Source organism: Mycolicibacter sinensis (genome assembly GCF_001667945.1).
In the GTDB taxonomy this organism is placed as follows: domain Bacteria; phylum Actinomycetota; class Actinomycetes; order Mycobacteriales; family Mycobacteriaceae; genus Mycobacterium; species Mycobacterium sinense_B.
This window is the reverse complement of sequence record NZ_LZJK01000137.1, coordinates 1-46,654: the sequence shown is the minus strand read 5'-3', so window position 1 is coordinate 46,654 and position 46,654 is coordinate 1. Positions and strand designations below refer to the sequence as shown.

Below are 46,654 nucleotides of genomic sequence, written 5' to 3'. Positions count from 1 at the left end.
GGAGACACACCCGATACCAAGTCCAGCACCGTCTGCCCCGACCCCCGAAACCCCACCACCCCAGGGGACTCACCCGCGCTGAGCCGGTTTGTCGGTGGGGACCAGCGTCTCACCCCGATTATGAACGCAGCCGGTCTGTCGGTGGCCGGTTGGTACGAAGCGGTGTTATCCGGTTCGGAGGGTCCGTGACGAATTTCGATACCCACCTAGTACGGAACAAGCGAACCGGCAAGATTTCGCCTGTCTCGTCGGTGGCTAAGGACGAACTTCTAGCGACCGGTGAATATCAGTCCGTGCTAGTCCGTGTTAAGCACGGACCGGGAACCCCTGCGCTAGGCGAGGTTGTTCCCCAGCCTGGTCAGTACGTCATGGACGTGACCGACCCGATTCCCAAGCCCGGTGATTACTACTGGCGGGATCAACACCTGCCGACGAGCGGCTACGCGAATTGGTACAACGAGAGAACCGGTCGTCACTGGACCGACCCGTCTCTGATAACGAGCGCCTACGGACAATGGTTAAAGGATTACGTATCCGGTAAGGCTAGTTGGTCCGATATGCCGATACCGCAGGGTAGTTTCCTACCTCCGCGTCCGGGTGGGTAGCCCTGCGGCGGGTAAATCGTTCAAATTTGAACGATTTGCGATGGCCTTTTGCTTCGATCAGATCCCTACCAGCAGCTACGATCCCCTCCGTCGTAGTTGACGATGGTATCCCTTACGTGTTGACCTGTGGAAACCTCAGTCCAAGACCATTTTGCCGACGCCGCCGTTATGGTCCCTATCGGTCCTCAGATGCCGGTTGTTGCCGTGTCGGTGGCGTCACGGAAAATGGAGCGAACAGCGGTTTTACTCCGGGTTGAACCTCCGGGCCAGATCCTCCGGCGCTTCGATGTCGATGGCTGTGCCATCCTCCGGGACGTGTAGACCGAAGATCAGTGGTCTACCCTGTGTCAACACGAACCTAACCCCTCGTTCGATCAGCAGTTGCCGCTGGTCTGATTGCTCCCAAACGTCGCGGTAGGTCTGGTCGGTGGTCTCGGTTACCCAACCAGCCGAGACCGCCGGGAGAGCTTCTAGCTCGGTTCTACGCGCTATCAAAGCGCGCATCCGCGAGTGATACTCGCGTTCGTCGTCGTCGGAGACGATCAACCCCGCGTCTTGCTCCCGTCGCAACCGGCTGATCGTGTCGTTTACCCGGTCAAGCTCGTGCGAGTGATCCTCGCCGGGTACGAATATCCTCCGGGTAACCCCGGAGTCTCCCCACTGTTCTAGGAACCGCTCTGCTAGCAGCTCGTCTCCCATATCGGCCCGGATGGTGACACCGTTACAGTTCAGCGGGGTACGCCCGCACCGGTAGTACCGGTGAACGTTGACTTCGCCTGATTTCGTCTTGTTCCTGCTGATCTGTTGTGCCAGCGAAGCTCCGCATATCCCGTCGGTCTGCTTCCCGTCGCACGCAGCGCAACCGGTGCATCCGCAGATGCCGATACCGAGCATGGGGTTTGTCGAGTTTGTCGGTTCTCTCCGGTTGATCTGGCGAACCGCTACCGCGTCTTGTATCAGTTTCCATGTGTCCGCGTCGAACGTCGGTGGTGCCATCCTGATCGGGTTACCGTCGCTGTCTAGCACGGTCTCCCGTTTGTGCATCTTCAAACCCTGTGTCCGTAGCGAGGTCAGAGCTTCGATTACCGTCCCGACGTTCCATGGGTTGACGTGCGGGTCCTTACCCTTGGCGATACGCGCCTTATCCATGTTGGTCCGAGCGCCAGACTCGTTTAGCCACGCTGCTATGCGGATGAACGACCAACCATCTAACAGACGGCCGGCCATCCGGTGCAGCAGATCCCGCCCCTCGGGGTCTGTGTCTAACCCCTTCCCCTTCCCGCTCGGGTGGGGTATCACCCGGAACCCTAGTGGCGGTACCCCAGATGCCCACCTGTTGGTCTGCCGCAGCGTCCGGTGTCCGTCAAGCGCACGTGTCTTAAACCTGTTCAGCTCTAGCTGCGCGAAGAACGAACCGAGGTAGACGAATAACTCCGACATCATCGCGTCGATGCCCTTGGCCGCTCCGGGCCGGTAGTCGAGTATCAGCCCGTCCTCGGCGAACGCGACCACCTTGTGCCGTTGCTCTGCCCACCGGGCGAAGTCAACGCAATGCGCGGTAGACCTAAACGCACGGTCCATCTTTGACCATACGATGACATCCCACTCGTGAGATCGCTCGTCGGTGAGCCACTGCCCTAGCTCTGGTCTGTCCTCCGGTCGTTTCTCGGCAGAGACTCCAAGGTCCTCAAAACGTCCAACTATCTTGTATCCCTTGGATTCTGCCCATCTGGTCGCGGTCTCAAGCTGCGCGACGTGGGAGACCTTTTGCGGACCCTGTAGATGGGAGACACGGGCACCGACCAGTGCCCGCAACGGAGTAGTAGACATTTTGTAATCGTAGCTGCTACGGTTGATCGAGCAGCATGCCGACCAATAACGCGAACGGGTCGGCGCTCAGCAGGGCGTCGGCGGCCGGGTCTCCCACCAGCTGCAGCTTCGGCACGGAGGTCAGTCTAGAACCACCCGAGTTCGCCGGTACCAGCGTCCGTGTCGGTGGAATGTGCAACCGTAGAGCCGACAACCGGCGTACGCAGTTCCAGGAGACAGCCATGAAACGTGTAGCGGCAGCACTTCTCGCAGCGACGGTGACCGCTGTCGCCTTCGCGGCCACGGCCGGTGCCATACCGGACCAGGGCACGCCGGAATTCGACACCTACATGCAGGGCCTGGAACGCAACGGGTTCCACCTGAATCCGGACACCGCATGGCGGGTTGCCCACCAGGCCTGTGAAGGCGGCCTGCCCGGGTTGATCGGGTGGGAACTGGTCGCACAGGGGGTGGTGGGCCCGGGAGCCGACCAGCGGTTGATGGACGTGGCCCGAAAGTACGCCTGCCCGGTGCAGTAACTAGCCGCTTTTGCGGCGGAACTCGCGGCGGCTCTCCAGCGGCCCGTGCGATCGGGTCTGTTTGGCGCCGGCGTCCTTGTGGTCGGAGCCGCCCGCCGACTTCGCGTTCTTGCGCTCGAGGGCCTCGCGGAACTTGCGCTTGGTCTCGTCTGCGGCGGAATCTGGTTCGGGCATGACCCGGAGCCTAACTCAGCGCATCCCCGGCGGCATGCCGTACAGGTGCGTGATCGGCAACGTCAGCAGCACGCGGCGATCGGTCACCATCGCCTCGCGGTACTCGTCCCAATCCGGGTGCTCCCCGGCGATGTTGCGGTACAACGCCACCAGCGCCTCGACGGTGTCGTCGCCGGGAGCGGCGGCCGGCGGCGTCAGCTGAGCATCCCCTTCGGCGACGGCATAAGACCATCCGTCATCGGAACTGACCAACAGCGACGCCCGCGGATCGCGCCGCAGGTTGCGGGTCTTGGCCCGCGGCTCGGTGACCGACACCTGCACCGCGACCGCGCGCGGGTCGAAGTGGTACTGCACATTGGACAGCTGAGGGCGCCCGTCGCGTTTGATAGTGGCCAGCACGCCCAGTGAATTCCCACTGATCACGGCCAGCAACTTGTCGTCGAAGACCTGGCGTCCCATCCCCGAAGCGTACCGATTGAAGCCGGTGTGCGCGGTCGTTACCATCGCGCAGATGACCCGGTACGCGGCGTTCTTGCGGGGCGTCAACGTCGGCGGCGTCAACCTCAAGATGGCCGATGTCGCTGCCGCCCTGGCCGACGCCGGATTGTCCGAGGTGCGCACCATACTCGCCAGCGGCAACGTCTTGATCGACTCGCCCAACGATGCCGCGGCGGTGCGCGCCACCACCGAAGCCGCGCTGCGGGAGCGCTTCGGCTACCCGGCCCGGGTGCTGGTGTATGACCTCGACACGGTGCGCAGCATCATCGCGGCCTATCCCTTCGAGCCGGAGGTGCCCGAGCACCACTCCTATGTCACCTTCGTCGCTGACCCGGCGGTGCTCGCCGAGCTGTCCGGACTCAGTACCAGCGCCGGCAACGGCGAGAAGATCGCGCCCGGCCACGGAGTGATCTACTGGCAGATCCCCAAGGGCAACACCCTCGACAGCACCGTCGGCAAGACCATGGGCAACAAGCGGTACGCGGCGTCAACCACCACGCGCAACCTGCGCACGCTGAGCAAGATGCTGCGCTGAGCCGCCCACCGGTAAGGTCGCACAGGTGAGCCAGGCACAGAAGGTCACCCTGACCGGCGTCTCCGAGACGGCGCTGCTGACGTTGAACGCGCGGGCGACCGAAGCCCGCCGTTCCGACCGAATCCTCAACGATCCGATGGCGGTCCGGCTGGCGGACTCGATCGACTTCGACTTCGCCAAGTTCGGCTCGACCCGCCAGGACATCGCGGTGCGCGCGCTGGGCATCGACACCGAGGCGCTGCGCTTCCTTCGGCAGCACCCGACGGGCACCGTGGTGGCACTGGCCGAAGGCTTGCAGACCAGCTTCTGGCGGCTCAGCCAGGCAGTTGCCGATCCGCAATTCCGTTGGCTCACCGTGGATCTGCCTCCGATCATCGAGATCCGTCAGCGGTTGCTGCCGGCGGAATCACGGGTCTCGGTGTGCGCCCAGTCCGCGCTGGACTACAGCTGGATGGACCGGGTCGATCCGTCCGACGGGGTGTTCATCAGCGCCGAGGGCCTGCTGATGTATCTGCAGCCCGAGCAGTCCCTGGGCCTGATCGCCGAGTGCGCCCGCCGCTTTCCGGGCGGCCGGATGATCTTCGACCTTCCGCCGGCCTGGATCGGCTGGCTGATCCGCCACGGCGTGCCGACGTCGCTGCGCTACCGGGCACCGGCCATGCCGTTCACGCTGTCCGCCGCCGCGACCGCCCAGCTGGTGGACACCGTGCCGGGCGTCCGGGCCGTGCACGACCTGCAGTTGCCGCGGGGCCGCGGGTGGCTGTTCAACACCGTGCTGCCGACCATCTACGGACTGCGCGCTCTCGCCGACGCTCGCCCGTCGCTGACCCTTCTCGAATTCGGCTAAAGCGTGCCGAAGGCCGCATCCAGGTAACGCAGCGCATCGGCCTTGCCCAGGCCCACAGCGCGGGCGGCCGCGACGAAGGCGCCCGCCGCCTCGGTCATCGCCGCATCGACCGGATCGCTGCTCGCCACGAAAGTACCGAGCCGACCCCGGGTCTCGACGATCCCGGCGGCCTCCAACTCCCGGTACGCCCGGGCCACGGTGTTGACCGCCAGGCCCAGCTGGCCCGCCAAGTCACGCACCGTCGGCAGCCGGGTTCCCGGCGGGAGGACGCCGTCCCGGACCGCTGCGATCATCCGAGTCCTGACCTGCTCGAATAACGGCGCATCCGGCCGCATGTCGGCCCCCAGCAGCTCGGTGAAGTCCATCGGCCCAGTATCCCGCTATGTTGGTGGCGTGCAGGTGGCGGTGTTCAGCGGCGCGGGCATCTCAGCGGAGAGCGGGGTGCCGACCTTCCGTGACGACGAGAACGGTTTGTGGGCGCGCTACGACCCCTACGAGGTGTCCAGCATCGACGGCTGGAACCGGCACCCCGAACTGATCTGGGGCTGGTACCTGTGGCGCCACCACCTGGCCCGCCGGGTCGGACCGAACGCCGGCCATCGGGCGGTCGCGGACTGGGAGCAGCACGCCGACGTCAAGGTCATCACCCAGAACGTCGACAATCTGCACGAGCGCGGCGGCAGCTCCACGGTCCACCATCTGCACGGCAGCATGTTCGAATTCCGTTGCGCCGATTGCAGTCACCCCTACACCGAGAAGCTGCCCGAGATGGCAGAGCCACAGCTGGAAGTGCCGCCGCCGGTGTGCGGCTGCGGCGGGCTGATCCGCCCGGATATCGTTTGGTTCGGCGAAAACCTGCCGCAAGGGCCGTGGAACGCCGCGGTCGAAGCCATCGACGCCGCCGATGTGCTGGTGGTGGTGGGCACCTCGGCGGTGGTCTATCCGGCGGCCAGCCTGCCCGAGCTGGCACTGGAGCAGGGCAAGACCGTCATCGAGGTCAACCCCGAGCCGACGCCGCTGTCGGCTAGAGCCACGCTGTGCATGCGCGACACCGCTTCGGCGGCCCTACCCGGACTGCTTCAGCGGCTGCCCTCGCTGTTGGGCTGACGTGGCTCAGGCCGGGCGGCTGGCGCGTCCGAGCGCAAACTCCGACACCGGTACCGGCGCCCACGCCGGGAACTGATGCCCGCGCCGCGACGTCCCGACGGTGAAGCCGGCGTCGATGATCATCTGCTCGGTGTCGCGGTGGGTGTGACAGTTGCCGAACAACTTCGGCCAGATGGTGGCATCGGCCAGGCGCTGCAGCCCGCCGCGCGCCCCACCGCTGGCGACGTGTTCGAAGTAGCGCAGTTCTCCGCCGGGCTTGAGCAGGGCGAACAGTTGGCGCAGCACGTCCCGAGGCTGCTCCACCGAGCACAACACCAGTGAGCAGACGATCGCGTCGAACGGTTCGCGGGCATCCAAGGCTTCGACGGTGCTCGCCACGACCGTCACCGGCACCGGCGCCACCGCGGCCGCTTGCCCGGCGGCCTCCCGCAGCAGCGATTCCGGCTCGGGGGCGACCACCTCGGTGACGGTGTCGGGGTAGAAACCGAAGTTGCTTCCGGTACCCGCGCCCACCTCGAGCACCCGTCCCGACAGGCCTTCCAGATTCTCCCGGCGCCGATCCCGCAGCCAGTCGGTCTCGCGGCTCGACATGAACCTCCAGATCCGGGCGAACAGCGGGTTGTCCAGAGTCGCAGGCGAGGTCATGGGGCCACCATAGCGTCCCCCCGGGTTCACCCCCGATCGCGCCATCGGTCGGCTAAAGCGGCTGGTCTCCGCCGGAACGTCCGGCAAACGCTACCCGTCGGTAAGATTGCCACCATTTCCCGAAACGTGACTCAAAGATCCCTTAATAGTGACCCATACGCTCAGTGTCATGTGGATCGACGACTCAAGTGCCGACGTCATCAAGGTCGACTTCGAGGCCCTGTACCACGGCGATGTCCTGGTCGAGGGCGACACCTCGGAGCAGCTTGACGACTGGCATCCGCTGGCCAGCTGATTGATTGGCGCCGCGGCAGCGGCGCCTTTCCCAATCGCGTCCTGTCGCGACGGCGGCCGCCCACATCCGGGCAGTCCGCAACCGGTGAGTCACCCCATTTCTCTTGCATTCAGGTTGAGCTACCTGGCGTCCTCCGCGCCGCGGCGGCCGCGTAGCCACTCAGCAACGCCGCCGGGGTCCTCGAGCGCAGAGGTCGCGAAGTTCTCGCACTGCGTACACCCTCGGCGCGGCAGGGGAACCAGACCTTAGGCGACGTTCTCCTCGTCGTCGGCCTCGAGCATGTCGGCCAGCCGCCCCGAGATCAGCTCCTCGGCCTCGGCCACGATCCGCGACACCAGCTCCCCCACGGTCGGGATGTCGTTGATCAGCCCCATCGCGGTGCCCACCGACCAGATCCCGGCCTCGACATCGCCGTCCTCGAAGACCTTGCGGCCCCGGACTCCGGCCACCAACTCCTGTACGTCGGGGAACTGGCCGCCCTGGTTCAGAATCTCGACGACTTCGCGTGAGACGGTGTTGGACGCCACCCGGGCGGTGTTGCGCAGCGGCCGGAAGATCAGCTCGGTGCCGCGCTCGTCACCGGCGACGATGGCTTCCTTGACGTTCTGGTGGATGCAGGACTCGACGGTGCACATGAACCGCGAGCCCATGTTGATGCCGTCGGCGCCCAGGGCCAGCGCGGCGACCAGGCCGCGGGCGTCGGCGAAGCCGCCGGAGGCGATCATCGGGATCTCGATCTGCGCCGCCGCGGCCGGGATCAGCACCAGGCCCGGGATGTCGTCCTCGCCGGGATGCCCGGCGCATTCGAAGCCGTCGATGCTGATGCCGTCGACGCCGAGGCTCTGCGCCTTGACCGCGTGCCGTACCGAGGTGCACTTGTGCAGCACCTTGATCCCGTTGTCGTGAAACATCGGCAGGTGCGGCGCCGGGTTGGAGCCGGCGGTCTCGACGATTTTGATGCCGGCGTCGACGATGACCTGCCGGTACTCGTCATAAGGCGGCGGGTTGATCGTCGGCAGGATGGTCAGATTGACGCCGAACGGCTTGTCGGTCAGGTCCCGGGTCTTGGCGATCTCGTTGGCCAGATCCGCCGGAGTGGGCTGGGTCAGCGCGGTCAAGAACCCCAGCGCCCCCGAGTTAGCCACCGCCGCAACGAGTTCCGCGCGGCCCACCCACTGCATACCGCCTTGGGCGATGGGGTGCTCGACACCGAACACCTCGGTGAACTTCGTGGTGATACTCATCGTCTCTCCTACCTCGGGGCCATTCGGATCGCGCCGTCGAGGCGGATCACCTCACCGTTGAGCATCGGGTTGCTGATGATGTGTTCGGCCAGCGCGCCGTACTCGTCGGGGTCACCGAGCCGGGCCGGGTGCGGCACCTGCCCGCCGAGCGAGCGCTGCGCCTCCTCGGGCAGCGAACCGAGCAGCGGGGTCTTGAACAGACCTGGCGCGATGGTGCAGACCCGGATCAGCTCGCGGGACAGGTCCCGCGCGATCGGCAGGGTCATGCCGACCACGCCGCCCTTGGATGCCGAGTAGGCGGCCTGCCCGATCTGGCCGTCGAACGCCGCCACCGATGCGGTGTTGATGATGACGCCGCGCTCCTCGCCGATCGGCTCGGTCTTGGCGATGCGCTCGGCGGCCAGCCGCAGCACGTTGAACGTGCCGATCAGGTTGACCTGCACGACCTTGGTGAACTCCTCCAGCGGGAAGGCGCCGTTTTTGCTCAGTGTCTTGATCGCGTTGCCGATGCCCGCGCAGTTGACGTTGATCCGCACCGGGCCCAGGGACTCGGCGACATCCAGCGCGGCGCCGACGGCCTCGGGGTCGGTGACGTTGGCTTCGGCGAACCGGGCCCGGTCGCCCAGCTCCGCCACCGCGTCGGCGCCCCGCAGGTCGATCACCACCACCTGCGCGCCGGCGTCCAGCAGGCGTTTCGTCGTCGCCAGGCCCAGTCCCGAGGCGCCACCGGTGACGACCGCCACCGCATCCTTGATCTGCACTGCGTCATCCCTTCGTCAACCAACCAGCCGGTTGGTCGGGACTATACCCAGTCGCTCAGGATGGTCTCGTTGTCGGCCCCCAGTACCGCCGGCGGCGTCGGGACGTCGGGCACGCTGCGGGAGAACCGCGGCGCCGGCATGGGCTGCAGGGAACCGTCGGCGTCGTAGAAGGTGTTGCGCTGCGCGACGTGCGGATCCGAGAGCACCTCGCCGAACGCCAGCACCGGCGCCACGCAGGCGTCGGAGTCGGCGAACACCTTCGCCCAGTGGTCCCGGTCGTGCGCCGCGAACGCCTTGGTGAACACCTCGCGCAGCTCCGGCCAGCGGCTCTTGTCGTTCTGCGCGGGCAGCTCGGCCGGGTCCAGGCCCAGTTTGGCCAGCAGTTCGGCGAAGAACTGCGGTTCGATCGATCCCACCGAGACGTAGCGCCCGTCGGCGCATTCGTAGGTGTCGTAATAGGGCGCACCGGTGTCGAGCATGTTGACGCCCCGCTCGTCGCTCCACAGCCCTTGCGCGCGGAAGCTCCACATCATCGCCCCGAGCATGCTCGAACCGTCGACCATGGCCGCATCGATCACCTGTCCCTTACCGGAGGACTGCCGCTCCCACAGCGCGGACAAGATGCCGACCAGCAAGAACATCGACCCGCCCCCGAAATCGCCGGCAAGGTTCAGCGGCGGCACCGGGCGCTCGCCCTGGCGGCCGATCGAATGCAGGGTGCCATTGAGCGAGATGTAGTTGATGTCGTGGCCGGCCTGCTGAGCGCGCGGCCCGGTCTGCCCCCAACCGGTCATCCGGCCATAGATGAGCTTGTCGTTGATCTTGGCGCAGTCCTCCGGCCCCAGGCCGAGCCGCTCGGTGACGCCGGGGCGGAAACCCTCGATCAGCACGTCGGCCTTGGCCACCAGGGCCAGCACCAGGTCGCGACCCTCCGGCGACTTCAGGTCGGCGGTCACCGACCGCCGGTTGCGCAGCATGGTGTCCTTCGGCGCGCCGCCACCGAATTTCGGCGGACGGTCCACCCGGACCACGTCGGCACCCAGGTCGCCGAGGATCATCGCCGCGTGCGGCCCCGGTCCGATGCCGGCCAGTTCGATGACCCGCAACCCCGCCAACGGTCCCGCCATGTCTGCCTCCTCGTCGTCTGCGTGTGATGTGCATCCTATGGTGGACACTCATGACCGCAATCGACTCCGGCATCGACGCCCTGGCCCCGGTGGACGGCCTGTCCGTGACCCTGGCCGACGGGGTGCTCTCGGTGACCATCGACCGCCCCGACAGCCTCAACTCGGTGACCACCGGCGTGCTCGCCGGTATCGCCGACGCCATGGAAGGCGCCGCCCACGACCCGCGGGTGCGCGCGGTGCGACTCGGCGGGGCCGGTCGCGGGTTCAGCTCGGGTGCGGGGATCAGCGCCGAGGACGCCTCCGACGGGGTGCCGACGGAGATCATCGTCGAGGCCAACCGGGCGATCCGGGCGATCGTGGCGCTGCCGCGTCCGGTGGTGGCCGTGGTGCAGGGCCCAGCCGCCGGCGTCGGAGTGTCGCTGGCGCTGGCCTGCGACCTGGTGCTGGCCTCGGATAAGGCGTTTTTTCTGTTGGCGTTCACCAAGATTGGGCTGATGCCCGACGGCGGCGCCTCGGCGCTGGTGGCCGCGGCGATCGGCCGGATCCGGGCCATGCGGCTGGCGCTGCTGGCCGAACGCCTACCGGCCGCCGACGCGTTGGCGTGGGGCTTGATCAGTGCGGTGTACCCGGCCGAGGACTTCGACGCCGAGGTGGACAAGGTGCTGGCCGCGTTGCTGGCCGGTCCGGCGGCGGCCTTCGCCAAGACCAAACACGCCATCAACGCCGCGACGTTGACCGAGCTGGACGCGACGCTGGACCGCGAATACGTCGGCCAGTCAATTCTGTTGAACGCCCACGACTTCCGCGAAGGCACCCGGGCGTTTCAGGATCGGCGCCCGCCGAAGTTCACCGACTCCTGAGCGGCTACCTGCCGAAGATCGGGGGCAGCGCGAGCACCATCATCAGCCCCCACACCAGATGCGTCAGCACCGGCGCCAGCACCCCGCCGGTTGCCCGGCGTTCGATGGCGCAGACGGTGCCGAGCACCAGCGCGGCGACACCGATCATCAGGTTGCCGGCGGCCATCATCGCGGCAATGTAGAGCAGCGTCGACAACACCAGCGGATAGCGGCGGCCGAACGCACTGAACAGCGCCCCGCGGAAGAACATCTCTTCGGCGACCGCATTGACGATGGCGATCAGCACCACCAGTCGCCAGGACACCTGGGTGGTGTAGTCCAGGATCGCGGTCACCTGGCCGGCCAGCGGCGGGATCTGCTGCACCGCCAGCCCGCCCAGCAGAAACACCCCGCCGAGTAGCAGGCCGACCCCGGTGCCGGTGAACACCGGCCGCTCGTTGCGGCCACGGAAGCGCACCGCACCCAGGTGCAGCGGACCCGCCACGACCGCCCCCACCGACCAGACCGCGGCCAGCGCCAACGACAGCCAGTAGAACGCCGCGTCACCGGGGTTCTTGGTGTGCATCGAGGCCAGCACGGCGGCGCCGAGCAGCACCACCACCGCGACCACGACCCGACGCCGGTGCACGACCGCCCGCGGCTCGTGGTACGGGGCGGAGACCTTGGAGAAGATGCCGGTGAACTCGCGCAGCAGGCCGGGCCGGGCCGAACTGGTCTGGGTCATGCCCTAAAACGGTAGCGGCCGAACCGCAGTCGGTGGCCTGATTGCGTCAGTTCGCCCGATGGACTTCGATCAGCCGGCGGTAGGCCGCGGCGTTGTGCCGATTATTGCGGACTTCGGCCTCGCTGAGCTCCCGCCGCACCCGGCCCGGCACCCCCGACACCAGCGACCGGGGCGGCACCACCATGCCCTGCGGGATGACGGCACCGGCCGCTACCAGAGAGCCCGCCCCCACGACCGCGCCGTTGAGGATGATCGCGCCCATCCCGATCAACGAGTCGTCTTCGACGGTGCAGCCGTGCAGCACCGCGTTGTGCCCGACGCTGACCCGGGCGCCGACCCGGGCGGGGAACTCCTTGTCGACGTGGATGGTCACGCCGTCTTGGATGTTGGTATCGACGCCGATCTCGATGGGCTCGGCCTCGGCGCGCAGCGTGGCCGAGTACCAGACACTGGCCCGGGCGGCCAGGTGAACCTGACCGATGAGGCTGGCGTTGGGCGCCACCCACGACTCCGGATGCAGCTGCGGCGCACGACCGCGAATGGGAATGATCAGCGGCTCGGGCACGTCGCTCAACGCGCCTTCCACACCGGTGCGCGCTTCTCGGCGAACGCCCGCGGTCCCTCCTTGGCGTCCTCGGTCCGAAGCAGCGCGGAGAACTCCCGGCCGGTGCGAGCCCAACCGGCCGCCTCGCCGGGGATGGCGCCGTCGTCGACGCCGTAGGCGATCCGCTTGCTGGCCTGCACCGACAGCGGCGCGTTACCGGTGATCTGCTCGGCGAGCTCGAGTGCGGCCTCCAGTGCGCCGCCGTCCTCGACCACCCGGTTGACCAGGCCCCAGCGGGCGGCCTCGGCGGCCGAGATCGGCTCCCCGGTGTAGAGCAGCTCCAGGGCGACCTTGCGGGGCAGCTGGTCGATGATGCGGAAAACGCCGCCGGCACCGGCGATCAGGCCGCGCTTGACCTCCGGCAGCCCGAACTGCGCCCGCTGCTCGGCGACCACCAGATCGCTGGCCAGGGCGATCTCGGTGCCGCCGCCGAGCGCGGTGCCGTTGACCGCCGCGATGGTCGGCTTGTCGATGAAGTGCTGCACATAGCCGGCGAAACCCCACTCCGGGTGGTCGGAGTGGTAGATGTTCTCCCGGTTGGCGATCGCCTTGAGATCGGCTCCGGCGGAAAACGACTTGTCGCCGGCGCCGGTGAGCACCACCGCGCGCACCTCATCGTCGTCTTGGGCCTGCGCCAACGCGTCACCGATGCCGGTACTGACGGCACCGTTGATGGCGTTGCGGGCTTCGGGCCGGTTGATCGTGATCAGCAGAACGTTGCCGCGCCGCTCGACGAGAACGGCCGCCTCACTCACAGCAGCTCCAGGATGGTGGCGTTGGCCTGGCCGCCGCCCTCACACATGGTCTGCAGCCCGTAGCGAATCCCGTTGGCGCGCATGTGGTGCAGCATGGTGGTCATGATCCGGGCGCCGGATCCGCCGAGCGGGTGGCCCAGCGCGATCGCCCCGCCGTTGGGGTTGAGCTTCTTCGGGTCGGCGCCGATGTCGGCGAGCCAGGCCATCGGCACCGGGGCGAAGGCCTCGTTGACCTCGAACACCCCGATGTCGTCGATGCTCAAACCGCTGCGCTGCAGCGCTTTTTCGGTGGCCGGGATCGGCGCGGACAGCATCATCACCGGGTCGGCGCCGGCCAGCGTCGCGGTGTGCACCCGTGCCAGCGGGGTCAGCCCCAGTTCGCGTGCCTTGGCCGCCGACATGAACAGCAGCGCCGCCGCGCCGTCGGAGATCTGGCTGGAGTTGCCGGCGTGGATGACGCCGTCCTCCTTGAACGCCGGCTTGAGCTGGGCCATCTTCTCGATGGTGGTGCCGCGGCGGATGCCCTCGTCGGCACTGATCACGTTGCCCTCGGCGTCCTTGATCCCGACGATCTCGTCGGTGAAGGCCCCGGAATCCTGGGCGGCGGCGGCTTTTTCATGCGAAGCCAGGGCGAACTCGTCCAGCGTGGTGCGGTCCAGTCCCCACTTCTCGGCCATCATCTCCGCGCCGATCCCCTGGTTGGGGGTCTGGCTGTAGCGGGTACGGAACGCCTCCGGGTAGGGGTGCCCGCCGTTGGCCAGCGACGAGCCCATCGGAGTGCGCGACATCGACTCGACGCCCCCGGCGACCACGACGTCGTAGTGCCCGGCGACCACACCGGCGGCGGCGAAATGCACCGACTGCTGACTGGAGCCGCACTGGCGGTCCACCGTCACCCCGGGCACGGTCTCGGGCCAGCCGGCGGCCAGCAGCGCGGTCCGGCCGATGTCCAGGGCCTGTTCACCGGCCTGCATGACGCAGCCCCAGATCACGTCGTCAACCAGCGCCGGGTCCACCCCGGCGCGACCGACCAGCCCGTTGAGTACCTGGGCGGACAGTTCGGCCGGGTGCACCCCGGACAGTCCGCCGTTGCGCTTGCCGATCGGCGAGCGCACCGCTTCTACGATGACGGCTTCGGCCATGGGTGCTCTCCTTCATCAACGAGGGTCCTTGACGACGATTGTCAACCGGGCCTATCTGCTGACGGCAACGGGGGTGCTCCCAGCACTCGCGTAGCGTCGAATCCATGGCGCGGATTGTGATCGTCGGCGGCCACGGCAAGGTCGCCCTACTGCTCAGCCCCATCCTGACCGAACGCGGCGACGAGGTGAGTTCGATCTTCCGCAATCCCGACCACGCCGAGGAGGTCGCGGTGACCGGGGCGATCCCGGTGGTGGCCGACATCGAGCAGCTCGACACCGACGGGCTGGCCGAGCTGGTGGCCGGCCACGACGCGGTGGTGTTCTCCGCCGGCGCCGGCGGCGGCAATCCGGCGCGCACCTACGCAGTGGACCGCGATGCCGCCATCCGGGTGATCAACGCCGCCGGCCAGGCCGGGGTTCGCCGGTTCGTGATGGTGTCCTACTTCGGCGCCAGCCCCGGACACGGTGTGCCCGAAGACGATCCGTTCTTCCCGTACGCCCAGGCCAAGGCCGCCGCGGACGCTCACCTGCGGGCCACCGACCTGGATTGGACGGTGCTGGGCCCGAGCCGGCTGACCCTAGAGCCGGCCACGGGCCGCATCGAGACCCGCGCCGACGCCGACAAAACGCAGGCGTCGCGCGGCAATGTCGCCCAGGTGATCGCGGCCTGCCTCACCGAGGACGCGACGATTGGCCGCACCATCGATTTCAACGACGGCGAGACGCCCATTGCGGAAGCCCTGCGGGCGCTTCGGGGGCGACCGACCGGGTAATCTCGATCACGCAACTGGTTTGCCGACACCGCCGGTAGCGGCGGCGTCGGCATCGAGCGTGACGCGGTTTTCCGTGGAGCGCGAGAGGGAACCCGGTGAGAATCCGGGACTGTCCCGCAGCGGTATGCAGGAACGACCGCCGTCACAGGCACTGGTCTCGGGTTCGGGACTGGGAAGCGACGGCCATTAGGTGCACCCCCGGTGCGCGCCTGCGAGTCCGAAGACCTGCCCGTTGTGCCGGGCGCGCCGCGCTCGGCGGATCAACGCCTCGCGGAATGGGCGTCTGGTTTTCCAGCGTTATCGTGCGTTAAATTGCATGAGACCGGATGGGCTGGACGTCCGCCGGCGGTGATCCACCCCTCTGGAGTGAAGGATCGCATCGTGACCGCTCAACCGTTTACCGCCACCGTTCTCGGCTCCCCCCGGATCGGGCCGCGCCGCGAACTCAAGCGCGCCACCGAGAGTTACTGGGCCGGCCGGATCGGGCAGGACGAACTGCAGAAGGTGGCCGCCGGCCTGCACCGTGACACCTGGGCTCAGTTGGCCGCCGCCGGCCTGGATTCGGTGCCGGTGAACACGTTCTCCTACTACGACCAGATGCTCGACACCGCGGTGCTGCTCGGTGCGCTCCCGGCGCGGGTGGCCGGGGTGGCCGACGAACTGGACCGCTACTTCGCCGCCGCCCGCGGTAACGCCGACATCGCCCCGTTGGAGATGACGAAGTGGTTCGACACCAACTACCACTACATCGTTCCCGAGATCGGCCCGGACACCACGTTCGCGCTGAATCCGGCCAAGGTGCTTGCTGAGCTCAAAGAAGCTGTTGAGCAAGGGATTCCGGCCCGCCCGGTGGTCATCGGCCCCATCACCTTCCTGTTGCTGAGCAAGGCCGTCGACGGGTCGCCGGCGCCGATCTTCCGCCTCGACGAGCTCACCGACGTCTACGCCCAGCTGCTGTCCGCGCTGGCTGAGGCCGGGGCCGAGTGGGTGCAGATCGACGAGCCGGTGCTGGTGACCGACGTCGCCGCCGATGCCCCCGCGCTGGCCGAGCAGGTCTACGCCCGCCTGGGCGGGTTGAGTAACCGGCCGTCGATCCTCGTCGTCACCTATTTCGGCGACCCGGGCGCAGCGCTGTCGTCACTGGCCGCCACGCCGGTCGAGGCGATCGGCGTCGATCTGGTCTACGGCTCGACGGATTCGATTGCCGCGGTGCCGGAACTGGCCTCCAAGGTTCTGGTCGCCGGGGTGGTCGACGGCCGCAACATCTGGCGCACCGACCTGGAAGCTGCGCTGGCCAAGCTGGCTACGGTGCTGGGATCGGCGGCCGCGGTCGCGGTATCGACGTCGTGCTCGACGCTGCATGTGCCCTACTCGCTGGAGCCCGAGACCGGCCTGGACGACGCGCTGCGCAGCTGGCTGGCGTTCGGCGCCGAGAAGGTGAACGAGGTGGTCAGTTTGGCCCGCGCCCTGGCCGAGGGCCGCGAGGCGGTCGCCGAGCAGATCCACGCATCGAACGCCGCAGTCGCGTCACGCAAATCCGACCCGCGGCTCAACAACGCCGATGTCCGCAGCCGGATCGCGACGATCACCGCCGCCGGTACCCACCGGGGCAGCGCCGAGACCCGGCGGGCAGCTCAGGCCGACCGACTGCACCTGCCGCCGCTGCCCACCACCACCATCGGGTCGTTCCCGCAGACCGTCGACATCCGCAAGGCCAGGGCGGCGCTGGCCGCCGGGGAGATCGACTCCGCGGAGTACACCCGCCGGATGAAGGCGGAGATCGCCGACGTCATCGCACTGCAGGAGCAACTCGGGCTGGACGTGTTGGTGCACGGCGAGCCGGAGCGCAACGACATGGTGCAGTACTTCGCCGAGCAACTGGAGGGGTTCTTCGCCACCGCCAACGGCTGGGTGCAGTCCTACGGCAGCCGCTGCGTGCGCCCCCCGGTGCTGTTCGGCGATGTCGCCCGGCCGCACCCGATGACCACTGCATGGGCCACCTACGCCCAGTCGCTGACCGACAAACCGGTCAAGGGCATGCTCACCGGCCCGGTCACCATCCTGGCCTGGTCGTTCGTCCGCGACGACCAGCCGCTGGCCGATACCGCCAACCAGGTGGCGCTGGCGATCCGTGACGAGACGCTGGATCTGGAGAAAGCCGGCATCGCGGTGATCCAGGTCGACGAGCCGGCGCTGCGGGAACTGCTGCCGCTGCGCAAGGCCGACCAGCAGGCCTACCTGGACTGGGCGGTCGGCGCCTTCCGGCTGTCGACGTCAGGAGTGAGCGACGCGATCCAGATCCACACCCACCTGTGCTACTCGGAGTTCGGTGAGGTGATCGGTGCGATCGCCGACCTGGACGCCGACGTCACTTCCCTGGAGGCGGCGCGCTCGCACATGGAGGTGCTCGACGACCTCAACGCGATCGGGTTCGCAGGCGGTGTGGGGCCGGGCGTCTACGACATCCACTCGCCGCGGGTGCCGTCCACCGATGAGATGGCGGCGTCGCTGCGTGAGGCACTGAATGCCGTTCCGGCGCAACGCCTCTGGGTGAATCCGGACTGCGGCCTGAAGACCCGCAAGACCGACGAGGTGACCGCCTCGCTGGCCAACATGGTCGCCGCGGCCCGAAAAACCCGAGCAACCCACGCTGGGATCAAGTCCTGACCCTGAGCCGCGCGTGCGCCGGCACCGCCCGACCCGCTGGAATTCGCAGTAATTCACCGGCATTTCAGGTCGGGTCCCGCCGGCGTTCAGCCGGCCGCTGCTTACCGGCCCTACCTTCGGTCGCGAAGGGGAGTAGTTCCTACCCGCCACGCCTGTGGCGGATGTGGATGGTCGTCAGTACGGCGGGCCAACCCGCCCGGTCATTCAGCGGACCCAGGACTTTCGCGAGCGAGACCTTCGGACGATTGACCATGTCGACCGAAGCTCTCTGGGAATTCAGCAGATTCGGTCGCCGAGCGAAGGAGACCGATGCCCCCCTCGATGCCCGCTCTCATCGATGAAGCCGAACCGGCACCTGATGAGGTACTCGACGCGATCACCGACGTAGTGGGTGAGGCGCCCGGCGACGACGGCGGCGACGTCGCCGACGGGCGACGACCTCGTCCATCCCCCGCGCCCGGCGACGGCTTGCTGGCGATGACCACCGCGGCGATGGCAGGCGTCAGCGCCGTCGGCCTGGGCATCGCGCTGGCCGGACGCGTCCTGCGGTTCCCACGTTTGCCGGCGAGTGTCCAAGGCGCCGTAGTCGCCCTGGACCACCAGCCGCGGCTGCGCCGGCTGCTCGAGGAACGAATCGGCAAGCGCGCGACCGACACGGCGTTGGGTGCGGCCTCCACCGCCGCCAACGCGCTGGCCGTGGCGCCGTCGATCCTGGCGGTGGACCTGGCGATCAACACCTTCAAAGCCGCCGAAGCGCGCGCCGTCGCCCGGGCCTGGTCCCGGCGCGAACCGGAACTGGGCCGCCCCGCCACCGGATCGGCCGCCCCGTCGGCCTCCCGCCCGGTGCCGTCGCCGGCCGGGCCCGTCGAAAACCACCTGCAGCGCAGCACCTGGGTCCAGGCGATCGGCGCTACCGTGGTCGGCGCGGCCAGTCGCGACCCGAACCTGGCCGGCACCGCCGCGTTGGTCGCCGTGCCGAAAGCCGCGCGATCCACCCAGGAATCGTTCACGGCGACGCTGGGCCGTGGGCTGGCCAACAACGATGAAGCGCTGCAAGTCGAACCGGACAGCCTGCGCCGACTGGATCGGATCGATGTGGTGATTGTCGATCCGCGAATACTGCGCAGTGCAGCGCTGCGGTTGGTGCGGCTTCGCGGTGCCGGCGAGAAGGACCTGACCACCTGGGAGCGCGCCCAGGCCATGCTGGCGGCCGGCGACCTGCAGCCCGGGTGGCACCGCGTCGCCGGCACCCGCCGCGGCAAGGCACGTCCCATTACCGAGGCGCTGTTCGCACCGGCACCCCATCCGCTGGCGGCCGCCACGCTCGCCGAGACACAGCGCGCCGACGTGCAGACCATTACCGTCGATGACTCCGCCGGTCTGGGCGAGTTGCGGCCCGCGTTCGACGAAATCGCGCCGATGCCAGGCGATTCGGTCGACGACGCGCTGCTCGACGCGGTGCACAAGTATCAGCAGGAAGGCCACACCGTCGCGGTGGTCTCCTCGGCGGCTGCCCAGGCATTGTCGGCTGCCGATCTCGGGGTGGGCATCCGGTCTGAGGCCGGGCCGGCTTTCGAAGACCAGCCGCACCCGCTGGACGCGGACCTGATCGTCGATGATCTGGCCGGGGTGTGGCGGGTTCTGCACGCGCTGCCGGCGGCCAAGGAAGCCAGCCGCCGCGGTGTCGAACTGTCCATCGGCGCTTCGGCGTTGGGTTCTCTGCTGCTGATCCCGACCGTGCGGGGCCGCGGTCCTGGACCGGTGGTGTTGGGCGCGGCAGCGGGTCTGCTGTCTGGCTACTGGTCGGCCCGCAAGGTGGTCAACGCGCCGCTGCCCCGACCGGTTCCGGTCGACGAGTGGCATGCCATGTCGGTTGAGCAGGTGCGTGCCGCGTTGGCGTCGTCTGCGGAGCCCACCTTCGCGCCGCGCGCTGCCGACAACGCCGGGCGCCACACGATCTGGCAGTTTTTCGACGCGGTGCGCGACGAGTTGTCCGACCCGCTGACCCCGGTGCTGGGACTGGGCGCCACGGCCACCGCGATACTGGGTTCACCGATCGACGCGTTGCTGGTGGGCTCGGTACTGGCCAGCAACGCCGTCCTGGCCGCCGGCCAACGGCTCAGCGCCGAGCTGCGGCTGAATCGACTGCTCGCCGACCAGATCCCACCCGCCTGGAAGGTGACGATCCGGCCGGACGGCACCCGGGAACGGGTTCAGGTGCTTCCCGAGCAGTTGCAGCGTGGCGATCTGATCGAGGTGGGTCCCGACGACGTGGTGCCGGCCGATGCCCGCGTCATCGAGCAGGAGAAACTGGAAGTGGACGAGGCATCACTGACCGGTGAGTCGCTGCCGGTGACCAAACAGATCGACGCCACCCCGGGCGCGGAACTGGCCGAGCGTCGCTGCATGCTCTTCGCCGGCACCACCGTGGCAGCCGGCACCGGCCTGGCATTGGTGACCGCGGTGGGGCCCGACACCGAGGTGCGCCGCGCCGCCGATCTGGTCACCAGTCGGCACGGCGACATCGGGCTCGGGCATCAGCTCGGCCAGATCACCAACCGGACCTGGCCGCTGAGCCTGGTCGCCGGCGGATTGGTCAGCGCCCTGGGGGTGCTGCGCGGTACCCGGCTGCAGCAGGCGGTGGCCCACGGCGTTTCAGTAGCTGTGGCCGCCGTCCCCGAGGGCATGCCGGTGGTGGCGACCCTGGCTCAGCACGCCTCGGCGCAGCGGCTCACCAAATCCGGTGTGCTGGTGCGGGTTCCGCGCTCGGTGGAGGCTCTGGGCCGGGTCGACGTGGTGTGCTTCGACAAGACCGGAACCCTCAGCGAAAACCGGTTGCGGGTCACCGAGGTGCGCACGGTTTCCGATCATTCCCGCGATGAGGTGCTGCGTTGCGCGGTCCGCGCGACACCGTCGACGAAGGGTCAAAGCCACGTCGACGCCACCGACGCCGCGATCGTGACGGCGGCTGCACCGGTGCCCGGCGCGGTCGCATCCGAGGGGCCCGATGCCCATCTGCCGTTCCGTTCCGGACGGCCGTTCGCGGCATCGGTGTTCGGGTCCGAGTTGACCATCAAGGGCGCCCCCGAGGTGGTGCTCGCCGCCTGCGAAAGCGTCCCGGCCGATATCAACGACGTGGTGGAGCAGCTGGCCGACGACGGCCTGCGGGTGCTCGCGGTAGCACGCCGTGAGCTCAGTCCCGCTCAACTGCAATCACTTTCGGCCGACCCTGACGATCCCGAAGCCCAGCTGGCGGCGATGGCCCGCCAGTGCGCCGACGGTTTGACCTTGGTCGGCTTCGTCGGCATCTCCGACACCCCGCGCGCCGGGTCGGCCGGGCTGCTGGCCGAGCTGCACCGCCGGCAGGTGCCCGTTCGGATGATCACCGGCGATCACCCGACCACCGGCCGCGCGATCGCCCGCAAGATGGGATTGCAGATCACCGCGGAGCAGGTCATCACCGGCACGGAATGGGAGACGTTGTCGGGTAAGGAGCAGGAGCGGGCAGTAGCCGAGAAGGTGGTATTCGCCCGGATGTCCCCGGCGAACAAGGTGCAGGTGGTGCAGGCGCTGGAACGCAGCGGCAAGGTGTCGGCGATGGTCGGCGACGGCGCCAACGACGCCGCCGCGATCCGGGCCGCCACGGTGGGGATCGGGATCGTCGCCCAGGGCAGCGACGCCGCCCACACCGCCGCCGACGTGGTGCTGCTGGACGGTCGCATCGAGACCCTGCTGGATGCCCTCAACGAGGGCAGCCAACTGTGGCAGCGGGTGCAGGCCGCGGTAGCGGTGCTGTTGGGCGGCAACGCCAGCGGCGCGCTGTTCGCGATCGTCGGCAGCGCGCTGACCGGTCAGGCCCCGCTGAACACCCGCCAGCTGCTACTGGTCAACATCGTGACCGACGCGTTCCCGGCCACCGCGCTGGCGATCAGCCAACCCCGGCGCCCGATGCCCTTCGGAGGGCGTGGGCCCGACGAGAAAGCACTGCTGCGCGCAGTGACGCTGCGTGGCACGACCACGGCCAGCGCCACGCTTGCAGCGTGGTTCATGGCGCGAGTCACCGGGTTTCCCCGGCGCGCCTCCACGGTGGCGCTGGTCGCGCTGGTGACCACCCAGTTGGGACAGACCCTGCTGGAGTCGCGCTCACCGCTAGTGCTGGCCACCGCGGGCGGCTCGTTCGCGGCGATGGCACTGTTGATCAGCCTTCCCGGTATCAGCCAGTTCATGGGATGCACGCCGCTCGGCCCGATCGGCTGGGCTCAGGCACTGGGATCAGCGGCGGTCGCGATCACCGCGGCGGGCATCGCGCCCCGCTTCTTCTCGCGTGCCGAGGCGGCGTGAGGATGGTGAGGCGAATCTCCCCCCAAGGGCAGAGTCAACAGATCGGTGCAACTAGCCTCGGCGTCATGGACTTCACCACGCTCCGCCATGAGGTCGAAGACGGCATTCTCACCGTGTACCTGGACCGACCGGACAATCTCAACGCGTTCACCGTCGAAATGGCCGAAGAGTTGGAGCGCACCTTCGTCGAGGTCAACGACGACGACGCCGTCCGCGCGGTGATCGTCACCGGCGCCGGGCGTGCGTTCTGCGCGGGCATGGACCTGTCCAGCTCGGGCAACGTGTTCGGCCTCGACGAGTCCAAGTCGCCGTCCCTGGCCGACATGGCCGACCTCGACGATCCGGAGCTAGCCCGGGTGCGCGACACCGGCGGGCGGGTGACGTTGGCGATCTATGGCTGCCGCAAGCCGGTGATCGCCGCGGTCAACGGTGCCGCGGTCGGGATCGGCGCCACCATGATGCTGGCGATGGACGCCCGGCTGTTTTCGACCAAGGCGCGGTTCGGTCTGGTGTTCGGGAAGCTGGGCATCACCCCGGAAGCCTGCTCGACGTGGTTCCTGCCCCGCATCGTCGGTATGCCAACGGCTTTGGATCTGCTCTACCGCGCCGACATTCTCGACGCCGAGGCTGCTCAGGCCTGCGGGCTGGCGAAAGCGGTCTACGAGCCGGACGCACTGCTGGCCGAGGCGCGCGCGCTGGCCGACGCCTGGACCAAGGGCCGCTCACCGGTATCGTTCGCGCTGATCCGCCAGATGCTCTACCGCAACTCCGCGCAGCCCGACCCGGTCGAGGCGCACCGGGTGGATTCGCTGGCCATGTTCTACACCAGCATCGGCGACGGCGCCGACGGCGTGCGGGCTTTCCTGGAAAAACGCGACCCCCGGTTCACCTCCCGGGCATCGGAGATGCCGCCGTTCTACGCCGAGTGGGTCAACCCCGCGTAACCGCGTCGCTCGACTCGACGTGCACCGGCACGTCGTCGTCCCACGGCTGGCGGGTCACCATGTCGGCCACCCGCACATAGCCGCGCTCGAACTCCCCGGTGGCGGCGTCCACCAGCCGGTAGCGCTGGGTCTGCCGGTGGATCGGCTGCGCATCGAGGATCACCACCCGCACCTCCCCCGGCTCGAACCCGCACCGCTTTTGCAATGCGGCGATCAGCTGTTCGTTGCTGAAGTGTCCGTCGCCGAAGTTCCAGCCGATCGCGGTGCTGGTGATCCGCTCGCCGTCGGTGAGGACGTAGTCGTCCTCGTTCTGGTCGGCCATCGCGCGATGCGCCAAGGTGAACAGCGCCCGGCCGTGAGTGTTGAAGGCCCGGAACGCATACCCCATGTACATCGGGATCTGGGCAGCCTCCTTGCTGCCGTAGAACTTCTCCAGCTGGGCGGCGGGCATGCTGGCGATCGCCACGATCCCGTTGGCGATCTTCGCGTCGGCGGACGGCTTGATGCACCACAGCGTGGTGTCCCAGTTGCCCGCGTAGTAGCGCATGCCGGGCAAGAAGGACACCTTGCGGGGGAACAGGTTTCCGAGCACCACGGTTCCGGCGACGACGGCGAACAGCAGTATCGGCAGCGGCGTCGTCAGATCACCCAGGCCGATCGAGGAGTGGCCGACGAACAGGGCCAGCACCGAAAACATCATGAAGACGTTCCATTCCAGCGGCACGCCCATCGGAATCGCCGACAGGATGCCGAAGTGGAAGCACAGCATGACGAACGCAGCGATCGCGGTAGGCCAGCCGCCGTGGCTGAAGAACAGCACCAGCGGCACCAGCCCCTCGATGAACGTCGAAAAATGCGCCAGCCAGCGCGAGCGCCGGCCCGGCCGCAAATCGTCCGGGAAGTGTTCGAAGAATTTGCGTTTGATCGACCGCGCCCGAAACAGCGGGTTGTTGCTCATCATGGTGGAGATGACGAACGGGAAGTGCTTGTTCAGTTTCGACGTCGCGGCACCCAGCCAGATGACCAGGCACACCAGCTTGGCACCCAGGATCATGTCCACGCCGTAGCCGGTGAACAGGAAGGCGACGGTGAAGGAGGCGTACACCTCGCCGCGGGCGGCCAAGAAGATGACCTTGTCACGCAGGCCCAGCACCGCCAGCACGCCCAGCACCGCCCAGATCTGCCACGTTGGCAGCACCCCGACCGTCGTGCCCAGCGCCGGGACGGGTCCGGTGCCGTCGGAGAAGATCGCGATCAGCAACAGCACCAGCAGCGCGCCGTAGAGCAGCGCGTCGATCGGGGTGCGCCGGTCACCGGCGGTCAGCGGTATCCGGTTCGGCCACGGCGGCAGCCGGATGGTGTTGGGCCGCAGCCAGTACAGGATCGAGCCCATCGGCGGGAAGAACCGATTGTTCAGCGGGCCGAACCCGCAACCCAGGCCGATCACCTCGAACAGCATGGTGTAGAGCACGACCTTCTCGAACACGATCGGCTCGGCGTACCAGTGCGCGACATCGGTGAAGCCGTCGATGCCGGCGGTGCTCAGCGCGATCAACCACGCGCCCAGGATGTACAGCCCGATCTTGACCACGTAGAACAGGTGCAGCAGCACCGGGGTGCCGAAGCCGACCTCGGCCCAGTGCCGGGCCATCGGGACGATCCGCTCCGCCCGAGTGCCCTTGCTCCACTCCTCGAAGTCGATCTGCGGGGTGTCTTGTTTGAGAAATCCCATGATCGTCAGATTAGAACGTGTTCTAGATGCCCGCGCGGAAACCGGCTCTTGACTGCTACTACGCACAGTAGTAGTAAGGGTGGTACGGGCCCTCCCCATCCGTACCTACCTCAGGACGGTGACCATGATGAGTGATCAGACATCGGATCGGCTTCTCCGGTGGGCCGCAGTTGCTTTCGCGATCGGCTTCGCCGTCCACGGGCTGGACCATCTGCGCCGCGGCATGTCGGCGTCACCACCGGCGGTCATGGTCGGCGGCACGGTGCAGGGCGTGTTCGTCGTGGCCGCGGTCGCGATGGTGCTTCGGCGTCACCCGCTGGCGCCACGGCTGGCCGCCTTCGTCGGCTTCGGCAGTGCGCTTCTGTTCACCTACGCACACCTGCTGCCGACGTTCTGGCCGGCTTTTCAGGACAGCTTCATCTCCCTGCCGCACATCAATGTCATGTGGTTCTCCTGGTTCAGCGCTGTCGCCGAGATCGGCACCGGCATCGTCGTCGGTGGCGCCGGCATTCGGGCCGCGCGTGGCAGCCGACTGGCCGGAATGCCAGCGTTTTGCGACCTGGCCGGACCGTCGTCCGGACTCAGCCGACTTTGAGTGCGCGCTGCTCCTGGCCGGTATAGGCGCTCAACGGGCGGATCAGCGCGTTGGCGGCGGTCTGCTCGATGATGTGCGCGGTCCACCCGACCACCCGGCTCATCACGAACAGCGGGGTGAACATCGCGATGTCGAACCCCATCAGGTGGTACGCCGGGCCGGTGGGGAAATCGAGATTGGGCTTGAGCCCGGTCGCGGCGAACATCTCGGTTTCCAGCACCTGGTAGATCTCCATCCAGCGCCCGCCGTCCCGAGCTGCGGCGACCCGGTCCAACGCCCGCTTCATCGTCGGCACCCGCGAGTCGCCGTGCTTGTACACGCGGTGGCCGAATCCCATCACCTTCTCCTTGCGGGCCAGCTTGCCGTGCAGCCACTGTGCGGCCTTGGCCGGCTCACCGATCTCGATCATGTCGTGCATGACCGCCTCGTTGGCGCCGCCGTGCAGGGAACCCTTGAGGGCACCGATCGCGGCGGTGACCGCGCTGTAGATGTCGGACTGGGTCGAGGTGACCACCCGGGCGGCGAACGTCGACGCATTGAACCCGTGTTCGGCGTAGAGGATCATCGACTGCTCGAACGCCGAGACGATCAGTTGGTCGGGGACCTCCCCGAAGCACATCCGCAGGAAGTTCTCGGCGTAGCCGAGGTGGCTGTGCGGCGCCACCGGGGCCAGGCCGCGCCGGCGGCGCAGGTCCACCGCGACGATCGTCGGCAACACCGCGAACATCCGCAGGGCCTTGGCGGCATTGGCCGCCTCGGCGCTGTCGTCCTCGGCGGGGTCCTCGGCGCCGAGGTAGCTGATCACGGTGCGCACCACGTCCATCGGGTGGCAGTTGTCGGGGAGTTTGGCCACCAGCGACAGCAGTGACTGGTCCACCCGGCGAGCGGCCCGCTCCCGTTGACAGAACAGCGCCAATTCGGCATCGGTCGGCAGCTCACCGTGCCACAACAGGTAGGCGACCTGCTCGAAGCTCACACGCGCGGCCAGGTCCTGCACGGGGTAGCCGCGGTAGGTCAGGGAGTTGGTCTCCGTCACCACCTTCGAGATAGCGGTGGTGTCGACGACGACGCCGGCCAGTCCCTTGTGGATCTCTGCGGTGGTCACCGGTGGCCTCCTTGGACGGTGAAATTGAAGATCTCGGAGTCGAACTCGTTGTAGTCGGCGTAGCGCAGCAACTCGTAGAGCCGGCTGCGCTGTTGCATCCGGTCCAGCAGACCGGTTTGCGTCCCCTGCGTGTCGATCGCACGCAACCCGGATTCGACGGCAAACATCGCCAGGCGCAGCGTCGTGACCGGGTAGATGACGACGTTGTAACCGATCTCGTCCAGTCGCCGTGCGGTCAGCAACTCCGACTTGCCGAACTCGGTCATGTTGGCCAGCAACGGGATGTCCACCGCGGCCCGGAACCGCTCGAATTCACCTGGCCCGCACAGCGCTTCGGTGAAGATCAGATCCGCCCCGGCGTCGGCGTAGGCCTTGGCGCGATCGATCGCGGCCGGCAGCCCCTCGATGGCGGCCGCATCGGTGCGCGCGCAGATGATGAAGTTCGGGTCTCGGCGCGCGGCTACCGCAGCGCGCAGGCGCTTGACCATCTGCGCGGGCGGCACCACCGCTTTGCCGTCGAGGTGTCCGCACCGTTTCGGGTTGACCTGGTCTTCAAGGTGGCAACCGGCCAGGCCGGCGTCTTCGAGCACGGTGACGGTGCGCGCAGCACTCATCGGCTCGCCGAACCCCGTGTCGGCATCGACCAGCGTCGGCAGGTCGGTGACTGCCGCGACCTGCGCTCCGCGGCCCGCGACCTCGGTCAGTGTGGTCAGCCCGATGTCCGGCAGCCCCAGGTCGGCGGAGAGCACCGCGCCGGAGACATAAACCCCCTCGAACCCGATCTCGGCGATCAGTTTGGCCACCAGCGGCGAGAACGCCCCCGGAAACCGTTGCAGCCGACCAGAATCGAGTCCGGCGCGAAACGCCGCACGCTTGGCGGCGGGCGAGGTCATCGCGCCGAGCAGCCCACTCACCGGAAGATTCCCTTCGGTGTGTCCGGCGCCTTGTCGAGCACCAGCGGATCGATCAGGATGTTCAGCGCGCCCAATTCGCCGCCACCGAGCCCCACCAGACCTTCGACCGCCCCCAGGAAGCGGTTCTGCTCGGCGGGTTCGACCACTCCCTCGGCGAGTTCGGTGAACTTGGCGGTGTACTGCTTGCGGCCGAACGGCCGCGCCCCCAACGGATGCGCGTCGGCGACCGCCAACTCGTCGATGATCACCTCGCCGCTGGTCAAGGTCACCTCGGCGCGTGCCCCGTAGGCCTTCGCGCGCGGGTCGCTCGAGTGGTACCGGCGCGTCCACTCCGGGTCTTCGACGGTGGAGATCTTGTGCCATAGCGCGATGGTGTCCGGGCGGTGTGCCCGCTCCGGGGCGTAGGAACGTTCGTGGTGCCAGGTGCCGTCCTGCAGCGCGACGGCGAAGATATACATCACCGAGTGATCGAGGGTCTCCCGCGAGGCGTCCGGATCGAACTTCTGCGGGTCGCCAGAGCCGGTCCCGATCACGTAGTGGGTGTGGTGGCTGGTGTGCAGCACGATCGTTGCGACCTGCCCCAGATCGCCGATGCGCTCACGCAGGCGGCGGGCCAGATCGATCAGCGCCTGGCTCTGGTATTCGGCCGAGTGCTCCTTGGTGTAGCTGTCCAAGATGGCGCGCTTTGCTTCACCGGGGCCGGGCAGTGGCACCTGGTAGGTGTGCTCGGGCCCGGACAGCAGCCAGGCGATGACGCCGTCTTCGCCCTCCCAGATCGGGGCCGGGGATCCCTCGCCGCGCATCGCCCGGTCGACCGCCTCGATGGCCACCTTGCCCGCGTAGGCCGGTGCGTAGGCCTTCCAGCTGGAGATCAGACCCTTGCGGGACTGCCGGGTCGCGGTGGTCAGGTGCAGCGCCTGGCCGATCGCGGAGTAGATGGCCTCGGGGCCCAGTCGCAGCATGGTGCCGATGCCGGCGGCCACCGACGGGCCCAGGTGCGCGACGTGGTCGATCTTGTGCTCGTGCAAGCAGATTCCCTTGGCCAGGTCGATCTGGACCTCGTACGCAGTGGCCAGGCCGCGGATCAGATCGGCGCCGGAGACGCCGAGCTGTTGGGCGACGGCGACCAGCGGCGGGATGTTGTCACCCGGGTGGGAGTATTCGGCGGCCAGGAAGGTGTCGTGGAAGTCCAGTTCGCGCACCGCGACCCCGTTCGCCCAGGCCGCCCACTCCGCCGAGAAACTGCCCGGCACACCGAACACCTGCGCCCCCGGCTGCGCCGGGTAGGCCGGATGGGCGAGTGCCTGACGGCGGGCAACCGTCACCGGCCGGCGCAACACCGAGGCGGCGCTGACGGCGGCGTTGTCGATGATCCGGTTGATCACCATCTCGGTGGTGTCGTCAGGGACCGCGACCGGATCGGCCGCTAGCTCCGCGAGCTTCCAGGCCAGGTGTTCGGTGCGGGGAAAGTCCTCGGCGCTGCGGTGGGTTCGGACGTTGTGTACCTGCATATTCCACATGCTACGCAGTGGCTGTAGCTGGCGGAACCTGCTGCTACTGCGTATTTGTGCATCCCGGAGGGAGTGTTTTTGCAAACCTTGCGAATACCATAGGCGCTAAGCTGCATGCCATGGCACCCTCCACCACCCGGACCTTCGCCGGGGCTCGGCTGCGTCGCCTGCGCGAGGAACGCGGCCTGACCCAGGTGGCGCTGGCGCGGGAGCTGAACCTGTCCACCAGCTACGTCAACCAACTCGAGAACGACCAACGGCCGCTCACCGTGTCGGTGCTGCTGACGCTGACCGACCGGTTCGGCCTGCCGGCGCAGTACTTCTCGGGCGACTCCGACGCCCGGCTGGTCGCCGACCTGCGCGAGATGTTCACCGCGGCCGCAGGCGAACACGCCGCCAGCGACAGCCAGATCGAGGAGCTTGTCGCGCGCATGCCCGAGATCGGCAACAGCCTGGTGACCCTGCACCGTCGGTTGCGCGGCGCCACTGAGGAATTGGAGTCCTATCGGTCGCGGGTGTCCGGCGACGCGGCGCAGGCTGTGGCTCGTCCGATGCCGTTCGAGGAGGTCCGGGATTTCTTCTACGACCGCAACAACTACATCGCCGAGCTCGACGACGCCGCGGAGCGACTCTTTGCCGATGCTGGAATGCGGTTCGGCGGCTTGGACGTTCAGCTGTCGGAACTGATGTCCGAACGGTTCGGCATCACGGTCGCAGTCGTCGACGACCTGCCGGCGGGAACCAAGCGCATCTTCGATCCGGCGAACCGGGTGCTACGCATCGCGCACTGGCTGTTGGCGGGCCAACGCGCCTTCCAGCTCGCCACCCAGCTGGCTCTGCTGACCCAGGCCGAGCTGTTGTCCGAGATCGTGGCACAGGAACCGTTATTGAGCCCGGAAGCGCGCGGCCTGGCCAGGATCGGGTTGGCCAACTACTTCGCCGGTGCGTTCCTGTTGCCCTATCGGCAGTTTCATCGATCGGCAACAGAGTTGCATTACGACATCGACCTGCTGGGCCGCCGCTTCGGGGTCGGGTTCGAAACCGTGTGCCACCGACTGTCGACGCTGCAAAAACCCGGCCGGCGCGGGGTACCGTTCATCTTCGTGCGCACGGACAAGGCCGGCAACATCTCGAAACGGCAGTCGGCCACTGCGTTTCATTTCAGCCGGGTCGGCGGCAGCTGCCCGTTGTGGGTGGTGCACGATGCGTTCAGCCAGCCGGGCCGGATCATCACCCAGGTCGCGCAGATGCCCGACGGCCGCAAGTACTTCTGGATCGCGACCACTACGCCGCCCGAGGGACGCGGCTACCTGGGACAGCACAAGACTTTCGCGGTCGGGCTGGGCTGCGATCTGGCGCACGCCGACAAACTTGTGTACTCCACCGGAATCGCCCTCGACGATGAGGCCACCGTGGTGCCGATCGGAGCGGGCTGCAAGATCTGCGACCGCGCGGCATGCTCGCAGCGGGCCTTTCCGTACCTGGGCCGGCGCGTCGTGGTCGACGAGAACGCCGGCAGCGGATTGCCCTACTCGCCGGTCACGGCCGGCGGCCGGTAGAACAGGAGCAGCTGGCCGACCGCACCGGCCAGTCCCAGCCCGAGCGAGATCGCCAGACCCGCCCAGCCGTTGAGCCAACAGCGGCAGAAGATCTGGTGATCCAGGCTCAGCCGGCCCGGCCCGAGCATCGCCACCACGACGGCGCCGGTGGCCAGCACCAGGTTGTACTCCCAGCCCTCGCTGAGCACGAAGAAGCCGTTGGCGCGGTGCACGGTCCACACCGCGACCGACATCAGCGCGACGAACCCGGCGGCCGCGATCGGGGTGAGCAGCCCGGCGGCCAATCCCAGCCCGGCCGCGACCTCGGCACTGGCCGCCGTTACCGCCTGGAATTTGCCGAACTTCATCCCGATGCTCTCGAACCACCCTGCGGTGCCCGGGATGCGGCCCCCGCCGAAGAACTTGTTGAAACCGTGCGCCGCCAGGGTCACGCCCAGCACCAGGCGCAGGATCAGCAGGGCAACATCAGCAGCAGTAACCATGTGCCCGAACCTACAATGACGCATCCAGTAATCGTAGGTATACGTCGATTTCGCTGATCGCCGATTCGGCGGCGTGCACGCTGATCACCACCGTGTCGCCGATGCCGTGGACGCCGTGGGTGAGACCCATCGCCGGGGACAGCGCGGGAAACCCGGCGGTCAACAGCACCGGCGCGGTACCGAAGCGCAGGTCCGCCGCACCCCGGTACACGCTGGACACCACGGTGTTGCCGGTTACCCGCACCGGCCGGGCCTGCGCGTCGAACTTTTCGACACCCCAGCGCAGCAGCGCCGCCGGGGTCGCCGCGAACGCCCGGTCGGCGGCCGCCGTGGCCGGATGCGCCGCCCGACGCCGGCCGCCGGCAAGGTCGGTACAGATCCGTTCACGGCGGGCCTCGCCGCCCAGATCCGGATACAGCCCGACCGGGATGTTGCCGAAATGGTTATGCGCCAGCCGAATACCCGCCTTGGCCATCGGCACCTCGGCGCCCAGGGCATCGCATTGCCCATCGAGATACTGCGACAGCGCCGCGGACACCGCCGACAGCACCGCCACGGTGACGGTGGGCCCACCCAGTTCGTCACGGCGGCGCACCAGGGTGCGCACTGCGCGGGCCCCGGCGGGCCGGTTGTTGGTGGCCAGCAGCGGCCGGTCTCCGACCGGAGGCGGCAACAGCCCGGCTGCGGTGTCGTCGACGCGTGCGCGGTGCGTACGGGCCGCGGCGACAGCGCGCCAGGGCAGAAAACCGCGCACCGGGGCGTCCACCGCGCTCACCGGCGTTGCGCGCCCGAACAGCCACGCCGCCAGCGCCGAGGCCCGGCCACCGTCGGCGAGGGCATGGGCGATCTGCAGCACCGCCACCGTGCCCGCTTCGCGGTGGCCGGGGATGTCGTGCACCGGAGCGAACACGTGCAGTCGCCACGGTGCCGCCCGGGCGTCGAGCTGGTCGTCGATGAGCTGCACCACCGCGTCCAGGCAACCGGCCCAGCTGTCGTCGCGGGCCCGATGCCGCACTGCGCCAAGGTGGTCCAGCGTCGGCACCCACCGCGGGTAGCGCAGTGCACCGGCGTCCTGGACCCGCATGCTCAGGTCCGGGCTCTGCCGGGCCCGGGCGAGCAGTTCCGCGATGGCGCCGTCGAGGTCGGCCGGCACCCCGGCGAAGGCGTAGAGCAGGAACTGGTCGCTGGGGATCTTCGCCGACATCCAGTAGAACTGCGCGTCGACCGCGGCCATCCGGCGCCCGCGCATCAGGTCAGAAATTGCAGCACCCGCTCGGCCACCTCGTCGGGCTGCTCGAGTTGCAGGAAATGCCCGGCATGCTCGATCACGGCCGCGGTACTGCCGTCCGCCAGTGCCGGGCCCACCCATCGGGTGAAGGCCGGTGACATGCAGCCGTCGGTGCGCCCGTGCAGGTACAGGATCGGCAACCGCGGCAGCTGCAGCCAGTGCCGGTGCAGATCGGCGTAGCGGTCCGGCACCTGCACACTGCGCAGGGCCCGGTACGGTCCCAGCGCCGCCCGCCAGCCCTCCGGCGTCCCGATCGCCGCGTCGACGTGCCGCAGATCCTCCTCGGCGTCATAACCGGGTGACCAGCGCCGCCATAGCCGCGGCAGCACCCACGAGGCGGACCGATCCGGCAGCCACGGCAGTTGGAAGTAGCCGATGTACCCGCTACGCACCAGCTGCGCCGGCAGATGGCCGGCCAGAACGATCCCGTCCGCTGCCCCCACCGCGCGAAGCGCCGCCGGCGGGGGCACCGACATGATCACCGCCTTGGCGAACGGGCTGTCGGGCAGGGCGGCCAAGCCGGTGGCCGTGAGCGCGCCCCAGTCGTGACCGATCACCACATCGCGTCCGGTCCCGCCCACGGTGTCGTAGACCCGCAGCGCGTCGTCCATCAACGCCCCGACGTGGTAGCTGCCGTCGTCGGGGATCGACGACGGGGCGTACCCCCGCATGAACGGCGCCACCACATGCCAGCCGGCCGCGGCCAGTCGGGGCGCCACCCGCCGCCAGCCGTAGGGGGTGTCGGGAAATCCGTGCAGACACAACGCGACCGGGTTGCCCGGCTCTCCCCAGCTCAGCGCCTTGAGTGCCACCGGGGGTACCGTCACGTCGATCCACCGCGGTTCACTCATCGTCCACCCCTCAGACCGGCTCGAAATCCGCGACGAGCCACCGGCCGTCGACTTTGTCCAATGCCACCCGGTAGCTCGATGCGACCTCGGCCGGCTCGGCCGATCCCACCGTGACGACGCGGTCGGCGAAGACCAGCACCGCGGCGTGATCGCGGGTGGCCCATACCGACGCCGCTCCGGGAACTTCGGCTATCGCGGTGACCTTGCGCGCCTGGGCGTCGGGGATGATCTGCTCGCGGGCCCGCGCCGCGAACTCCGCCCGGAAGCCGGCGGTCATCGACTGCTGCGCACCGGCCAGGTCGCGCTCGATGGTGTCGGGGGTAAACGACAGTATCCGGATCGTGTATTCGGTTGCTGCCCTGATGGTTTCGGCATTGGCTGCTTCGTCGGCGCGGATTGACCCCTCGTACCACTTCAACCACCCGGCCGCTGCCGTCATGGCCAGGATCAGCCCCGGCAGCACCCCGTAGACCAGCCGCCTCATGTCACGTACTCGACGTCGGAAACCTTGGCCTGCTTGCCCATCCGCTGCACCGTCAGCCGCATCCGCAGCTCATGCGGCCGCAGATCGAGACCGCCCAGATGCTTTGACGCGACGCTGATGGCCACCAGCACCTGCGCCTCGTCCCCGGACTGCCATTCCAGACCCGCCTCGCTCACCGCGCTGACCGCCTGCGAGCGCTCTCGGGTGACCGTCTCGATCAGCAACGGGGCCCGCTTGGCAAACCGCTCGTAGAACTCGCCGGTCGCCGAATCCAGGACGCGCTGCACATCACCCTGGGGGTCTTGGTAGTCGACCGTGGTGAGGTCGAGCGCCGTCCGGCGGGCCGCCTGGAGGAACATCTCCCGGTGCGTGGCGGCGCTGTGGGCCGCCTCGGCACGGAAACCGAGCCAGCCGAGCAGGCCCGCCGAAATCACCACCCCGATCAGACCCGCAATCAGTGCCCGACGCTGCCCGGCGTCGGCGATGTCTTCACCCTCCATGATTCACTCTGTCTACCATCTCCTGATGAGCACAGCCCAGACCGTCGAATTCGACGGCGTCGGCGGCGTCACGCTGGTCGCCGACGAATGGAACCGGGGTGTCGCTGCTGACGCCGCCCCGACGATCGTGATGCTGCACGGGGGCGGCCAGAATCGGCACTCCTGGCATAAGACCGGTCAGATCCTGGCCGACCGGGGCTATCACGTTGTCGCGCTCGACACCCGCGGCCACGGCGACAGTGACCGCGCGCCCGGCGCCGACTACGCCATCGAGATGCTGGCCGCCGATGCCGGTGCGGTGATCGACGCGATCGGCCGGCCGGTGGTGCTGATCGGGGCGAGCATGGGCGGGTTGACCGGGATCCTGGTCGCCGATCAGCTCGGCCCGCAGCGGGTGGTCAAGCTGGTGCTGGTCGATGTGGTGCCGCGCTACGAGAAGCAGGGCAGCGCTCGGATCCGCGACTTCATGTTCAGCCACATCGACGGCTTCGACTCGCTTGAGCAGGCCGCCGACGCGGTGGCGGAGTACCTGCCGCACCGGACCAAACCGCGCAGTCCCGAAGGGCTGAAGAAGAACCTACGATTCCGGGAGGGCCGCTGGTACTGGCACTGGGATCCGGCGTTGATGACCAAACCCGGGGACGATCCGGCGCTGCGCACCGAGAAGATCGAGGCGGCCGCTATCGGCCTGCAGATCCCGATCCTGCTGATCCGGGGCAAGCTCTCCGACGTGGTCAGCGCCCACGGTGTTCAAGACTTCCTGGCCAAGGTTCCTCATGCGCGTTTCGTCGAATTGTCCGAGGCCGGGCACACCGCGGCCGGTGACGACAACGATGCCTTCAGCGCGGCCGTCGTCGAGTTCGTGTCCGGCTGAATGTTCGGGATCGGGTGGCTGACGCCGACGCTGCTCGTGGTCGGTGCGCTGGCGGCGGTGGTCGTCGGCGAAGCCGTCGCTGTGGTGGTGTTGAGCCGACAGTTGCGCGGGGCCCGCGCCGAGGCCGAGGCGTTGCGACAGCGGGTCGACACTCGCAACCTGCTCTTGACCGGCGGTCGGGAGGCCGTCAAAACCGTATGGCAGACCGCGAACCTGGTGCGCAAGCAGGGATTCGGGGCGGCCGTACGCTCATCGATCGAGGACCTCGCCGACTGGGCCGAGGTGGAACGCCCCGACCTGGCCCGGCTCACCCCGGACGGGCACGTGGTGATCTTGTTCACCGACATCGAGGAGTCCACCGCGCTGAACGAACGCATCGGCGATCGGGCCTGGGTGAAGCTGATCGCTCGGCACGACGAGATGGTGCAACGCACGGTCCGCGTGCGCGGCGGTCATGTGGTCAAGAACCAGGGCGACGGCTACATGATCGCGTTCGCGGAGCCCGAGCAGGCGGTGCGCTGCGCCATCGATATCCAACGGGCACTGCAGCAGCGGCGCGGCCGCAAACCGGCGCACCCGATCCGGGTCCGCATCGGAGTGCACATGGGCCGCTCGGTGCGCCGCGGCGACGACTTGTTCGGGCGTAACGTGGCGATGGCCGCGCGGGTGGCCGCCGCCGCCGACGGCGCCCAGATCCTCATCAGCGGCCCAGTTCGCGAGGCGGTCAAGGAGTGCGACGACATCGCTGTCGGCGCCGGCCGCGACGCCGAGTTGAAGGGCTTCGCCGGCACCCACCGCCTCTACGCGGTCGCCGTCGCCGACTAGACCGAGTCGCCGGCCTCGGCCAGCCGCTGATGCAGCCGGGCGCGGACCTCGTCGGGGGTGTAGGCCCGTCGGCGGCGCTGATCCCGCGCCACCAGCACTCCCCCGGCGGCCACCCCGACCACGCCCGCCAGGCCGATCCATTTCCAGATGCTGCGCACGCTCACACTTTATGGTGCTGAGCGTGGACGAACACTCCGTGACGTTGGAGCGTGCGCTGGGCGAAACGCGCACCGGCGACATCTGGCTGTTCCGCGGCCGCTCCGGCCCCGACCGCGCCATCCAGACCCTGTCCAACGCCCCGGTGAACCACGTCGGCATGACGGTCGCCCTCGACGACCTGCCCCCACTGCTCTGGCATGCCGAACTCGGCGACAAGCTGCTCGACTTCTGGACCGCCACCTTCCACCGAGGGGTGCAGCTCAACGATGCCCGGGCCGCGGTCGAACAGTGGATGGGCCGCTATCAGCAGCGCTGCTGGTTCCGTCAGCTCAGTGGAACCGTCACCCGCGAACAAGAAGACCGACTGCTGCAGGTGATCGCCCGGATGGACGGCACCGCGTTTCCTACCACGGCCCGGCTGACCGGCCGCTGGCTCCGCGGCCGCTTGCCGACCGCGGCGGACTGGACCCGCGGAATTCCGGTGCTGGACCGCAAGGTCCGCGAAGCCACCCGGCGCCGCAAGGCGCACCGAAGCAAGGTCGCGCTGCAAACCGCCTACTGCGCCGAGACGGTGGCCATCACCTACCAGGAGATGGGACTGCTGTCGACCGACAAGAGCTCGAACTGGTTCGACCCGGGGTCGTTTTGGAGCGGCGACATCCTGCCGCTGACCCGCGGCTACCACCTGGGCCGCGAGATCGTCGTCGTGGCCTAGTCGACGGTCAGTTCGCCCATCCGCGACCAGTCCGTGGCGTCGAGTTGCTGGCTGATGATCTTCGGCGTCGACACCAGCGCCTGCGGCATGACGGCCATCGCCCGTGTGAAGTGCTCACTGTTGACGTGCGCACTGCCGGCGTCGCCGTCGCGGAACGCTTCGACCAGCACGTATTCGCATGGGTTGTCCAGGCTGCGGGACCACTCGAACCACAGGTTGCCTTCTTCGGCCCGGGTGGCTTCAGTGAACTCCGCGACCAGCTGCGGCCAGCGCTCGGCCCACTCCGGTTTGGTCTGGAATTTGACCACGATGAAGATCACCCTTGCTCCCTACCGCCTGGCGCTGATTCACCGGCGAGCGTAGCAACGCTGCGGCCAGACCTCGCCGATCCAGACCAGTGTGCCGAGGACCGGGAAGACGGCGCCGAGCACGCAGACCGCCCCCCAGCCCCACGCCCCGTAGACGACGGCCGACGCCACGCTGCCTAGCGAGCCGGCGGTGAAGTAGCCGGTCATGTAGGCCGTGTTGAGCCGGCTGCGTGCCGTCGGCCGCAGCGGATAGAACACACTCTGGTTGCTGATGTGCGTGCCCTGGATACCCAAGTCCAACAACGCCACCCCGACGGCGAGCAGGGCGACCCGGCTCTGGCCGGCCCACAGCAGCAGGAAGCTCAGCGCGGTCACGGCGGTGAAAACCCCGGTCTGCCAACGGGCATAGCCCTGGTCGGCGAACGCGCCGGCGAATTTGGCGGCTAGCGCCCCGGCCACCCCGAAGAGGGTGAACAGCCCGATCTGCCCGTCGGACCAGTGGTAGATCCCGCCGGCGAGCATGAACCCGACGCTGGTCCAGAACACCCCGAAGGACGCGTAGGTGAGCATCCCGTAGGCCATCCGCAGCCGCAGCACCGGCTCCTCGCGGATGATCGCGACGACCGAGCCGAGCAACCGGCCATAGCTCATCGTGACGGCGGGCGGGTGCAGCGGCAGCGCGCGGACCAGTGCGCAGGCGACCAGCATCAGGGCGGCCGCGACGACGAACACCGCCCGCCATCCAGCCACCGCGGCGATCAACCCGGCTACCACCCGAGACAGCAGGATGCCCAGCAGCAGTCCGGTCATCACGCTGCCGATGACCTGGCCGCGTTCGTCGTCGCGGGCCAGGGTGGCGGCGAACGGCACCAGCACCTGGCCCACCACCGAGCCCAAGCCGACCAGCACCGCGGCGACGGCCAGCACCGGCCAGCTCGGCGCAAACGCCATCCCGAGCAGGCATACGCAGGTGCCGGCCAGCATCCAGGTGAGCAACCGGCGTCGCTCCAGCAAGTCACCGAGCGGCACCAGCAGCGCCAGGCCGATCGCATAGCCGACCTGGCTTGCGGTGACGATCAGCCCGACGCGGGTGGTCGAGGCGTGGAAGTGGCCGGCGATGGTGTCGACCAGCGGTTGCGCGTAGTAACTGTTGGCCACCACCAGGCCGGACGTCAGGGCCATGACGAGCACCAGACGACGGTCCAGCCGCGCCGGTGCGGACTCAGTGGTGAGGGTCATTTGTTCATGGTCACCCCGCACGACTCTGATGTAAAACAAGACAATTAAGTCGATCTCATCGCTAAAATCGATAGATGGAGATCAGGCAGTTGCAGCACTTCGTGGCGGTGGCCGAATCCGGCCACTTCACCCACGCCGCCGAGGCACTGCACATCTCCCAGTCGGGCCTGAGCGCATCGATTCGGGCCCTGGAAAAGAGCGTGTCCACGCCCGTGTTCGAGCGCACCACCCGTTCGGTGGTGCTCACCGCGGCCGGTCGCGCGCTACTGGGACCCGCCCGGCGCATCCTGCGTGAAGTGGCCGCCGCGGAGTCCGCGGTGGCCTCGATCCGCGATGCCGAGGCGGGCCAGCTGGCACTCGGGGTTGTGCAGACGTTCACCGCCGTCGACCTGCCGGCCACCATCGCGCGGTTGCATGCCCGGCATCGCGGGATCCAAGTGCTGCTGCGGGAGGCACCCACCTCCGATCTGCTGGCCTCGGTCGACGACGGCGAGTTGGACCTGGCGTTCGTGGCCCTGGATGCCGCACCGCTGCCGGCGGGGCTGGCCGCGTTGCGCGACTACCCCGAAACACTGGTGCTGGTGGTCGGCGCCGGACACCCGCTGGCCCGGCGCACCACGGTGCGGATCGCGGACTTGGCCGAGCAGTCCTTCGTGGAGTTTGCCGCCGGGCTGGGTCTGCAGACGGTGGTGGCCGCGTTGTTCCGCGACGCGGGTGTGCAGCGGCGGATCGCGTTTCGCACCAGTCAGATGGACCAGGCGCTGAGCCTGGTCGAGCACGGCCTCGGGGTGGCCGTGGTCCCCGAGCCGGTCGCCCGTCCCAGTGGGCTGCACATCGTGCGGTTGCGGCCGATCAGCGGCGCCAAGCCGCCCACCCGCCGGCTGGCGCTCGTCGGTCGCACCGCGGTGCCGACCAATCCGGCCGCTCGGGCGTTTATGGACCTGCTGCCCGCTGCCTAACCGACCTCGAGGCGAGTGCGCACCGGAGTCGGATTGGTGGTGAGATCCAGTACCGGGCAATGAGATTCGACGATCCGATGCAGTTCGGCGTAGCGCTCCTCGGTTTCCGGGCCGGTCACCGTGATGACGACCCGTACCTCGCTGAAACCGGGCCGGACGGAGTCGTCCAGGCCGAAGAACCCGCGCACGTCGAGGTCGCCCTCGGCGCGTCCGGTGATCTCGTCGACGGTGATGCCCAGCTTCTCGGCCCAGTACCGCCAGGTGACGATCTGGCACGACAGCAGCGAGCCCAGGTAGTACTCCACCGGATTCGGGGCGGTGTTCTCACCGCCGAGCGTCGGCGGTTCGTCGACTTCGACGCTGTAGCGACCCATGGTGATCGTGCTGGCAACCGCGTCGTGGGCGACTGCGGAGGCCCGGAACACGACCTGGGAACTGGCCGGATCGGCCGCGGCCGGGTCGCTGGTGGCAGCGACAACGGCGGCCAGGCGGGTGGTCGATGAGGTCATGCCGGTCAACAGTAGTGGGCCGCGCAGCTACCGGGGCTTGGCCGGTGCCCACGGCAGGGGCTAGCCTGAGCACCGTGGAGGTACTACGGCACGTAATAGTTCTGCTGCACATTGTGGGCTTCGCGGTGACGTTCGGGGCACTGGTCGCCGAGGCCGCAGCGCGGCGCTTCCAACTCACCCCGGTGATGGACTACGGCGTGGTGCTCTCGCTGCTGACCGGCTTGGCGCTGGCCGCTCCTTGGCCCGCCGACGTGGTGCTCAACTACCCCAAGATCAGTACCAAGCTGGTGCTGCTGATCGCCCTAGGCGCCGTGCTCGGGATCGGCCGGGCCCGGCAACGCCGCTCCGGTGAAGCGCCGCGCGCCCTGTTCTATGCCGCGGGCGCATTGGCTCTGACCGCCGCGGGAATCGCCGTCATCTGGTAGCCCTCAGAGCCCGAATTTGGCGCGGGCGGCGTCGGTGACCGGGGTGAACAGATTGACCAGGTTGCCGTCGGGGTCGCGGAACAGCAGCGCGCGGTTGCCCCACGGCATGGTCGTCGGCTCGGTCACGACCTCGGACACGTGCCCGCGGAGGCGCTCGAACTCGGCGTCCACGTCGTCCACGATGAACTCCAGGATCGCGCTGCGATTGGCGCTCGGCTCGGCGGAGCCGGCGCCGAACAGCGGAACCGTCTTGTCGCTGCCGATGGCCAGCGTGCCGACCGGTGTCGGGATCTCGGCGAACAGCTCGTTGCCCCAGACCGCCGAGACGCCGGTGACCAACTCGTAGAAGGCGACCAGGCGCTGGACGTCGGCGGTGATGATGCGAGTCGAAATGAACTTCATGCCGGGCAGGCTAACCGCGACCCCCGACATGGCCCCGCCCGCGCCTACCGCCGTCCTCTCGATGCGGAAAGGACCGGCCGTGCCACGGCTCGGTACGGGCGCATGGCGCGCTCGATGGATAAGCGCACACCGTCGATCAACCCGTTCATGCGGCGCCGCCTGGCGCGGAGCTTCAGGAAGTACCGTGCTCCGATGCACACCGCTGCGGTCACCACGAGAATCCACAGCGTCGCCGCCACCAGGTAAATCACCTCAACAACCGCCATGAGGACGAGCGTCCTCTGCCTCCGTTGCGGTCAGGTCACCGGCGAGCCACACGTCGGCGACTTTCGTTCCCGCGAAATTGAAGCTGCGCAGGTGATTCGGCCAATGCTCCAGCGTGGCTGCAATCTCGCGGGAGATCACGCCCGGTAACCTGTCGCGGTGGATCCGGTGCTCGACGAAGGTCCGTTCTACCACGGAACAAAGGCCGAACTAGGCGTCGGAGACCTGCTCACCGCAGGCTTCCGTTCCAACTACCGGCCCGAAATCGTCATGAACCACATCTATTTCACCGCCCTGCGCGACGGTGCCGGACTGGCGGCCGAACTCGCCGCCGGCGACCGCCCGCCGCGGGTGTATCTCGTCGAACCGACCGGTGCGTTCGAGAACGATCCGAACGTCACCGACAAGAAGTTCCCCGGCAACCCGACCCGCTCCTACCGCAGCACCGAACCGCTCCGGGTCATCGCAGAAGTCGACGACTGGCCACGACTGACGCCTGAAGCTCTCCAGGAGTGGCGCGACCGGCTGGCTACGCTCCGGGCGGAGGAGCGCGACGAGATCATCAACTAAAGCCTTCGTCTCACCGTCCGGGTTAGCCTCCAGAAGTGGGTAACGACATCTTCGTGGTGACGGGCCCGCCGGGAGCGGGCAAATCGACCACCGCCCGAGCACTGGCCCAGACGTTCCCTCAAGCCGTGCATCTGCATACCGACGACTTCTGGCACGACATCGTCGCCGGCGGGATCCCGCCTTACCTTCCCGAAGCCGACCAGCAGAACCAGACGGTGCTTCGGGTGATCGTGAACGCGGCATTCACCTTCGCCGCGGGCGGATACACCGTCGTCGTCGACGGGGTCGTCGGACCGTGGATGCTGCACCACTTTCGGGACGGCGCAGCAGGCCACCCGAATTCGCGGCTGCACTACATCGTGCTGAGGCCAAACCGTGTGGTCACCCTGACCCGGGCCAAAGGGCGCACCGCCCCCAACGCCCTGCTCGACGCGGAGCCGATCCTCGCGATGTGGGATCAGTTCGCCGACCTGAACGATCTCGAGCACCACGTCATCGACACGAGCCAGCAGTCAGCCGACGACACGCTGAAAGCCGTCGCTACTGCGGTTCCAACTGGGCGATTCGTCTTGTCGCCCACCGGACGCACCTACACGTTGAACCGGAACTCCACCACGTCCCCGTCGGCCATCACGTAGTCTTTGCCCTCCATGCGCACCTTGCCGGCGGCCTTGGCGGCGGCCATCGACCCGGCCTCGACCAGGTCGTCGTAGGAGACCACTTCGGCCTTGATGAAGCCCTTCTCGAAGTCGGTGTGGATCACCCCGGCCGCCTTGGGCGCGGTGTCACCGGCGTGGATGGTCCAGGCCCGGGCCTCCTTCGGCCCGGCGGTCAGGTAGGTCTGCAGCTTCAGGGTGTGAAAACCGGCCCGCGCCAAGGCATCCAGGCCGCGCTCGGTCTGTCCGATCGACTCCAGCAGCTCCATCGCCGACTCGTCGTCCAGCTCGGCGAGCTCAGCCTCGATCTTGGCGTCGAGGAACACCGCGTCGGCCGGAGCCACCAGCTCGCGCAGCGCGGCCACCCGGGCCGCATCGGTGAGCACCGACTCGTCGGCGTTGAACACGTACAGGAACGGCTTGGTGGTCAGCAGGTTGAGCTCGCGCAGCGGAGCGGGATCAACACCGGCGGCGAACAGCGTCTTGCCGCTGTCGAGGATCTGCTGCGCGGCCACCGCCGCCTCGAGCATGGGCTTGCGGTCCTTGTTGTTGCGGGCTTCTTTCTCCAGCCGCGGTATCGCCTTCTCCAGGGTCTGCATGTCGGCCAGGATCAGCTCGGTGGCGATCACCTCGATGTCGGCCTCGGGATCCACCTTGCCGTCGACATGCACCACGTCGTCGTCGGAGAACACCCGCACCACCTGGCAGATGGCGTCGCATTCGCGGATGTTGGCCAGGAACTTGTTGCCCAGCCCGGCCCCCTCCGAGGCGCCCTTGACGATGCCGGCGATGTCGACGAACGTCACCGGCGCCGGCAGGATCCGCTCGGAACCGAAGATCTCCGCCAGCTTGGCCAGCCGGGGGTCGGGCAGCGGTACCACGCCTTCGTTCGGCTCGATCGTCGCGAACGGGTAGTTGGCGGCCAACACGTCGTTGCGGGTCAGCGCGTTGAACAGGGTCGACTTTCCGACGTTGGGCAACCCCACGATTCCCAGGCTCAGGCTCACAGGGAGCCAAGTCTAGAGCGCGAAGCGTCCCGCCGTACGCGCCCGCCGACGCCAGCCGGTACCGTCAGTGTGTGGCAGCACAGCGGGAAAGGTCGGCGGTGGCGGCCGAGCACCGTTCGATTCTGCCCAATGCGGCCGGTTTTCCGTGGTGGGGCGCCGTAGCGGTGGCCGTGGTGGCGACCGCCATCGGCGTCGCCTTCGACGCCGGCTCCGGCGAGAAGGAACTGAGCACCGTCTTCTCCGCCTTGTATGTGATGGGCTGCCTGGCGGCGGTGCTCATGGTGCAGCAGTCGGCGGTGTTCACCGCGGTCATTCAGCCTCCGCTGATCCTGTTCTGCACGGTGCCGGCCGCCTACTGGCTGTTCCACGGCGCCGGTTTCCCCGGGCTCAAGGCCATCGTCATCAACTGCGGATATCCGCTGATCGAGCGATTCCCGCTGATGCTGTTCACTGCGGCCGCCGTGCTACTGCTCGGGATGATCCGCTGGTATCTGGGAATGCTGAGCGGCGCGGCGGCCCCCGCGGCCGACGACGACGGCACGCCTCGGCGGCCCGCGCTCCTCGTCAAGCTCAGCACCATGCTCACCGCGGCACTCAACCGCAACCCCGCCCACGCCATCGAGCCGTCGGCCTCGCGGACCCAACGCGAACGGCGCTCGGGCAGCCGTCCCCGGCGGGCGACCCCGGAAGCACGTCGCGCCGCCCGGAAGGCCACGTCGGACCGGTCGGCCGCCCGCTCCGGCGAGCGGCGCCGTGCCGCCAACGGCTCCGTCCCGAGCCGCTCACGCCACATCCGGCCGCCGCTGGACGACGTGTCGGGGACAGAGCACCCACGGCGACGGCGCCCGGCGCCGGAGCTGCGCGACGAACCACTGCCCCGCCGGCGGCGTCCGGCGCCCGACTGGCAGGACGAGCCGCCGCGGCGACGCAGTCAACCGACACCGCGGACGGAGCCCCGCGCCCGCAGTTATCGCCCCACCGAGGCGCCCGAATCGCTACCCCGGCGCCGGCCGCCGGCCGGCCGCAGCAACGGCGCCGGCACCACGCATCACCCGGTCTCCCGGGTGCGTTATCGCAAGAGCGCCGGCGACGAGGCCGACGACTAACGGCGGTCCGGCCGGATCTCCCGCGGCAACGCGAACACCAGCGTCTCGTTGGCGGTTGTCACCGGGAACACCGTGTCGTAGCCGTGGTCGGCCAGCCGCTCCAGCACGCCGCGGACCAGAATCTCCGGGACCGATGCCCCCGAGGTGACGCCGATGGTCTGCACTTCGCCCGATTCGGGGTGCAGCCACGACGGGTCGATGTCCTCGGCGTAGTCGACTAGATGGGCGGCGTCGGCGCCGGCACCCAGCGCCACCTCGACCAGCCGGTTGGAATTCGACGAGTTGCGGGATCCGACGACGATCACCAGCTCGCATTCCGGGGCCATCGCCTTGACCGCGGTCTGCCGGTTCTGGGTGGCGTAGCAGATGTCGTCGCTGGGCGGATCCTGCAGGTTGGGGAACCGTTCGCGCAGCTTGACCACGGTCTGCATCGTCTCGTCGACGCTGAGCGTGGTCTGCGAGAGCCACACCACCTTGTTCTCGTCGCGCACCTGCACCGAGGCCACAGCATCTAAGCCGTCCACCAGCTGGACGTCATCGGGTGCCTCACCAATGATCCCGATGACCTCTTCGTGGCCGGCGTGGCCGATCAGCAGGATGTCGTAGCCGTCCCGGGCGAACCGCTTGGCCTCGTTGTGCACCTTGTTCACCAGCGGGCAGGTCGCGTCGATCACCCGCAGGCCACGATCAGCAGCCAGCTCGTGGACATTCGGGGCCACCCCGTGCGCGGAGAACACCACCATCGCGCCTTCGGGCACCTCGTCGGCCTCGTGCACGAACACCACGCCCTTGTTCGTCAGGGTCTCCACCACGTGCTTGTTGTGCACGATCTCGTGGCGGACATACACCGGTGCCCCGTGCTTCTCCAGCGCGCGCTCCACCGTCTCGACGGCCCGGTCGACGCCCGCACAGTAGCCGCGGGGTTCGGCCAGCAACACCCGCTTGCCGGTGGAGGCGGCGGCAACCGGCGCCCCTGAGCTGTCGGAAGTCTCCATATCGAGGGTCGGCATGGCACCCAGGGTACGGTCTGGCGACACGGGACCGCCAGCTCGCGGCGAGGCGCTCAATACTTGGAGATGACCGGTAGTTAAGGCAGTCTGGTGGCCATGGCTACTGCACCATTCGGAGTCCGCCTTCTGGTCGGCGCGGCAACCGTCGCCGTCGAGGAGACATTGAAGCTGCCGCAAACCATCCTGACCTACCCGATGACGCTGGCCAGCCAGGCCGCGCACGCCGTGATGCGCTGGCAGCAGGGCATCGCTGAGCTGGTCAACAAGGGCGATTCCACGCTCGAGTCACTCTTCCCGCCGAAGGACGAACAGCCGGAGTGGGCCACCTTCGACGAAGACATCGAGGACGGCTTCAACGGCGCCGGCTACGCCGACACCGTGAATTTCGACGGTTCCGATGACGCCGTTTCGGCCCCGCGCACCGACGGACGCTTCGCGCTGTACTCGTTCACCGAGGGCGCCGACGACCAGCCCGCGCCGCCCACCGGAACCGGCGCCACATCGGACAACCGCGGAGCGGCGGACGCGAAAGTTCCCACTCCTGACCTGGTCGACGAGCTCGACTACGGCACGCTGACCCTGGCCCAGCTGCGGGCCCGCCTGGCCTCACTCAGCGTCGACGAGCTGGAGACCCTCCTCGCTTACGAGGAGGCCACCAAGGCGCGAGCACCTTTCCAGACGCTGCTGGCCAACAGGATCACCCGCGCAACCACGAAGTGACCGCCCCCGCACCGGGCAGTTCTGCCGAGAACCCGTTCCCGGTCCGCGCGGTCGCCATTCGGGTCAAGGGCTGGATCGACCGGCTCGGATCGGTCTGGGTGGAGGGCCAGCTCACCCAGATCAACCTGCGCCCGGGGGTCCGGACGGTGTTCATGGTGCTGCGTGATCCCGCCGCCGACATGTCGCTGACGGTGACGTGCAGCCCCGAACTGGTGGCCGGTGCCCCGGTCAAGCTGACCGAGGGCACCCAGGTGGTGGTCTGCGGGAAACCCAACTTCTACACCGCCCGCGGCACCTTCTCGTTGCGGCTGTCGGAGATTCGCGCTGTCGGGATCGGTGAACTGCTGGCCCGCATCGAGCGGCTGCGCCGGTTGCTGGACGCCGAGGGGCTGTTCGACCCGCGGCTCAAACGGCCGCTGCCCTTCCTGCCGACCACGATCGGCCTGATCACCGGCCGGGCCAGCGCCGCGGAGCGGGATGTGATGACGGTCGCCGGCGCCCGTTGGCCGGCGGTGCGCTTCGCGGTGCGCAACACCGCCGTGCAGGGGCCCAACGCGGTTGCCGAGATCATCGAGGCGCTCCGCGACCTGGACGCCGACCCGGACGTCGACGTGATCGTGCTGGCCCGCGGCGGCGGCAGTGTGGAGGATCTGCTGCCGTTCTCCGACGAGACGCTGTGCCGGGCGATCTCGGCGTGCGGTACCCCGGTGGTCAGCGCAGTGGGCCACGAGCCCGACAATCCGCTGTGCGACCTGGTCGCCGACCTGCGGGCCGCTACTCCCACCGATGCGGCGAAGAAGATCGTGCCGGACGCCGCCGCCGAGCAGGCACTCGTCGACGACCTGCGCCGGCGCAGCGCCCAGGCCGTGCGCAACTGGGTGGTGCGCGA

Annotated in this window: 53 protein-coding genes, 1 pseudogene and 1 riboswitch; of the genes and pseudogenes, 23 read left to right on the top strand and 31 right to left on the bottom strand. The window is 68.3% G+C overall.

What is annotated here, in order from left to right; all coding sequences use genetic code 11:
• Nucleotides 1–189, top strand: a 189-nt coding sequence (locus A5694_RS24330) for a hypothetical protein (protein WP_207516040.1), incomplete at its 5' end; no start/stop codon positions are given.
• 659 nt (nt 190–848) lie between these two features.
• Here A5694_RS24330 and A5694_RS17750 read toward each other — a convergent pair.
• Nucleotides 849–2,435 carry a recombinase family protein gene (locus A5694_RS17750; protein WP_064923560.1) on the bottom strand — a complete coding sequence of 529 codons (1,587 nt, stop codon included), beginning with the start codon at nt 2,433–2,435 and terminating at the stop codon, nt 849–851.
• Nucleotides 2,436–2,457: 22 nt separating this feature from the next.
• Nucleotides 2,458–2,550 (bottom strand): annotated as a pseudogene (locus tag A5694_RS23400) (HhH-GPD-type base excision DNA repair protein); the annotation flags it as partial.
• Nucleotides 2,551–2,656: 106 nt separating this feature from the next.
• Between A5694_RS23400 and A5694_RS17745 the strand changes: the two are divergent.
• Nucleotides 2,657–2,953, top strand: a complete 297-nt coding sequence (locus tag A5694_RS17745; RefSeq protein ID WP_064923558.1) for a hypothetical protein — start codon at nt 2,657–2,659, stop codon at nt 2,951–2,953.
• On the opposite strand, the gene A5694_RS23395 is transcribed toward A5694_RS17745, so the two are convergent.
• Together A5694_RS23395 and A5694_RS17740 are read right to left on the bottom strand one after the other, a co-directional pair.
• Nucleotides 2,954–3,127, bottom strand: a complete 174-nt coding sequence (locus A5694_RS23395; protein WP_109535730.1) for a DUF5302 domain-containing protein — start codon at nt 3,125–3,127, stop codon at nt 2,954–2,956.
• Between the two features lie 15 nt (nt 3,128–3,142).
• Entirely contained in the window at nt 3,143–3,586 is a 444-nt protein-coding gene (locus A5694_RS17740; protein WP_064923556.1) for a PPOX class F420-dependent oxidoreductase, read from the bottom strand.
• 52 nt (nt 3,587–3,638) lie between these two features.
• On the opposite strand from A5694_RS17740, the gene A5694_RS17735 reads away from it, so the two are divergent.
• A complete protein-coding gene (locus tag A5694_RS17735; RefSeq protein WP_064923572.1) occupies nt 3,639–4,160 on the top strand; it encodes a DUF1697 domain-containing protein in 522 nt (173 codons plus the stop codon).
• 25 nt (nt 4,161–4,185) lie between these two features.
• Complete coding sequence (locus tag A5694_RS17730; RefSeq protein WP_064923554.1) at nt 4,186–5,007, top strand: class I SAM-dependent methyltransferase; 822 nt, start codon at nt 4,186–4,188, stop codon at nt 5,005–5,007.
• Here the strand turns inward: A5694_RS17730 and A5694_RS17725 are convergent.
• Complete coding sequence (locus A5694_RS17725; RefSeq protein WP_064923552.1) at nt 5,004–5,372, bottom strand: GntR family transcriptional regulator; 369 nt, start codon at nt 5,370–5,372, stop codon at nt 5,004–5,006. The two genes, A5694_RS17730 and A5694_RS17725, sit on opposite strands and share 4 nt — an antisense overlap.
• 28 nt (nt 5,373–5,400) lie before the next feature.
• On the opposite strand from A5694_RS17725, the gene A5694_RS17720 reads away from it, so the two are divergent.
• Entirely contained in the window at nt 5,401–6,114 is a 714-nt protein-coding gene (locus tag A5694_RS17720) for an NAD-dependent deacylase (RefSeq protein WP_064923550.1), read from the top strand.
• Nucleotides 6,115–6,120: 6 nt separating this feature from the next.
• On the opposite strand, the gene A5694_RS17715 is transcribed toward A5694_RS17720, so the two are convergent.
• Nucleotides 6,121–6,759, bottom strand: a complete 639-nt coding sequence (locus tag A5694_RS17715) for a methyltransferase domain-containing protein (RefSeq protein WP_064923548.1) — start codon at nt 6,757–6,759, stop codon at nt 6,121–6,123.
• Between the two features lie 169 nt (nt 6,760–6,928).
• On the opposite strand from A5694_RS17715, the gene A5694_RS24990 reads away from it, so the two are divergent.
• Nucleotides 6,929–7,054 carry a hypothetical protein gene (locus tag A5694_RS24990; protein ID WP_019738104.1) on the top strand — a complete coding sequence of 42 codons (126 nt, stop codon included), beginning with the start codon at nt 6,929–6,931 and terminating at the stop codon, nt 7,052–7,054.
• Nucleotides 7,055–7,299: 245 nt separating this feature from the next.
• On the opposite strand, the gene A5694_RS17710 is transcribed toward A5694_RS24990, so the two are convergent.
• Genes A5694_RS17710 through A5694_RS17700 form a run of 3 tightly spaced genes read right to left on the bottom strand, consistent with a single transcriptional unit; the run spans nt 7,300 to nt 10,186 of the window.
• On the bottom strand, nt 7,300–8,298 hold the full coding sequence (locus tag A5694_RS17710) for an NAD(P)H-dependent flavin oxidoreductase (protein ID WP_064923546.1): 999 nt from the start codon (nt 8,296–8,298) through the stop codon (nt 7,300–7,302).
• Nucleotides 8,299–8,306: 8 nt separating this feature from the next.
• Nucleotides 8,307–9,059 carry a 3-hydroxyacyl-CoA dehydrogenase gene (locus A5694_RS17705; protein WP_064923544.1) on the bottom strand — a complete coding sequence of 251 codons (753 nt, stop codon included), beginning with the start codon at nt 9,057–9,059 and terminating at the stop codon, nt 8,307–8,309.
• A gap of 41 nt (nt 9,060–9,100) precedes the next feature.
• Nucleotides 9,101–10,186, bottom strand: a complete 1,086-nt coding sequence (locus A5694_RS17700) for a CaiB/BaiF CoA transferase family protein (protein WP_064923542.1) — start codon at nt 10,184–10,186, stop codon at nt 9,101–9,103.
• A gap of 50 nt (nt 10,187–10,236) precedes the next feature.
• On the opposite strand from A5694_RS17700, the gene A5694_RS17695 reads away from it, so the two are divergent.
• Nucleotides 10,237–11,046, top strand: a complete 810-nt coding sequence (locus A5694_RS17695) for an enoyl-CoA hydratase (RefSeq protein ID WP_064923540.1) — start codon at nt 10,237–10,239, stop codon at nt 11,044–11,046.
• Between the two features lie 4 nt (nt 11,047–11,050).
• Here A5694_RS17695 and A5694_RS17690 read toward each other — a convergent pair whose 3' ends face one another.
• Genes A5694_RS17690 through A5694_RS17675 form a run of 4 tightly spaced genes read right to left on the bottom strand, consistent with a single transcriptional unit; the run spans nt 11,051 to nt 14,271 of the window.
• Entirely contained in the window at nt 11,051–11,770 is a 720-nt protein-coding gene (locus A5694_RS17690; protein WP_064923538.1) for a CPBP family intramembrane glutamic endopeptidase, read from the bottom strand.
• Between the two features lie 46 nt (nt 11,771–11,816).
• A complete protein-coding gene (locus tag A5694_RS17685) occupies nt 11,817–12,335 on the bottom strand; it encodes a gamma carbonic anhydrase family protein (RefSeq protein ID WP_064923570.1) in 519 nt (172 codons plus the stop codon).
• 5 nt (nt 12,336–12,340) lie between these two features.
• Nucleotides 12,341–13,129: a crotonase/enoyl-CoA hydratase family protein gene (locus tag A5694_RS17680; RefSeq protein WP_064923536.1), complete on the bottom strand. Its 789-nt coding sequence runs from the start codon at nt 13,127–13,129 to the stop codon at nt 12,341–12,343.
• Nucleotides 13,126–14,271 carry a thiolase family protein gene (locus tag A5694_RS17675; protein WP_064923534.1) on the bottom strand — a complete coding sequence of 382 codons (1,146 nt, stop codon included), beginning with the start codon at nt 14,269–14,271 and terminating at the stop codon, nt 13,126–13,128. Before A5694_RS17675 ends, A5694_RS17680 begins: the two co-directional genes overlap by 4 nt.
• 104 nt (nt 14,272–14,375) lie before the next feature.
• On the opposite strand from A5694_RS17675, the gene A5694_RS17670 reads away from it, so the two are divergent.
• The 4 genes from A5694_RS17670 (at nt 14,376) to A5694_RS17655 (ending at nt 22,996) form a co-directional block, all read left to right on the top strand.
• The gene (locus A5694_RS17670) at nt 14,376–15,044 is read left to right on the top strand and encodes an SDR family oxidoreductase (RefSeq protein WP_064923532.1); all 669 of its coding nucleotides are present in this window, start codon (nt 14,376–14,378) and stop codon (nt 15,042–15,044) included.
• A 46-nt stretch (nt 15,045–15,090) separates the two neighbouring features.
• Nucleotides 15,091–15,291, top strand: a riboswitch (cobalamin riboswitch).
• A gap of 134 nt (nt 15,292–15,425) precedes the next feature.
• Entirely contained in the window at nt 15,426–17,711 is a 2,286-nt protein-coding gene (gene metE, locus A5694_RS17665; RefSeq protein ID WP_064923568.1) for a 5-methyltetrahydropteroyltriglutamate--homocysteine S-methyltransferase, read from the top strand.
• 309 nt (nt 17,712–18,020) lie between these two features.
• Complete coding sequence (locus A5694_RS17660; RefSeq protein WP_064923530.1) at nt 18,021–22,052, top strand: cation-translocating P-type ATPase; 4,032 nt, start codon at nt 18,021–18,023, stop codon at nt 22,050–22,052.
• Between the two features lie 65 nt (nt 22,053–22,117).
• Nucleotides 22,118–22,996, top strand: coding sequence for a crotonase/enoyl-CoA hydratase family protein (locus A5694_RS17655; protein WP_064923528.1), 879 nt, complete (start codon nt 22,118–22,120; stop codon nt 22,994–22,996).
• Here the strand turns inward: A5694_RS17655 and A5694_RS17650 are convergent.
• A complete protein-coding gene (locus tag A5694_RS17650) occupies nt 22,983–24,728 on the bottom strand; it encodes a DUF3556 domain-containing protein (protein ID WP_064923527.1) in 1,746 nt (581 codons plus the stop codon). The two genes, A5694_RS17655 and A5694_RS17650, sit on opposite strands and share 14 nt — an antisense overlap.
• A gap of 127 nt (nt 24,729–24,855) precedes the next feature.
• Between A5694_RS17650 and A5694_RS17645 the strand changes: the two genes are divergently transcribed.
• Nucleotides 24,856–25,323 (top strand): hypothetical protein, encoded by a 468-nt coding sequence (locus A5694_RS17645; protein WP_131809615.1) that lies wholly within the window; start codon nt 24,856–24,858, stop codon nt 25,321–25,323.
• Here the strand turns inward: A5694_RS17645 and A5694_RS17640 are convergent.
• The 3 genes from A5694_RS17640 to prpD are packed head-to-tail and all read right to left on the bottom strand — an operon-like array spanning nt 25,310 to nt 28,853.
• Nucleotides 25,310–26,428, bottom strand: coding sequence for a bifunctional 2-methylcitrate synthase/citrate synthase (locus A5694_RS17640; protein ID WP_064923523.1), 1,119 nt, complete (start codon nt 26,426–26,428; stop codon nt 25,310–25,312). The two genes, A5694_RS17645 and A5694_RS17640, sit on opposite strands and share 14 nt — an antisense overlap.
• Nucleotides 26,425–27,321: a methylisocitrate lyase gene (gene prpB, locus A5694_RS17635; protein WP_419179713.1), complete on the bottom strand. Its 897-nt coding sequence runs from the start codon at nt 27,319–27,321 to the stop codon at nt 26,425–26,427. Before prpB ends, A5694_RS17640 begins: the two co-directional genes overlap by 4 nt.
• 17 nt (nt 27,322–27,338) lie before the next feature.
• Nucleotides 27,339–28,853: a 2-methylcitrate dehydratase PrpD gene (prpD, locus tag A5694_RS17630; RefSeq protein ID WP_064923519.1), complete on the bottom strand. Its 1,515-nt coding sequence runs from the start codon at nt 28,851–28,853 to the stop codon at nt 27,339–27,341.
• A 119-nt stretch (nt 28,854–28,972) separates the two neighbouring features.
• On the opposite strand from prpD, the gene A5694_RS17625 reads away from it, so the two are divergent.
• Nucleotides 28,973–30,412, top strand: a complete 1,440-nt coding sequence (locus tag A5694_RS17625; RefSeq protein ID WP_064923517.1) for a short-chain fatty acyl-CoA regulator family protein — start codon at nt 28,973–28,975, stop codon at nt 30,410–30,412.
• On the opposite strand, the gene A5694_RS17620 is transcribed toward A5694_RS17625, so the two are convergent.
• Genes A5694_RS17620 through A5694_RS17600 form a run of 5 tightly spaced genes read right to left on the bottom strand, consistent with a single transcriptional unit; the run spans nt 30,382 to nt 34,017 of the window.
• Entirely contained in the window at nt 30,382–30,894 is a 513-nt protein-coding gene (locus A5694_RS17620; protein WP_064923515.1) for a DoxX family protein, read from the bottom strand. The genes A5694_RS17625 and A5694_RS17620 overlap by 31 nt on opposite strands.
• A gap of 10 nt (nt 30,895–30,904) precedes the next feature.
• The gene (locus A5694_RS17615) at nt 30,905–32,143 is read right to left on the bottom strand and encodes a hypothetical protein (protein WP_064923513.1); all 1,239 of its coding nucleotides are present in this window, start codon (nt 32,141–32,143) and stop codon (nt 30,905–30,907) included.
• Nucleotides 32,143–33,033 carry an alpha/beta fold hydrolase gene (locus A5694_RS17610; protein ID WP_064923511.1) on the bottom strand — a complete coding sequence of 297 codons (891 nt, stop codon included), beginning with the start codon at nt 33,031–33,033 and terminating at the stop codon, nt 32,143–32,145. The genes A5694_RS17615 and A5694_RS17610 overlap by 1 nt, the downstream gene beginning before the upstream one ends.
• Nucleotides 33,034–33,043: 10 nt before the next feature.
• Complete coding sequence (locus A5694_RS17605) at nt 33,044–33,517, bottom strand: hypothetical protein (protein ID WP_064923509.1); 474 nt, start codon at nt 33,515–33,517, stop codon at nt 33,044–33,046.
• Nucleotides 33,514–34,017 (bottom strand): hypothetical protein, encoded by a 504-nt coding sequence (locus A5694_RS17600; RefSeq protein ID WP_064923507.1) that lies wholly within the window; start codon nt 34,015–34,017, stop codon nt 33,514–33,516. The genes A5694_RS17605 and A5694_RS17600 overlap by 4 nt, the downstream gene beginning before the upstream one ends.
• Nucleotides 34,018–34,042: 25 nt before the next feature.
• Here A5694_RS17600 and A5694_RS17595 point away from each other — a divergent pair, with 25 nt between their 5' ends.
• Entirely contained in the window at nt 34,043–34,891 is an 849-nt protein-coding gene (locus A5694_RS17595; protein WP_109535732.1) for an alpha/beta fold hydrolase, read from the top strand.
• On the top strand, nt 34,892–35,716 hold the full coding sequence (locus A5694_RS17590) for an adenylate/guanylate cyclase domain-containing protein (protein WP_064923502.1): 825 nt from the start codon (nt 34,892–34,894) through the stop codon (nt 35,714–35,716).
• Here A5694_RS17590 and A5694_RS23390 read toward each other — a convergent pair.
• Entirely contained in the window at nt 35,713–35,874 is a 162-nt protein-coding gene (locus tag A5694_RS23390) for a hypothetical protein (protein ID WP_109535731.1), read from the bottom strand. The two genes, A5694_RS17590 and A5694_RS23390, sit on opposite strands and share 4 nt — an antisense overlap.
• Nucleotides 35,875–35,885: 11 nt before the next feature.
• Here A5694_RS23390 and A5694_RS17585 point away from each other — a divergent pair, with 11 nt between their 5' ends.
• Nucleotides 35,886–36,590: a guanylate cyclase gene (locus A5694_RS17585; protein WP_207516038.1), complete on the top strand. Its 705-nt coding sequence runs from the start codon at nt 35,886–35,888 to the stop codon at nt 36,588–36,590.
• Here A5694_RS17585 and A5694_RS17580 read toward each other — a convergent pair.
• Both A5694_RS17580 and A5694_RS17575 read right to left on the bottom strand, forming a co-directional pair.
• On the bottom strand, nt 36,587–36,910 hold the full coding sequence (locus A5694_RS17580) for a putative quinol monooxygenase (protein ID WP_064923500.1): 324 nt from the start codon (nt 36,908–36,910) through the stop codon (nt 36,587–36,589). The genes A5694_RS17585 and A5694_RS17580 overlap by 4 nt on opposite strands.
• A gap of 27 nt (nt 36,911–36,937) precedes the next feature.
• Entirely contained in the window at nt 36,938–38,137 is a 1,200-nt protein-coding gene (locus A5694_RS17575) for an MFS transporter (protein WP_207516036.1), read from the bottom strand.
• A 74-nt stretch (nt 38,138–38,211) separates the two neighbouring features.
• On the opposite strand from A5694_RS17575, the gene A5694_RS17570 reads away from it, so the two are divergent.
• Nucleotides 38,212–39,096 carry a LysR family transcriptional regulator gene (locus A5694_RS17570; RefSeq protein WP_064923498.1) on the top strand — a complete coding sequence of 295 codons (885 nt, stop codon included), beginning with the start codon at nt 38,212–38,214 and terminating at the stop codon, nt 39,094–39,096.
• Here A5694_RS17570 and A5694_RS17565 read toward each other — a convergent pair.
• Nucleotides 39,093–39,605, bottom strand: coding sequence for an OsmC family protein (locus A5694_RS17565; RefSeq protein WP_064923496.1), 513 nt, complete (start codon nt 39,603–39,605; stop codon nt 39,093–39,095). The two genes, A5694_RS17570 and A5694_RS17565, sit on opposite strands and share 4 nt — an antisense overlap.
• Nucleotides 39,606–39,679: 74 nt before the next feature.
• On the opposite strand from A5694_RS17565, the gene A5694_RS17560 reads away from it, so the two are divergent.
• Nucleotides 39,680–40,030, top strand: coding sequence for a hypothetical protein (locus A5694_RS17560; protein WP_064923494.1), 351 nt, complete (start codon nt 39,680–39,682; stop codon nt 40,028–40,030).
• A 3-nt stretch (nt 40,031–40,033) separates the two neighbouring features.
• Here the strand turns inward: A5694_RS17560 and A5694_RS17555 are convergent, their stop codons facing one another.
• From A5694_RS17555 to A5694_RS24175, 3 genes are read right to left on the bottom strand one after another with little or no spacing between them, the layout of a single operon-like run.
• On the bottom strand, nt 40,034–40,432 hold the full coding sequence (locus tag A5694_RS17555) for a VOC family protein (protein ID WP_064923492.1): 399 nt from the start codon (nt 40,430–40,432) through the stop codon (nt 40,034–40,036).
• Nucleotides 40,433–40,476: 44 nt separating this feature from the next.
• The gene (locus tag A5694_RS22825; RefSeq protein WP_065019425.1) at nt 40,477–40,698 is read right to left on the bottom strand and encodes a hypothetical protein; all 222 of its coding nucleotides are present in this window, start codon (nt 40,696–40,698) and stop codon (nt 40,477–40,479) included.
• On the bottom strand, nt 40,685–40,837 hold the full coding sequence (locus A5694_RS24175; protein WP_165604370.1) for a hypothetical protein: 153 nt from the start codon (nt 40,835–40,837) through the stop codon (nt 40,685–40,687). The genes A5694_RS22825 and A5694_RS24175 overlap by 14 nt, the downstream gene beginning before the upstream one ends.
• Nucleotides 40,838–40,855: 18 nt before the next feature.
• On the opposite strand from A5694_RS24175, the gene arr reads away from it, so the two are divergent.
• Both arr and A5694_RS17545 read left to right on the top strand, forming a co-directional pair.
• Nucleotides 40,856–41,266, top strand: coding sequence for an NAD(+)--rifampin ADP-ribosyltransferase (gene arr / locus A5694_RS17550; protein ID WP_064923490.1), 411 nt, complete (start codon nt 40,856–40,858; stop codon nt 41,264–41,266).
• A gap of 35 nt (nt 41,267–41,301) precedes the next feature.
• On the top strand, nt 41,302–41,904 hold the full coding sequence (locus tag A5694_RS17545; protein ID WP_064923488.1) for an AAA family ATPase: 603 nt from the start codon (nt 41,302–41,304) through the stop codon (nt 41,902–41,904).
• Here the strand turns inward: A5694_RS17545 and ychF are convergent.
• Nucleotides 41,856–42,929: a redox-regulated ATPase YchF gene (gene ychF, locus A5694_RS17540; protein WP_064923486.1), complete on the bottom strand. Its 1,074-nt coding sequence runs from the start codon at nt 42,927–42,929 to the stop codon at nt 41,856–41,858. The two genes, A5694_RS17545 and ychF, sit on opposite strands and share 49 nt — an antisense overlap.
• A gap of 71 nt (nt 42,930–43,000) precedes the next feature.
• Between ychF and A5694_RS17535 the strand changes: the two genes are divergently transcribed.
• Entirely contained in the window at nt 43,001–44,035 is a 1,035-nt protein-coding gene (locus A5694_RS17535; RefSeq protein WP_064923484.1) for a DUF6542 domain-containing protein, read from the top strand.
• Here A5694_RS17535 and A5694_RS17530 read toward each other — a convergent pair.
• Nucleotides 44,032–45,030, bottom strand: a complete 999-nt coding sequence (locus A5694_RS17530; RefSeq protein WP_064923562.1) for a 4-hydroxy-3-methylbut-2-enyl diphosphate reductase — start codon at nt 45,028–45,030, stop codon at nt 44,032–44,034. The two genes, A5694_RS17535 and A5694_RS17530, sit on opposite strands and share 4 nt — an antisense overlap.
• A gap of 111 nt (nt 45,031–45,141) precedes the next feature.
• Here A5694_RS17530 and A5694_RS17525 point away from each other — a divergent pair, with 111 nt between their 5' ends.
• Nucleotides 45,142–45,765, top strand: a complete 624-nt coding sequence (locus tag A5694_RS17525) for a lipid droplet-associated protein (RefSeq protein WP_064923482.1) — start codon at nt 45,142–45,144, stop codon at nt 45,763–45,765.
• The coding region (gene xseA / locus A5694_RS17520) for an exodeoxyribonuclease VII large subunit (protein WP_064923480.1) at nt 45,762–46,654 on the top strand (893 nt) is incomplete at its 3' end. The genes A5694_RS17525 and xseA, both read left to right, overlap by 4 nt.

What these genes read in the sequence shown, in the direction of transcription:
- A5694_RS17750 (WP_064923560.1), bottom strand. Translation starts at nt 2,435, where the DNA reads ATGTCTACTACTCCGTTGCGGGCACTGGTCGGTGCCCGTGTCTCCCAT.
- A5694_RS17745 (WP_064923558.1), top strand. Translation starts at nt 2,657, where the DNA reads ATGAAACGTGTAGCGGCAGCACTTCTCGCAGCGACGGTGACCGCTGTC.
- A5694_RS23395 (WP_109535730.1), bottom strand. Translation starts at nt 3,127, where the DNA reads ATGCCCGAACCAGATTCCGCCGCAGACGAGACCAAGCGCAAGTTCCGC.
- A5694_RS17740 (WP_064923556.1), bottom strand. Translation starts at nt 3,586, where the DNA reads ATGGGACGCCAGGTCTTCGACGACAAGTTGCTGGCCGTGATCAGTGGG.
- A5694_RS17735 (WP_064923572.1), top strand. Translation starts at nt 3,639, where the DNA reads ATGACCCGGTACGCGGCGTTCTTGCGGGGCGTCAACGTCGGCGGCGTC.
- A5694_RS17725 (WP_064923552.1), bottom strand. Translation starts at nt 5,372, where the DNA reads ATGGACTTCACCGAGCTGCTGGGGGCCGACATGCGGCCGGATGCGCCG.
- A5694_RS17715 (WP_064923548.1), bottom strand. Translation starts at nt 6,759, where the DNA reads ATGACCTCGCCTGCGACTCTGGACAACCCGCTGTTCGCCCGGATCTGG.
- A5694_RS24990 (WP_019738104.1), top strand. Translation starts at nt 6,929, where the DNA reads ATGTGGATCGACGACTCAAGTGCCGACGTCATCAAGGTCGACTTCGAG.
- A5694_RS17710 (WP_064923546.1), bottom strand. Translation starts at nt 8,298, where the DNA reads ATGAGTATCACCACGAAGTTCACCGAGGTGTTCGGTGTCGAGCACCCC.
- A5694_RS17700 (WP_064923542.1), bottom strand. Translation starts at nt 10,186, where the DNA reads ATGGCGGGACCGTTGGCGGGGTTGCGGGTCATCGAACTGGCCGGCATC.
- A5694_RS17695 (WP_064923540.1), top strand. Translation starts at nt 10,237, where the DNA reads ATGACCGCAATCGACTCCGGCATCGACGCCCTGGCCCCGGTGGACGGC.
- A5694_RS17690 (WP_064923538.1), bottom strand. Translation starts at nt 11,770, where the DNA reads ATGACCCAGACCAGTTCGGCCCGGCCCGGCCTGCTGCGCGAGTTCACC.
- A5694_RS17675 (WP_064923534.1), bottom strand. Translation starts at nt 14,271, where the DNA reads ATGGCCGAAGCCGTCATCGTAGAAGCGGTGCGCTCGCCGATCGGCAAG.
- A5694_RS17670 (WP_064923532.1), top strand. Translation starts at nt 14,376, where the DNA reads ATGGCGCGGATTGTGATCGTCGGCGGCCACGGCAAGGTCGCCCTACTG.
- A5694_RS17660 (WP_064923530.1), top strand. Translation starts at nt 18,021, where the DNA reads ATGCCCCCCTCGATGCCCGCTCTCATCGATGAAGCCGAACCGGCACCT.
- A5694_RS17655 (WP_064923528.1), top strand. Translation starts at nt 22,118, where the DNA reads ATGGACTTCACCACGCTCCGCCATGAGGTCGAAGACGGCATTCTCACC.
- A5694_RS17650 (WP_064923527.1), bottom strand. Translation starts at nt 24,728, where the DNA reads ATGGGATTTCTCAAACAAGACACCCCGCAGATCGACTTCGAGGAGTGG.
- A5694_RS17645 (WP_131809615.1), top strand. Translation starts at nt 24,856, where the DNA reads ATGAGTGATCAGACATCGGATCGGCTTCTCCGGTGGGCCGCAGTTGCT.
- prpB (WP_419179713.1), bottom strand. Translation starts at nt 27,321, where the DNA reads ATGACCTCGCCCGCCGCCAAGCGTGCGGCGTTTCGCGCCGGACTCGAT.
- prpD (WP_064923519.1), bottom strand. Translation starts at nt 28,853, where the DNA reads ATGCAGGTACACAACGTCCGAACCCACCGCAGCGCCGAGGACTTTCCC.
- A5694_RS17625 (WP_064923517.1), top strand. Translation starts at nt 28,973, where the DNA reads ATGGCACCCTCCACCACCCGGACCTTCGCCGGGGCTCGGCTGCGTCGC.
- A5694_RS17620 (WP_064923515.1), bottom strand. Translation starts at nt 30,894, where the DNA reads ATGGTTACTGCTGCTGATGTTGCCCTGCTGATCCTGCGCCTGGTGCTG.
- A5694_RS17615 (WP_064923513.1), bottom strand. Translation starts at nt 32,143, where the DNA reads ATGCGCGGGCGCCGGATGGCCGCGGTCGACGCGCAGTTCTACTGGATG.
- A5694_RS17610 (WP_064923511.1), bottom strand. Translation starts at nt 33,033, where the DNA reads ATGAGTGAACCGCGGTGGATCGACGTGACGGTACCCCCGGTGGCACTC.
- A5694_RS17605 (WP_064923509.1), bottom strand. Translation starts at nt 33,517, where the DNA reads ATGAGGCGGCTGGTCTACGGGGTGCTGCCGGGGCTGATCCTGGCCATG.
- A5694_RS17600 (WP_064923507.1), bottom strand. Translation starts at nt 34,017, where the DNA reads ATGGAGGGTGAAGACATCGCCGACGCCGGGCAGCGTCGGGCACTGATT.
- A5694_RS17595 (WP_109535732.1), top strand. Translation starts at nt 34,043, where the DNA reads ATGAGCACAGCCCAGACCGTCGAATTCGACGGCGTCGGCGGCGTCACG.
- A5694_RS17590 (WP_064923502.1), top strand. Translation starts at nt 34,892, where the DNA reads ATGTTCGGGATCGGGTGGCTGACGCCGACGCTGCTCGTGGTCGGTGCG.
- A5694_RS17585 (WP_207516038.1), top strand. Translation starts at nt 35,886, where the DNA reads ATGGTGCTGAGCGTGGACGAACACTCCGTGACGTTGGAGCGTGCGCTG.
- A5694_RS17575 (WP_207516036.1), bottom strand. Translation starts at nt 38,137, where the DNA reads ATGACCCTCACCACTGAGTCCGCACCGGCGCGGCTGGACCGTCGTCTG.
- A5694_RS17570 (WP_064923498.1), top strand. Translation starts at nt 38,212, where the DNA reads ATGGAGATCAGGCAGTTGCAGCACTTCGTGGCGGTGGCCGAATCCGGC.
- A5694_RS17565 (WP_064923496.1), bottom strand. Translation starts at nt 39,605, where the DNA reads ATGACCTCATCGACCACCCGCCTGGCCGCCGTTGTCGCTGCCACCAGC.
- A5694_RS17555 (WP_064923492.1), bottom strand. Translation starts at nt 40,432, where the DNA reads ATGAAGTTCATTTCGACTCGCATCATCACCGCCGACGTCCAGCGCCTG.
- A5694_RS22825 (WP_065019425.1), bottom strand. Translation starts at nt 40,698, where the DNA reads ATGGCGGTTGTTGAGGTGATTTACCTGGTGGCGGCGACGCTGTGGATT.
- A5694_RS17530 (WP_064923562.1), bottom strand. Translation starts at nt 45,030, where the DNA reads ATGGAGACTTCCGACAGCTCAGGGGCGCCGGTTGCCGCCGCCTCCACC.
- A5694_RS17525 (WP_064923482.1), top strand. Translation starts at nt 45,142, where the DNA reads ATGGCTACTGCACCATTCGGAGTCCGCCTTCTGGTCGGCGCGGCAACC.